Raw genomic sequence first — 57671 nt, 5'->3', positions numbered from 1 at the left:
CAGGCCGCGGAACATGTGCAGGTACACCACGATGAAGAACGCCGAGGCGCCGGTCGAGTGCAGATAGCGCAGGATCCAGCCATATTCGACGTCACGCATGATGTACTCGACCGAGGCAAATGCCTCTTCCGCCGAGGGGGTGAAGCTCATGGTCAACCACACACCGGTAACGATCTGGTTGACCAGCACCAGCAGCGCCAGGGAGCCGAAGAAGTACAAGAAGTTGAAGTTCTTGGGCGCGTAATACTTGCTCAGGTGGTCTTCCCACATCTTGGTGGCGGGGAAGCGAGCATCAATCCAGTCCATGAACTTGCTCATCATGCCTTCTCCTGATCGATGCCGATGACAATGATGTCGTCCGACTCATACGAGTGCGGAGGCACTGGCAGGTTGAGAGGTGCCGGTTGCGATTTGTAGACGCGACCAGCCAGGTCATAGTGCGAACCGTGGCAAGGGCAGAAGTAGCCCCCGACCCATTTCGGCCCCAGGTCGGCGGGCGCGACCTCTGGACGGAAGGTCGGCGAACAACCCAGGTGGGTGCACAGGCCAACAAGGACGAGGATTTCGGGCTTGATAGAGCGATTTTGCGGGTCGACATAGGTCGGCTGCACCGAAGCCTTGGATTCGGGGTCGGACAATTCCCCGGTGATTTTCTTGAGATTCCCGAGGATCTCCTCAGTTCGTCGCACAATGAACACAGGTTGCCCCCGCCATTCAGCCACCATCTGCTGACCTGGTTCGACCTTGGCGATATTGACCTTCACCGGTGCGCCGGCGGCTTTCGCCTTGGCACTGGGGAACCATGACCCCACGAACGGTACCGCAGCCCCCACTGCCCCCGCTGCGCCTACCACGGATGTGGCGGCTACGAGGAAGCGGCGCCGGCCTGCGTTGACGCCGTCATTGCTCATTCAGTCCTCTCCCATCAGCTGCTTTGGCCTGTTGGATCAGGCATCTACTTAGTTGTGTCTGTGGCACTTAAAGTTGGCCGCAATGGTAAGGAACAAGTCCACACACTGACAAGGTGATTACCCCCCAGGCGGGCTGCAACCCTCGCTTTGCTTGATCTGCGTCTATGCGGCAACTTGTCACTGACATGCTGACAGGTTAGTTCAAGACATAAAAAAAGCCCGGCTCCATAAACGGAACCGGGCTTTTTTTCGACTGCCGAAGCGGTATTAACGCTTGGAGTACTGAGGACGCTTACGCGCTTTACGCAGACCCACTTTCTTACGCTCGACTTCACGAGCGTCGCGGGTGACGTAACCAGCACGACGCAGAGCGCCACGCAGGGATTCGTCGTAGTCCATCAGAGCGCGGGTGATACCGTGACGGATCGCACCGGCTTGACCGCTGACACCACCACCGGAAACGGTGACGTAGATGTCGAACTTCTCAACGGTCTCGGTCAGTTCCAGCGGCTGGCGAACAACCATGCGAGCGGTTTCGCGACCGAAGAACACGTCCAGAGAACGGTTGTTGATGGAGATGTTACCAGTGCCCGGACGCAGGAAAACGCGAGCGGTTGCGGTCTTGCGACGGCCAGTGCCGTAATTTTGAGTCGCCGACATAATGAACTATCCCGTTAGATCTTCAGTTCTTGAGGCTGCTGAGCAGTGTGTGGGTGAGCAGCACCCGCGTACACTTTCAGCTTGCGGTACATGTCGCGACCCAGCGGGTTCTTCGGCAGCATGCCTTTGACCGCGGTCTCGATGACACGCTCAGGGGCTTTGTCGATCAGCTTCTCGAAGCTGATTTCCTTGATGCCACCTGGGAAACCGGAGTGGGAGTAGTACATCTTGTCCGAAGTTTTGGCACCAGTGACACGTACCTGCTCGGCGTTGATGACGACGATGTAGTCGCCGGTGTCAACGTGAGGGGTGTATTCTGGCTTGTGCTTGCCACGCAGACGACGAGCGATTTCGGTAGCCAGACGACCCAGGGTCTGACCAGCGGCGTCAACTACGTACCAGTCGCGCTTTACTGTTTCCGGTTTAGCAGTAAAAGTTTTCATTCTCTAAAGCCTCAGAGGCCGCCCAGCGAAAAATAGACGGCGAATCTTACTGGATAGTGCACAGCTTGCCAAGGGCAAGCGCGCAGCCGCACACGGACGCTATTGGGGGCTCGGGTCGGCGCGTCCAATGTTCGACAAGGGTTCCTCCTGCATGGTGGTGCATCACTTCCGCCACACGGAGAGGTGCCGAATTATCCAGATTGCAGAAAAAAATTCAACCTGATTTGATGGTTCGATTTGCAGGAGACGATGCCCCATGGAATATCGCCAACTCGGCCGAACCGACCTCAATGTCAGCGCCCTGTGCCTGGGCACCATGACCTGGGGCGAACAGAACGATGAGGCCCAGGCCTTCGCCCAGATCGCACTGGCCAAGGCCAGCGGAGTCAACTTCATCGACACTGCGGAGATGTACCCGGTGCCGCCACGGCCCGAAACCTACGCCGCCACCGAGCGTATCATCGGCAACTGGTTCCGCCGCCATGGCGATCGTGACGACTGGATCCTCGCGAGCAAGGTCGCAGGTCCGGGTAACGGCATCAGCCATATCCGCGACGGCCAGCTCAAGCACAACCGCCAGCACATCGTCGCTGCGCTGGACGACAGCCTGCAGCGCCTGCACACCGATCGCATCGACCTGTACCAGTTGCATTGGCCCGAGCGCAGCACCAATTTCTTCGGCAAGCTGGGCTACCAGCACCTGCCTCACGACCTGTTCACGCCACTGGAAGAAACCCTCGAAGTGCTCGATGATCAGGTGCGCGCCGGCAAGATCCGCCACATCGGCCTGTCCAACGAAACACCATGGGGCACCATGAAGTTCCTGCACCTGGCCGAGACCCGCGGCTGGCCGCGGGCCGTGTCGATCCAGAACCCCTACAACCTGCTCAACCGCAGCTTCGAGGTAGGCCTGGCGGAAGTAGCGATCCGTGAGCAGTGCGGCTTGCTGGCCTACTCGCCTCTGGCTTTCGGCATGCTCTCGGGCAAGTACGAGGACGGCGCACGGCCGGCACAAGCACGCCTTACGCTGTTCAGCCGCTTCTCCCGCTACTCCAATCCGCAGACTGTGTCCGCCTGTAGCCGCTACGTGCAGCTGGCCCGCCAGCATGGCCTGGATCCGGCCCAGATGGCCCTGGCCTTCGTCACCCGTCAGCCGTTCGTGACCAGCAACATCATTGGCGCTACCAGCGTTGAGCAACTGCAAAGCAACCTGGACAGCCAGGCCTTGACCCTCAGCGACGAATTGCTCGCGGCCATCGAGGCGATCCATCAGGACCAGCCCAACCCGGCGCCTTGAGTGCTGCGGCAAGTGGCAAGCTACAAGCTTCAAGCGGCAAGCAAAAGCAGCCCGCGGACTGCTCTGGCTTTTTCTTGCAGCTTGCAGCTTGCCACTTGAAGAAGCTTGCAGCTCAAGAGAAAAAATAAGACGATCCAGCCGGTGATTGACCACTCTACCCTATAAGAACAATGACAATGATGTTTACCCAACCCTCCGCGTCGCTGCGGCGCGTCAGCATCCTGGCCATTGACAAGGTGTTCGCCTCGACACTGATGCAGGCCAAGGATTTCTTCCACCTGGCCAGCCTGCGCTACAGCAAGCAGCTGGGCCTGGGGCTGCAACCGATGTTCGAGATCTGCCTGGTGAGCCCGGACGGCGAGCCCGTTGACAGTTTCAGCAATGTGCAGGTACCGGTCGACAGCGGCCTGGTCGATGCCGACGTGATCATCCTCCCAGCGTTCTGGGAAGACTTCGACAACCTGCAACAGCGCTACCCCCAGGTCCTGCCCTGGCTACGCGAGCAGCATGCCCGCGGTGCGGTGCTGTGCGGCGAGGCCAGCGGTGTGTTCTGGCTGGCCGAGGCAGGCCTGCTCGATGGCAAGGAGGCGACCACCTACTGGCGCTTCTTCAACAGCTTCGCCGAGCGCTTCCCCAATGTCCGGCTGAACCAGGATAAGCACCTGACCGACGCCGACAACCTGTATTGCGCTGGTGGCACCACGTCGGCGTGCGACCTGTACATCTACCTGATCGAGCGTTTCTGCGGCCCCAACGTCGCCCGCGCCGTGGCCCGAGACATCCTCTACGAAGTCCAGCGCAGCTATACACCGGGGCGCATGGGCTTTGGCGGGCAGAAGCTGCACCAGGACCTGATCATCCTGCAGATCCAGCACTGGCTGGAGGAGCACTTCGCCGACAAGTTCCGCTTCGAGGACGTGGCGCGCAACCACGGCATGAGCATCCGCAACTTCATGCGCCGTTTCCAGAGCGCCACCGGCGACAAACCCCTGCACTACCTCCAACGCCTGCGTATCGAGACGGCCAAGGGGCTCTTGTCGAGTACGCGCAAGAGCATCAAGACCATCAGCTATGAAGTGGGTTACGACGACGCCAGCTTCTTCGCCAGACTGTTCCGCCAGCACACCGAACTGTCCCCGAATCAGTATCGGCAGCAGTTCGTGCAGGAGGCCTGAGGGCTTTCTTGAGCGGCAAGCTTCTAGCGGCAAGCCACAAGAAAAAGCAAAAGCCAGAGCAGCTGGCGAACTGCTCTGGCTTTTCTTGTAGCTTCAAGCTTCTAGCTTCTAGCTTGCCAACCCCTCAAGGCTTGTGAGCCCGCGCCAGGAACTCGTGGGACTGCATCTCCAGCAGACGGCTGAGCGTGCGCTGGAATTCGAAGCTCAGGCGGCCACCGGTGTACAGGTCCTTGAGTTCGACTTCGGCGGAGATGATCAACTTGACGTTGCGATCGTAGAACTCATCCACCATGTTGATGAAGCGGCGGGCGATGTCGTCGGTGGTCACGCCCATCTGCTCGACATTACTCAGCAACACGGCATGGAAGATCTTGCCCAGTTCGATGTAGTCGTTCTGGCTGCGCGGGCCGTCGCACAGGGCGCGGAAGTCGAACCAGGCGACGTCATCGCAGGTGCGGATGGCTTGGATCTCGCGGTTCTCGATCACCAGCACGTCGTTTTCCACCGCCTGGGTGCACTCGGGCGTCAAGGCGCGGAAGCTCTGGCGCAGGCTTTCATGGGCTGCATCGTCGAGCGGGAAGTGGTAAAGCTCGGCCTGCTCCAGGTGACGCAGGCGGTAGTCGACCCCGCTGTCGACGTTGACCACTTCGGTGTTCTGCTTGATCAGCGCGATAGCAGGCAGGAAGCGCGCGCGTTGCAGGCCATCCTTGTACAGGCCGTCGGGGACGATGTTCGACGTCGCCACCAGGGTCACGCCATTCTTGAACAGCTCTTCCATCAACGTGCCGAGGATCATGGCGTCGGTGATGTCGGACACGAAGAACTCGTCGAAGCAGATCACCTTGGCTTCTTCAGAGAAGCGCTTGGCGATGATGGTGAGCGGGTTCTTCTCCCCCTTGAGGGTCTTCATCTCTTCATGTACACGCTTCATGAAGCGGTGGAAGTGCGTGCGCATCTTCTGCTTGAACGGCAGCGCCTCGAAGAAGGTGTCGACCAGATAGGTCTTGCCGCGTCCCACGCCACCCCAGAAATACAAGCCCTTGACCGGTGCCTGCTCCTTCCTGCCGAACAGCTTGCCGAACACGCCCGGCTTGTTGTTCTGCGCCGCCAACAGGTCGTCGTACAGGCGCTGCAGGTGACGCACCGCAGTTTCCTGCGCCGCATCATGGAAGAAGTCGGGACGTTTCAGATCTGCTTGATATCGTTCGAGGGGCGTCATGATTCGTTAGCGAGGCAACAAAAAACGGGCCGTCACTGTAGCGACAGGCCCGCTTAATGGCAATCATACATACGGCCATCGCGCCGCAGGGCCGTACGCTACCGGTACGCAAGCCCCAACCCGGCTTGTCTGTTCCGGCCCTTTCGCGGGTAAACCCGCTGCTACAGGTTCAGCAGTGCCCTCATTGACACCGCTGTACTGTGGGAACGAATTCATCCGCGAACACCGACGAACAGCCGGTGCCCTAGGGCTCAGTCTTGAGGCTGCAATGCCACGCGCAGACTCTCGATGGCCGCATCACGGGCCTCGCTGGTCTGGAACTGCGGCCCGTCGGCCACCTGCTCACCGTTCAGCCAGAGCGAGAAGCCCAGGCCGTCGACGCGTACATCGGTCTCACCGCCCTGCTGCAACTGCTTGCTCACAGCACCCGCGCTCTTGCCGTCAGTGAAGCTGCGCGAAAGCAACAGTTGTTCGCCATCGGCGGCCAGCAGACGGAAGCGGAAGCTGCCATCGTCGTCGCGGAAGCTGACAAAGCGCGCAGTCTTGGCGGCTTTCTTCTTCACTTCGGTGCTGGCCTGGACGCTGGTGCGGAACGAACGCAGTCCCACCGCCTCGCGCAGTTGCTCGAGGAACGGCGTGGCGATCTTGCGGGCCTTGGCCGCACCGGCCAGGAGAATGTCTTCCAGATCAGAGGGGCGCGAGATCAACTGATGATAGTGTTCGCGCTTTTCGGCCAACTGGCCGTCGAGCAGTTGGAACAGGCGCTGCTTGGCCTCCCCCCAACCGATGCCCTGCAGCAGTTCTTCGCGGAATTCGGCCGCCTGCGCGGGGGTGGCAAAGGCCTGGAACAGGGTGAACAGGTGCGAGTTGTCCGCATCCTTCGGCTCGCCCGGCGCGCGCGAGTCGGTGACGATGCGCGAAATCGCGTCCTTCATGTCCTTGGCGCTGGTGAACAGCGGGATGGTGTTGTCGTAGCTCTTGGACATCTTGCGACCGTCCAGGCCCGGCAGCGTCGCCACGGTTTCCTCGATCACCGCCTCCGGCAGGGTGAAGAAGTCCTTGCCCTGGCCGAACAGGTGGTTGAAGCGCTGGCCGATGTCTCGGGCCATCTCCACGTGCTGGATCTGGTCACGACCGACCGGCACCTTGTGGGCGTTGAACATCAGGATGTCCGCGGCCATCAGCACGGGGTAGCTGAACAGGCCCATGGTCACGCCGGCATCCGGGTCTTCGCCGGCTTCGACGTTCTTGTCCACCGAGGCCTTGTAGGCATGGGCGCGGTTGAGCAGGCCCTTGGCGGCGACGCAGGTCAACAGCCAGGTCAGCTCGGGAATCTCTGGGATGTCGGACTGGCGATAGAAGGTGACCTTGTCCGGGTCCAGGCCACCGGCCAGCCAGGTGGCGGCGATTTCCAGACGCGAACGCTGGATGCGCAGCGGATCGTCACATTTGATCAGGGCGTGGTAGTCGGCCAGGAAATAGAACGAATCGGCACCGGGCTGTTGGCTGGCGACGATCGCTGGGCGGATGGCACCGGCGTAGTTGCCCAGGTGCGGGGTGCCGGTGGTGGTGATACCGGTGAGAATACGCGTAGTCATGGGTGTTCGCTTGATCAGGCTTGGCTCAGTTCGAAAGACGCGGCAGCACCAGATCCTTCAGATCGGTCAGCTTGCCATGGAAAAAGTGTCCGCATTCTGCCACTTTCAGCAGCTCATGGGGGCGCTGCAGGTTGTCGGACCAGTCGTAGACCAGCTGAGGATCGACGACTTCATCGGTGTCCGGCTGCACCACGGTCAGCGGGCAACGCTGGGCCAGCGGGAACTGCTCGCTCAAGCGCATCACCGCCGGGGCGATCATGAACAGATGCTGCAACGCCACATCGTCGGCTTCCAGACGTCCGGCCAGGCTGGCCGCGACAAATCCGCCGAAGGAGAAGCCCATCAGCACCAGCGGCAGCTCAGGGTGCTTGGCCCGCAGCCAGGCCGCGGCCGCCTCGGCATCGTCGACTTCGCCGGCCCCCATGTCATGACTGCCCGCACTCTGCCCAACGCCGCGGTAGTTGAAACGCAAGGTGATGTAGCCTGCATCACGGGCGGTGCGCTGCAGGGTCGAGACCACCTTGTTGAGCATGGTGCCACCCTGGACCGGGTTGGGATGGCAGATCAGCACCGCACCGCGGGCGTCGGCCACATCCAGGTACAAGGCTTCCAGCTGGCCGCTTGGGCCATCAATGAACAAGGGGGTTTCGCGGATAAGCAAGGCACTACTCCGTGACCTCGGTGAAGGTCGACTCGTCTAGCTGAAGAATTCTGTTCTGATTTGCGATCGCTCGCGGTATACAGCGCAGGTCTGAGCCGTTAACGTAAAGCAAAGCCGTTTATAGAGGAAGGACTCGTGGAACTCTCGCTCCTTGTTTGGTTGTTGCCGACCCTGGCCCTCGTCGTCGGCGTGGTGGTGGGCTTCGTCGTCGCCCGTCTGCTGCCCAACGCAGCGCCCAGCAGCACCCAGCGTCAGTTGGATGACATCCAGCAGCGCTTCGATAGCTACCAGAACGAAGTGGTCACCCACTTCAACAGCACAGCAGCGCTGGTCAAGAAACTGACCCAGAGCTACCAGGACGTCCAGGATCACTTGGCCGACGGCGCCAACCGTCTGGCCCTCGACGACGTGACCCGCCAGCGCCTGCTGGCCGCCCTGCACTCCGAAGCGGCCCAGGGCCCGCGTGATCGCCTGACTCCGCCGAAGGACACCGCCGAAGTGCCTCGCGACTACGCGCCCAAGGCGCCGAACTCGCCGGGCATGCTCGATGAGAGCTACGGCCTCAAGCGCTGAACATGAAAAAGGCCTCGCAAGAGGCCTTTTTTGTGGGTGCTTGTAAGCAACGTCCTAGCAAAGCCCGTAGGAGCTGGCGAAGCCTGCGATGAGCTGCAAAGCAGCCCGAGGATGAAATGGGCTTGCCTTCAACCACAAGCCCTTGCCAGGCTGCCGCTCATCGACACCAAGGGGCCACACCACCGGCGGCTTCGTACCGATCCCTCGCCTGCTCCAACACCTGCTCGCCCAACCGCCCCTGCCTGACCAGGCTGTACAGCGCCGCCATCACCACACTGTACCGATCCACCTCGAAGAACCGCCGCAGCTGCTGACGTGTATCGCTGCGCCCGAAGCCATCGGTGCCCAAGGTCATGTAAGGTGCCTGTACGTATTCGGCGATCAACTGCGGCCAGGCACGGGCATAGTCTGTGGCGGCAACCACCGGGTCATCACCCGCCAGGCACAGGCTCACGTAGCTGACCCCGCCTCGCCCTTGGGTCGCCGCTCGCTGCGCTTCCCGTGCCTCGCGTGCCAGTTCGCTGAAACTGGTGACACTGAAGACATCGCTGTCCACCTGCCATTCGGTGGCGAGCAGCTCACTGGCGGCAATCACCTCGCGCAGAATCGCACCCGAGCCCAGCAGACGCACCTTGGCACGTGGCTGCAGGGCCTGCTGCCTGGCGAAACGGTACATGCCGCGCAGCACATCGCCGCGCACCGCCTCGGGCAACGAGGGCTGTGGATAGTTTTCGTTCATCACCGCCACGTAGTGGAATTCGTCGCACTGCTCCACCAGCATGCGCCGGGCCGCATGATCGAGAATCACTGCCAGCTCGCCGGCAAAGCATGGGTCCCAGGCCCGGCAGTTGGGCACCAAGGCCGCCATCACCAGGCTGGAGCCGTCCTGGTGCTGCAATCCTTCGCCACCCAAGGTGGTGCGCCCGGCCGTGGCCCCCAGCAACAGGCCACGGGCGCGCTGGTCGGCGGCGGCCCAGATCAGGTCGCCGACCCGCTGGAACCCGAACATCGAGTAATAGATGTACACCGGCAACATAGGCTCGCCGTGCACCGCGTAGGACGTGGCCGCCGCCACCCAAGAAGAAATCGCCCCCGCCTCGGTGATGCCCTCTTCGAGCAACTGGCCGTCACGCGCCTCTTTGTAGGTGAGCAAAGACCCGGCATCCTCAGGCTCGTAACGCTGCCCGCAGGACGAATAGATACCGATCTGTCTGAACAAACTGGCCATACCGAATGTACGCGCCTCATCGGCGACGATCGGTACCACCCGCGGGCCCAGCTCCGGCGCCTTCAACCAATGGCCAAGCAGGCGCACGGCGGCCATGGTGGTGGACATTTCCTTGCCCGCAGCGTGCAGGGCAAAACCACCGAAGGTTTCAAGATCCGGCAACGGCAGGCGAGGACAGTCGCTGCGCCGCATCGGCAACGGCCCGCCCAACGCAGCCCGCTGCTTGCGCAGGTAACGCATCTCCGGGCTGTCCTCGTCAGGCCGGTAGAAGCGCAGTTGCTCCACGGCTTCGTCCGACAGGGGCAGATGGAAGCGATCCCGAAATGCCAGCAGCGCCTGCACATCGAGCTTCTTGGCCTGGTGCGCAGTCATCCGCGACTCGCCGGCGCTGCTCATGCCATAGCCCTTCTTGGTCTTGGCCAGGATCACCGTCGGCCGGCCCTTGCATGCCTTGGCCGCGGCATAGGCGGCGTATAGCTTGCGAAAATCATGACCGCCACGCTTGAGGGCGTTGATCTCGTCGGAGCTCATGTGTGCCACCAGCTGTTGCAGTGCTGGGTGCTGGTTGAAGAAATGCTCCAGGTTGTAGGTGCCGTCGTTGGCGCCAAGGGTCTGGAACTGGCCATCGGGCGTCGCTGCCAGCTGACGCAGCAACACATGTTCGTGGTCGCGGGCGAACAGAGCATCCCACTCCGAGCCCCAGAGCACCTTGATCACGTTCCAACCGGCGCCGCTGAACAGCGCCTCCAGTTCCTGGATGATCTGCCCATTGCCGCGCACCGGGCCATCCAGGCGCTGCAGGTTGCAGTTGACGATGAACGTCAGGTTGTCCAAGCCTTCGCGCGCCGCCAGGGTCAGGCCGGCGGTGGACTCCGGCTCGTCCATTTCGCCATCACCGAACACGCCCCAGACATGCCGTGACTCAGTCTCGAGCAAACCCCGATGCTGCAGATAGCGCATGAAACGCGCCTGGTAGATGGCGTTGAGCGGGCCGATCCCCATGGATCCGGTCGGAAACTGCCAGAAGTCGGGCATCAGCCAAGGATGTGGATAAGAGCACAGGCCATTGCCGGCGACTTCCTGGCGATAGCTGGCCAGTTGCGCCTCGCTCAAACGCCCTTCGAGAAATGCCCGGGCATAGATACCCGGGGCGGAATGTGGCTGGAAGAACACCAGGTCTGCCGTGCGTCGTTCGCCACCGCTCTCGCCCCGGAAAAAGTGCTGGAAGCCCACCTCGAAGATCTCCGCCGCCGAGGCATAACTGGCGATATGCCCACCCAGATCGCCATAGGCATGATTGGCCCGCACCACCATGGCCAGGGCGTTCCAACGCAGGATGCCAGTGATGCGCTCGTCCATTTCCAGGTCACCCGGATAGGCGCCTTGCTGCTCTACCGACAAAGTGTTGCGGTAGGCAGAGAACGGCAAGGTATCGCGCGCCAGACCCAATTCCAGGGCATGGCTTTGCAAGCGCTGCACCAGATAGCGCGCCCGCGCCGGGCCGCAATGGGCCAGGGTAGACTCGAGCGCTTCGCACCATTCACGGGTTTCAGCCGGGTCGCTGTCCAGGTCGGTATCCTGGGCCGTCAATGGCTCGTTCGGATTCATCATCGCCACCATCGGGCTTATCCTTCGGTTTCCGGACACGATTCGCGGGTAAACCCGCTCACACAGCGCTTAGCGCGGTTTCAGGCGCAGGCCTTCAATGCCTGGGCGATATCGGCCATCAGGTCATCGATGTCTTCCAACCCCACCGACAGCCGCACCAGGCCTTCAGAGATGCCATGGTGAGCACGCTCCTGCGGCGTATAGCTCGAATGGGTCATGCTCGCCGGATGTTGGGCCAGCGACTCGGCATCGCCCAAGCTCACCGCCCGACTGAACAACTGCAGGGCATTCATGAACCGCCGCCCCGCCTCGATCCCGCCCTTGAGCTCGAACGCGATCATCCCGCCCGGCAGGCGCATCTGCCGCTGGGCCAGCGCATGCTGGGCAAAGCCCGGCAGGCCCGGATAGTGAATCAACTCCACCTGGGGCTGGCGCGCCAGGTACTCGGCCAACTGCTGGGCGTTGCTGCAGTGGCGCTCCATGCGCAGGGCCAGGGTCTTCATACCGCGCATCAGCAGCGAGGCGTCGTGAGGCGAGAGCACCGCCCCGGTCATGTCCTTGAGGCCTTCCAGGCGGATCCGGTCGATCAACGCCTTGCGCCCGACCACCAAACCCGCGGTGATATCGCCATGACCACTCAGGTACTTGGTGGCCGAGTGCACCACCAAGTCGGCCCCCAGCTCCAGCGGGCGCTGCAGGTAGGGTGTGCAATAAGTATTGTCCACCACGATGTGGATGTCGCGACCGCGCACCGCCTGCGCGACGGCCGCGATATCGACCAGATGCATGTTCGGGTTGGCCGGGCTTTCGAAGTAGATCATCCGGGTTTTTGGCGTGATGGCCGCCTTCAGCGCTTTTTCGTCGTTGAGGTCAACGTGCAGGATCTTGACCCCGAACTCGCCGATACCATGGTGCAGGTAGGCGAAGGTGCAGCCATACAGGGTACGCCCGACGATCAGTTCATCGCCCGGTCGTAGCAGCGTCCATAGCGTCGAGGTGATGGCGCCCATGCCCGAAGCCAACGCCAGTCCTGCTTCGCCACCTTCGAGCGATGCCATGCGTTGTTCGAGCAAGGCCAGGGTCGGGTTGGAAATGCGGCTGTAGAAATGCCCACTCTCCTCACCTGCAAAACAGGCGGCGCCGTACTCGACAGTCGGGAAGGCATAGGTGGCGGTCTGATACACCGGCGGCACCAGCGCGCCGCCGTGGGAAAGCGGGTCATAGCCATGATGGATGGCCCGTGTGGAAAAACCGGTGTTGTTATTGGAGTCGCGCATGGCAACAGCCTCTGATGGTTTGTTATAAGCTTATGCCACCGGGTCGCGGGTAATTTTCCAAAATCGCCCACGCATTCGCATATCTTTTGGCATAAAAACAACAAACAGCACACCAGGAGGGCAAATCATGCCTTCGACCCTCGACCGCACCGACCGCGCCCTGCTCGCGGCCTTGCAGGACAACGCCCGCCTCACCGTCGCCGAGCTCGCCGACCAGGTTTCCCTGACCACCTCGCCCTGCTGGCGGCGCGTCAAGCTGCTGGAGGACAACGGCTACATCACCGGCTATCAAGCCATCCTCTCGCCCAAGTCGCTGGGCTTCGGCGTGACCGCCTTCGTGAGCATCATGATGGACTCGCACACCAAGGAAATGGCCCTGGCCTTCGAAAGGAAGCTGCTGGAGATTCCCGAGATCGTCGCCTGCCACAACATTTCCGGACGCTACGATTTCTTGCTGGAGATCCTCGCGCGGGACCTGGAATCCTTCGGGGAATTTACCCGGGAGGTGTTGCAGCGTTTGCCGGGCGTTAAAGAGATCTATTCGAGCTTTTCGTACAAGGCGGTGAAGGAACGCCGAGTGATTCCGGTGTCGGAAAAACACATATGAAACAGCTGACAACCTTCATACCCAGCGACTCCACCCGACACCACAAAAACCAACTTGCGCTTGTTTTCATCCGGTCGATTCATCTACACCCCATGAAAGCACGTACCCGCCCTCCTAATGATCGCTGAAATCCATAGAGCGCAACGCTCCATGTAAGACCCGTCCCCCACTAACGAGGGGAGCTTCCTACTTGAACCTGTGAAAAAGCGAAGTATCCCGCAACAGGGTTCATGGTGAAAAATAATGTCCCCCTAGATGCGCGAGCACACCATGAAACGACTCAACCTTATGATCATGTTTTTTCTTTCCGGGTGCGGCAACGACTGGATGTGGATACCTGATAGACAGGACATAAAATTCAAATGTGACATGGACCCCTATCGGCAAGGTTGCGAAAGAAGAATAGATTATCAAGAGCATTACAAACTGATTCAAAAGCCGCAACGCTAAGTCCATTATACATTCTTACCCACAGTCAGCCGACAGCTCCAAGCCATGTCACCAGACCCAGGAGATTAAACTTGGAGCTACTTATATTCGGCCACCCCTAAAGCTAGGGATAATCATGCTTTACTTGGAATAGCGGAGGAAGCTCAGGCAGGTCAGAGTGCGGCCATATCTTTTCCCTACGCCGAAGGCGGCCTGGCAAAAATCCTGAGCGCGCCCATCTAATCTCTCCATTCCTTCCATCATAAATTTCCAGATTACCTGTATCGGTTACCCCTAGGTGATTATGACGCCAATAGGACTTGTCTCGAGTCTCTGTAGCTTGAGCGGACCATACCCGACCACGGGATGGATCATAGAGAAAGCCAGAATTCTGGATAATGAAGTGAAGTGTTTCCCGCTTTCTCAACTTGAAAGTTTCGCTGTGCGGTTGTTTCTCGTTAGCCACCCAGATTACAGCGCCACGATCTTCAAGCACTAAGTTTCCATCAGGGCGAAGACGCAGCGCATAGCGCCCATTAGGAGATTTTATGAAATCGCCCGCATGCATAGATTGGTTGGGAGGAAGGACGGTACCTCCAGACCCGCTGAATCGTGCAACCTTCACTTTTGAATACTTCCCCATTACACCACCTTTAATTATTGAGCTGAAAGGGCTTGGTAAAGCCGGCCTACCAAAACTAGCCCCACAATAATTACAAGTCGTGCAAAGCCTAAGCGAACCGGAAACCCTCCCCCTATAGTCATCAGACTCTCCCTACAGCCGCAGCCGAGGTGTCGCACAACATACAATCCAGATTTTACCAGGCTTACTTGTCAGACTTAGAAATCCAAAACACGTCACCCCCACAAAAGAATAATCAATGAGCGGCTTACCCTACTCAACCATTAAAGAGCTGACCGTTCTATCAGTAATCTTTCTAGCAGGACGCAATAACAAATGCCTATATTCTTCCCCGACCGATAAGCGGTTCATTTCAAATGCGACATGGATCCTTTCCGGCATGGCCACGAACGGCAAATGGACTATCAGGAGTACTTTCGATGGATCAAGCAACCCCAGCACTAGGCCTCTTGAAACAATCACTTCTCACCGGCCTCCTGCTCCTATCAGCCTGTAGCGCCGGCGGCCCCTACCTCGGGCCAGACAACCCAGACCAACACTTCAACTGCGACATGGCCTCCTACAGCCCAGCGTGCGCGCGACGCAGCGATTATGACCGGCACCTGGAAATGATCAGGACCGAAAAACAGACCCGGCGCCTGTTACGCAACTAGTCAGGTGCCATAAACAAAAAACCCCGCCGAAGCGGGGTTTTCTGTTTATGGCAAGCGGATCAGATCGCGCCGCGCTGACGCAGCACATCCAGCACCTGCTTGACACCCTCTTCAACGCTGGTGGTCTGGGTATCGATCACCAGGTCCGCGTCCAGCGGCACATCGTATGGAAAATTTTTCCCCAGGGTGTAGTTCCATAGTTAGAAGGTACATATGAATCCTACAACGTGCTCCTACGGCGCTTACCGCGCCTTCGTTCACAGCCCTGCTATATACCCGACAGAATCCTCTCAGCCAATTCTCAATAATCTCCATGACCGTTCAACTTGGAGAGGCTCATGGCCCCACAAAAAATCGGAAGCACTTATTATCTAGATGAAGGCCTCTATATCAATGCTTATCGCGACAAGCCATTTACAGGTGGCATAGGTGGCGGTGGAAGCGGCTCGGGTGGCTGGGGACTGAACGAAGGCCCACGTAGGGGAGAGGGGCAAGGGTCTCAACGCCCGCGTCATGACATCATACCTGGCTGGAACACTATATTATTTGACGAACTAAAAGGCATCAATGCTGATATCGATAAAAAAATGGCGCCTCGCTACAAAGCGCTTTCCAAAACAATAGAGATCGAAATCAACGAAGCAAAAATTCGCCATATTTCAAAAGGCGCCACTTCTTACATTAAAGCCAAAGCCGAACAGCGTGGGTTGTTTGAACTCATCCACAGCAAACGAAGCGAATACACCACCCACCTTGAAAGAGAGCTTTCATTCTGGGGTAGCAACATCTTCTACAAACCCCCAATCTATTTTATTTCCAAAGGCACGAAGCTCCTGAAGAAAAACAAACTAGATGCGGCATTCTTGGGATACGAAACCTCTTTACAATCCGCCCATGAGCGAAAAATAATTGACCGAATATTCGAAGCCATCCACCCGCACCTTCATGCCGCAGCGAAAGCGTTGGAAACCACTGAAAATCTTGCCCAACTTGATTACGCCCTAACAATAAAAACCCTCGATGAAAAAGCCGACGCCATCCGGATCGAACAAGTATTTTATTTCCAGGCCCTCCCTGGCTTCTTACAAAATGATTTACTGAGGGCATCTCCGAAGGCAAGCCAACAAAACTCGGTACAAACGTTGGCCTACTATGAACAAGCACTACGGACGTTGGCTGCTAATAGGGCTAAAGCGATAACCCCTTATCTCAAGGCCAATCCCAACATTAAGGCCCCTCTGACAAGCGCTGAGCTGGAAGCACTTGATAGCCTGATCCAACATCAACAGCTCAAAGGTGTCGGGCCACGTTGGCTCGACTATCACAAGTCACTGCTCAACAAGGAGTCTGCTCGGATACTGAACGACACACTGACGGCATTTTCCGGACTGAATGCCCGTGCAAAACGAGTGGAGCAACAGCGAACCGCCGCCAACGCGCAGGAAGCGGCTCGCAAAAAAGCAGAAGCTGAACGCAAAGCCAAAGAGTTGGCTCAGCAAAAAGCGGACGCAGCGCGCAAAGCCGAAGAGCTCGCGCGCCAAAAAACCGAGGCTGAACGCAGAGCAAAAGAAGCTCAGCAGAGGGCTGAAGCTGAACGCCAAGAGATCAGTTTCATCGCGCTGGAAGGCGCTTCGGTCTCCTTACCGCTGGCGCTTCCTATCGGTGCAGCCACCTTCGCGATTCCACAAACAGCCTACATTGCACTGCAAAACGCCATACAGGAGGCCGTGACTGGTTTGGCCCGCATTGCAGCGCCAGTGGTCGGTAACATCCTTGTTGGCACTCTGTTTCTGGCTTGGCCTTCGACATTGGGAAACAGCGAACGGCGCTACCTGGTCAGCGTCCCTCTCACAGACCTTTCTACACCTGACAGACCAGACTTAGCAGCCCTGGCTCTGAAATCGGAAAGTATCGACCTGCCTTATCTGATCGCAAGCAGCGGGAGCGGGGCCGAACTAGATCTGTACCTCACCCCCGGAGGTCGGGCGGTTCCTGTTCGCGCCGCCACGTTCGACAGCCAACGCCAAGTTTACAGCCTGGCACTGGACAACCCGCAGCGCATCCTTACTTGGACGCCCGCCAACGCACCAGGTAGCGAACATGGGAGCCCCACCAGCCTGCCACCCATCCCGCCCGGCACTGTCGTCTACACCGGCAGCAGCTTGAATCCGGTCAAGACGGAGCAACAGGGCTATCCTGCGTTGGATCTGCTGGATCAAGAACGGCTGATCGTTACCTTTCCGGCTGATTCGGGTTTGCCACCGATACTGGTGATATTCAAAGATCCTCGTCTGGACCCGGGGGAACATTATGGGCAAGGCTTGCCCACCTCCGGCGTCTGGCTTGGAGATCAAGCGCGTAGCTCAGGAGCGCCTATCCCATCGCAGATTTCAAAGGCGCTATCGGGTAAAGCGGTGCGAGACATGAAAGAATTCCGAGAGGATATTTGGAAAGCGGTGGCACAAGACAATCAACTTTCCGCCCAGTTCTCCGAAGCCAACCTGAAGCGCATGGCATCAGGGCTAGCTCCAAAAGTACAAAGTATTGATCGGCACAAGTCACAGTCTACTTTTGTACTTCATCATCACATTCCTGTTTCAGCAGGCGGTGCGGTCTACGACCATGACAATATTCGAGTCGTCACCCCAAAAGCTCACTTACAAATTCATTACGGAGAGCAGCCATGAAAGAGAAAAGCAAAATCTCTGACTATACTGAATCAGAGTTCCTCGACTTTTTAAAATTAATATTCGAGACAAACGGATCCAGCCCTGATGAAATACTGGACCCATTACTGGATCATTTTGAAAACATTACCGAACACCCGCTGGGGACTGATCTAATTTTCTGGCCAGAAACGGCTGAATTAGGAAAGCCAGAGCAAATTGTTCGAATTGTCAAAGAGTGGCGCTTGGCAAATGGCAAAGACGGCTTCAGAGCTTCATAAAATTGGGCCAGTCAAGGCCCCTTATGAAACGTCAGCGCTCACCGGCCTCCTGCTCCTATCAGCCTGTAGCACCGGCGGCCCCTACCTAGCGCCAGACAACCCAGATCAACACTTCAACTCCGACATAGCCTCCTACAGCCCGGCGTGCGCGCAACACAGCGATTATGACCGGCACCTGGAAATGATCAGGACCGAAAAACAGACCCGGCGTCTGTTGCGCAACTAGTCAGGTGCCATAAACAAAAAACCCCGCCGAAGCGGGGTTTTCTGTTTATGGCAAGCGGATCAGATCGCGCCGCGCTGACGCAGCACGTCCAGCACCTGCTTGACGCCCTCTTCAACGCTGGTGGTCTGGGTATCGATCACCAGGTCCGCGTCCAGCGGCACATCGTACGGGAAGCTTTCGCCCGGGATGTTGTCGCCGCCAGCTGCGTACAGGCCTTGAGGGTCGCGTTCGCGGCAGGCGATCGGCGAGGCCTGAACGTAGACAGTGACCAGACGCTCCTTGCCGATCAGCGCCTTGGCCTGCTCGCGGCCTTCGGCATCCGGCGCCACGAAGGCGGCCAGGGTCAGCATGCCGGCTTCGTTGAACTGACGCGCCACGTGGGCGGCGCGACGCCAGTTCTCGGTACGACCGGCGCGGTCCTGTGGCAGGCCTTTGTTCAGGTCGTGGCGCAGGTTCTGACCGTCAAGCACATAGACCGCACGGCCCATGTCGAACAGCTTGCGCTCCACGGCATAGGCCAGGGTGCTCTTGCCGGCGCCGGAGAGGCCGCTGAACAGCACGGTGGCTGGCTGCTGGCCAAAGCGCAGGGCACGCTCTTCGGTGGAGACGTGGGCGAGCTTGCCATGATGGCCGGTGCTGCCGTGCGGCAGGACTGGCGGGGCGATGATCATGCCGGCGCCGACGGTACCGTTGGTCAGGCGATCAATGACGATGAACGCGCCGGTGGTGCGGTTGCTGTCGTAGCCGTCCAGGGCGATGGCGGCATCCAGGCTGACCTTGACGCGGCCGATCTCGTTCAGTTGCAGGGCACTGGCAGCGCCCTGCTCCAGGGTGTTCACATCGACCTTGTGGGTGATGCTGGCGATCGAGCCCGGCACATAGCTGGTGGCGCGCTTGATGTCGTACTTCTTGCCCGGGAGCATCGGCTCCTCGGACATCCATACCAGCATGGCGTCGAACTGGTCGGTGACCGGCGGAACGTTGTCGGCATGCACCAGCAAGTCGCCACGGGAGATGTCGATCTCGTCTTCCATGGTCAGGGTCACGGCCTGGCCTGGGCCTGCGTTTTCCAGCTCACCTTCGAAGGTGACGATGGACTTGACCCGGCTGCTCTTGCCCGACGGCAGCACGACCACTTCGTCACCCTTGTGCACGACACCGCTGGCGATGGTGCCGGCAAAGCCGCGGAAGTTCAGGTTCGGACGGTTGACGTACTGCACCGGGAAGCGTAGGTCGGTGAAGTTGCGGTCGGCCGCCACTTCCACGGTTTCGAGGATTTCCATCAGCGCAGGGCCGGTGTACCACGGCGAACGCTCGCTGCGGTTGACCACGTTGTCGCCCTTGAGCGCCGACATCGGCACGAAATGCAGGCTCGACGGCTTGAGGTTGATGCCCTCGGCGAACTTCAGGTAGTCGGCCTTGATCGATTCGAAGACCTGCTCGTCGAAGTTCTTCAGGTCCATCTTGTTGACCGCGACGACGATGTGCTTGATGCCCAGCAACGAGGCGATGTAGCTATGGCGACGGGTCTGGGTCTGCACGCCATAGCGCGCATCGACCAGGATGATCGCCAGGTCGCAGGTCGAGGCGCCGGTGGCCATGTTGCGGGTGTACTGCTCGTGGCCCGGGGTGTCGGCGATGATGAACTTGCGCTTGGCGGTGGAGAAGTAGCGGTAGGCGACATCGATGGTGATGCCCTGCTCGCGCTCGGCCTGCAGACCGTCGACCAGCAGCGCCAGGTCCACTTCCTCGCCGGTGGTGCCGACCTTTTTCGAATCACGGGTGATGGCCTCGAGGTGGTCCTCGTAGATCATCTTCGAGTCATGCAGCAGGCGCCCGATCAGGGTGCTCTTGCCGTCGTCGACGTTGCCGCAGGTCAAAAAGCGCAGCAGTTCCTTGCGCTCGTGCTGGGCCAGGTAGGCGAGGATGTCCTCGCTGATCAGATCAGATTGGTGCGACATGGAGTAACCCTGAAATTAGAAGTAGCCTTGGCGTTTCTTGTCTTCCATGGAACCGGCGCCATCGTGGTCGATGACGCGGCCCTGGCGTTCGGACGTACGGGTCAGGAGCATTTCCTGAATGATGTCCGTCAGGGTCTCGGCTTCCGACTCGACAGCCCCCGTCAACGGGTAGCAGCCCAGGGTCCGGAAACGCACCTTCTTCTTGACGATGCGCGCTTTCTCTTCATCGGTGAGATGCTCGAGGATGCGCTCGTCGTCGATCATGATCAGGGTGCCGTTCTTCTCGATGACTTCACGCTCGGCAGCGAAGTAAAGCGGCACGATCGGGATACCTTCGAGGTAGATGTACTGCCAGATGTCCAGCTCGGTCCAGTTCGACAGGGGGAAGACGCGGATCGACTCGCCCTTGTTGACCTTGCCGTTGTAGATGTTCCACAGCTCCGGGCGCTGGTTCTTCGGGTCCCAGCGGTGCTTGCTGTCGCGGAACGAATACACACGCTCCTTGGCGCGGGACTTCTCCTCGTCGCGGCGGGCACCGCCGAACGCGGCGTCGAAGCCATGCTTGTCCAGCGCCTGCTTCAGGCCCTGGGTCTTCATGATGTCGGTGTGCTTGGAGCTGCCATGGGTGAACGGGTTGATGCCCTGCGCCACACCTTCAGGGTTGACGTGGGTGATTAACTCCAGGCCCATCTCCTCGACCATTTTGTCGCGGAAGCGGTACATCTCCTGGAATTTCCACTGGGTGTCGACGTGCATCACCGGGAACGGCAGCTTGCCTGGGAAGAAGGCCTTGCGCGCCAGGTGCAGCATCACGGCGGAGTCCTTGCCGATCGAGTACAGCATCACCGGGTTGTCGAACTCGGCGGCCACCTCGCGGATGATGTGGATGCTCTCCGCCTCCAGCTGTTTCAAGTGCGTCAGTTTGTCGACCATGGCTACTCACGAAAAACGATCTTATGGACGGCCTGCGGGCCGTGTTCGAGGCTGGCACTGTATCACAGCGCCTGATTCTATTTAGAAGGCGGGCTAGACCGAAAAAATCTAACGATATGACTGTGGGTTTGGGGTGAATCGAGGGCCGCCAGGTCGCTCCCCTCGGGGGCGGCGATCTTCCGTGGGAGAAACTGTCTTGTCTCGATCTCCAGGCTTGTGCTGACTCTTGCGGGAGCGGCCTCGGTCAGATCGGATTGGGACAGTCGATGAACAGGTGCTCCACCGCAAAGCGCCGTGCCAGGTAGTCGCCCAGCGCCTGCACGCCGTAACGCTCGGTGGCATGGTGCCCGGCCGCGATAAAGCTGATGCCGTTCTCCCGGGCGCTGTGGAAGGTCTGCTCGGACGCCTCGCCACTGAGGAACAGGTCCACACCGGCAGCAATGGCGGTGTCGATGTAGCCCTGCCCGCCGCCTGTGCACCAACCAACACGGCGCACCAGTTGTTCGCCCTCGATCACCAGCGGCTCACGCCCCATCACCTCCTGCACCCGACGGGCAAAATCGCGCGCCGACATCGGCTCGGCCAGGGAGCCCACCAGACCGACCACCTTGGGGTTCTGTGGGTCCAGCGGCCCCTCGACGGTGATGTCCAGCTGACGGGCCAACTGCACGTTGTTACCCACCTCAGGGTGTACGTCCAACGGCAGGTGGTAGGCGAGCAGACTGATGTCATGCTTGAGCAAGGTCTTGATCCGGCGCTGCTTCATGCCGGTGATGCACGGGTTCTCGCCTTTCCAGAAGTAACCATGGTGCACCAGCACCAGATCGGCCTCGGCCTCAACCGCCGCATCCAGCAATGCCTGGCTGGCAGTGACGCCGCTGACGATCCGACTGACCTGCGGACGGCCTTCGACCTGCAGACCGTTAGGGCAGTAGTCTTGGATCTTCGCGCTACCCAGGTAGCGCTCGGCTTCCTCGACCAGAGTGTTCAGGGCGACGGCCATGGAAAATCTCCTCGAAATCTGCACGTTCGGTGGGCACAACGCCCGTATAATGGCCGCCATTATGGGCCGTCGCCGGCTTCGGGGAAACCGGCGGCAGTCGCCCGGGGGCAAGCTCGTGGTGTAGCCATTGGCGGGTAAAGCCACTCCCACAGGACCTGGCGCCAACCCTGTGGAAGCGGGTTTACCCGCCAATGCTGCACCGCGGTCAAGACCGTCGCCTGATCGGCTGTTTCACGTGTATGATCGCGCGCGCTCGCACCCCCGGCTGCGTAGCCACTGGCCCCTGCCCTACTCCCAGGATTCATTCGATGCTCAAGGCTCTGCGTTACTTTGGCTGGCCCCTGCTTACCGGTGTGCTGGTCGCCCTGCTGATCATCCAGCGCTTTCCCCAGTGGGTCGGCCTGCCCAGCCAGGACGTCAACCTGCAGCAGGCTCCGCAGACCTCGCGGATCGTGCAAGGCCCGGTGTCCTATGCCGACGCCGTGACGCTGGCCGCGCCGGCGGTGGCCAACCTATACACCACCAAGGTGGTCAACAAGAGCGCCCATCCGCTGTTCGAAGACCCGCAATTCCGCCGCTTCTTCGGCGACAACCTGCCCAAGCAGCGGCGCTGGGAGTCCAGCCTGGGTTCGGCAGTGATCATGAGCCCCGAGGGCTACTTGCTGACCAACAACCACGTGACCAGCGGCGCCGACCAGATAGTGGTAGCGCTCAAGGACGGTCGCGAGACCCTGGCCCGGGTCATCGGCAGCGACCCGGAAACCGACCTTGCGGTGCTGAAGATCGACCTGAAGAAACTGCCTGCGATCACCATCGGTCGCTCCGACAACATCCACATCGGTGACGTGTCCCTGGCCATCGGCAACCCCTTCGGCGTCGGCCAGACCGTGACCATGGGCATCATCAGCGCCACCGGCCGCAACCAGCTGGGCCTGAACAACTACGAAGACTTCATCCAGACCGACGCGGCGATCAACCCCGGCAACTCCGGCGGCGCCCTAGTGGACGCCAACGGCAACCTGATCGGCATCAACACCGCGATCTTCTCCAAGTCCGGCGGCTCCCAAGGCATCGGCTTTGCCATCCCGGTCAAGCTGGCGCTGGAGGTGATGAAATCGATCGTCGAGCATGGCCAGGTCATCCGTGGCTGGCTGGGCATCGAGGTGCAGCCGCTGAGCCAGGAACTGGCCGAGTCCTATGGCATGCAGGGGCGTCCCGGCATCGTCGTGGCGGGCATCTTCCGCGATGGCCCGGCCCAGCGTGCCGGTCTGCAACTGGGCGACGTGATCATGAGCATCAACGGCGAACCTGCCGGCGACGGTCGCAAGTCGATGAACCAAGTGGCGCGGATCAAGCCCAACGAGAAGATCACCATCGAAGTGATGCGCAACGGGCAACAGCTCAAACTGATCGCCGAGGTGGGGCTGCGACCGCCACCTGCGCCGGTCGCCGCCCAGGAAGAAAAGTAACAAAAAGGGCTGCTTTGCAGCCCTGGCGCAGGCTTGCACCGCCTCTCCCAAAGCGATGAACCGGCGAAGCCTGCGAAAGGGCCGCGCCGCGGCCCCGGTCACATCAATGCAGGATCTGGCTCAGGAACAGCTTGGTCCGATCACTGCGCGGCCGGTCGAAGAAGTCATCCGGCGCGGCCTGTTCGACGATCTCCCCCTTGTCCATGAAGATCACCCGGTTCGCCACGGTCCGGGCAAAGCCCATCTCGTGGGTCACGCAGAGCATGGTCATGCCGTCCTCGGCCAGTCCCACCATGGTATCGAGCACTTCCTTGACCATCTCCGGGTCCAGCGCCGAGGTCGGCTCGTCGAAGAGCATGATCTTGGGCTTCATGCACAGGGCGCGGGCGATCGCCACCCGCTGTTGCTGGCCACCGGACAGTTGCCCCGGGTACTTGTGCGCCTGCTCGGGGATGCGCACCCGCTCCAGGTAGTGCATGGCGATTTCCTCGGCTTTGCGCCGGGGCATCTTGCGCACCCACATCGGCGCCAGGGTGCAGTTTTCCAGAATGCTCAAGTGCGGGAACAGGTTGAAGTGCTGGAACACCATGCCCACCTCGCGGCGGATCGCTTCGATCTGCTTGAGGTCGTTGGTCAGTTCCACGCCATCGACGACGATGCGCCCCTGTTGGTGTTCCTCCAGGCGGTTGAGGCAACGGATGGTGGTGGACTTGCCCGAGCCGGACGGCCCGCACAGCACGATGCGCTCGCCCTGACGCACATTGAGGTTGATGTCCTTCAGTACGTGGAACTGCCCGTACCACTTGTTCACACCCTGCATCTGGATGATGCCTTCGGGGCCGACAGGCTGCTTGATCGCTTCACTCATTTCGAGACTCCTAACGCTTGTGGCCAGTGTCCAGCTTGCGCTCCAGGTGCATGGAGTAGCGGGACATACCGAAACAGAAAATCCAGAACACCAAGGCGGCGAACACATAGCCCTCGGTCGCCATGCCCAGCCAGGTCGGGTCGGCCGCAGCCTGCTTGACGCTGTTGAGCAGGTCGAACAGGCCGATGATGATCACCAGGCTCGTGTCCTTGAACAGGGCAATGAAGGTGTTGACGATGCCGGGGATCACCAGCTTGAGCGCCTGAGGCAGGATCACCAGCCCCATCGACCGCCAGTAGCCCAGGCCCATGGCCGCAGCCGCCTCGTATTGGCCCTTGGGAATGGCCTGCAGCCCGCCGCGGACCACCTCGGCGATATAGGCCGACTGGAACAGGATCACCCCGATCATCGCCCGCAGCAGCTTGTCGAAGCTCATGCCCTCGGGCAGGAACAACGGCAGCATCACCGAGGACATGAACAGTACGGTGATCAGTGGCACGCCACGCCAGAACTCGATGAAGGTCACGCAGACCACCTTCACCGCCGGCATGTTGGAACGCCGTCCCAGCGCCAGCAGGATGCCCAGGGGCAAGGCGCCAACGATGCCGACGGTGGCGATCACCAAGGTCAGCATCAGGCCGCCCCACTGGCTGGTCGGAACCGTGCTCAGACCCAGGTAGCCACCGTGCAGCAAGGTGTAGGCGATGATCGGGTACAGCACCAGAAAGCCCAGGCCGTAGGCCACCTTGCGCGGGAAACGCTTGATGAACAGCGGCGCGGCGCCCAGCACGGCAAGCCAGACGGTCAGGTCGACCCGCCAGCGCAACTCCGCCGGGTAGTAGCCGTACATGAACTGGCCGAAGCGTTGCTGGATGAACACCCAGCAGGCGCCTTCCTTGGTGCAATCGGCACGGGTGGTGCCGACCCAGTTGGCATCGATGAACGCCCATTGCACCAAAGGCGGCACGATCAGCCACACCAGGTACAAGGCGAACAGCGTCAACAGGGTGTTCAACCAGCTGGAGAACAGGTTCGCACGCATCCATGCGAGCACGCCGACGGTCTTGACCGGTGGCGGCATGTCAGGTTTGAAAACATGGGCAGTCACTGGCGTATCCTCACCGCTCGATCAGCGCGATGCGCTTGTTGTACCAGTTCATCAGCAGCGAAATGCTGATGCTGATGGCCAGATAGACACTCATGGTGATAGCGATCACCTCGATGGCCTGACCGGTCTGGTTGAGCACGGTACCGGCGAACAGCGAGACCATTTCCGGGTAGCCGATGCCGGCCGCCAGGGATGAGTTCTTCGCCAGGTTCAGGTACTGGCTGGTCAGCGGCGGCACGATCACCCGCAATGCCTGGGGGATGATCACCTTGCGCAGGGTCGGCCCCTCGCGCAGGCCAAGAGAGCGCGCGGCCTCGGTCTGGCCATGGCTGACCGAACGGATGCCCGAACGCACGATCTCGGCAATGAACGCTGCGGTATAGATGGTCAGCGCCAAGGTCAGGGCCAGCAGTTCAGGGATCAGCACCCAGCCACCCACGAAGTTGAAGCCCTTGAGCTGCGGCACTTCCCAGCTCAACGGATTGCCGAACAGCAGCACGCACACGCCTGGGATGCCGATTAACATGAGCAGCCCCACCCAGAACTTGTGGAACGGCTCGCCGGTTTCATCGAAGCGCTTGTTGGCAAGACGCACCATCAGCGCGATGGCGACGATCGCCAGCACCACGGCGCCCACGAACGGCCAGAAGCCCTCGGCCATGGAGGCACCGGGCATGTTCACGCCACGGTTACTGATGAAGAAGGTGTCCTGCAGGTTGATGCTGCCCCGCGGCCCCGGTAGCGTCAGGAACACCGCGAAGTACCAGAACAGGATCTGCAACAACGGCGGAATGTTGCGGAACGTCTCGACATAGACTGTCGCCAGCTTGTTGATCATCCAGTTCGGCGACAGCCGCGCCACACCGATGATGAAGCCCAACAGCGTTGCCAGGATGATGCCGATGAAGGTGACCAGCAGGGTGTTGAGCAGGCCGATAAGAAACACACGGGCGTAGCTGTCCGACTCCACGTAGGGAATCAGGTGCTGGGCGATGCCGAAGCCTGCGCTGCGCTCGAGAAAGTCAAAACCCGAGGTGATACCCCGGTGTTGCAGGTTGGTTTGCGTGTTGTGGAACAGGTACCAGCCCAGGCCGACCACGAAGACCACCGTGACGATCTGGAACAGCCACGCGCGCACACGTGGATCGCTCAGGGAAAACCCCTTCTGCGCGCCAATTTGATTTTGCATGTAATGCCCCGAAAGGATGGGATCGAACAACCTGCGGCGGCGCGGTGCCGCCGCAGGTGCAACCATCAGCGCACTGGTGGCGCGTACTGGATGCCGCCGTTGTTCCACAGGGCGTTCATGCCACGATCGATCTTCAGGTCAGTGCTCTGGCCCAGGTTCTTCTCGAACACTTCGCCGTAGTTACCCACCTGTTTGACGATCTGCACCACCCAGTCCTTGGGTAGCTTCAGGTCCTTGCCGTACTCGCCGTCGGCACCGAGCAGGCGGGCGACGTCGGGGTTCTTGGTGGACTTGGCCTCGGCCTCGACGTTCTTCGAGGTGATGCCTGCCTCTTCGGCGTTAAGCATGGCGAAGAGGGTCCACTTGACGATGCTGAACCACTCCTCGTCACCCTTGCGCACGACCGGGCCCAGAGGCTCCTTCGAGATGGTTTCCGGCAGCACCACGTATTCGCTTGGCGCGGCCAGCTTGGAGCGCTGGGCGAACAGCTGCGACTTGTCGGAGGTCAGCACATCGCAACGACCGGATTCCAGCGACTTGGCGCTTTCATCGGAAGTGTCGAAGGTGATCGGGGTGTACTTCAGGCCATTGGCACGGAAGAAGTCAGAGACGTTCAACTCGGTGGTGGTACCGGCCTGGATGCAGATGGTCGCGCCATCGAGCTCCTTGGCACTGGAGACGCCCAGCTTCTTGTTGACCAGGAAACCGACGCCGTCGTAGTAGGTCACGCCGGCGAATACCAGGCCCATCCCGGCATCACGCGAACTGGTCCAGGTGGTGTTGCGCGACAGGACATCGACTTCACCCGATTGCAGCGCAGTGAAGCGTTCTTTGGCGTTGAGCTGGCTGAACTTGACCTTGGTCGCGTCGCCGAAGACGGCGGCGGCCACGGCGCGGCACACATCGGCATCGATACCGACGATCTTGCCGGTGCTGTCCGGTACCGAGAAGCCCGGCAGGCCGTCACTCACGCCACACTGGACGAAGCCCTTCTTCTTTACCGCATCAAGCGTAGCGCCAGCGTGGGCGAAGCTGGTGGCGCCCAGCGCAGCGGCAGCGGTCAGGACTGCCAGGGTGGTTTTCAACATCTTCATTCACAACCTCCAATCGCTCTTGTTGTATCGAGCCGGAATTGCACCGCACCCTTATGAGGCGCATCCGACCCCTTGTTGGCTTTTTATCGGGTCAATTGGCGCAATGGGCCGTTCTGGTGACAGCCTTCTATCCGCACGAAGGGTGTTACCGTCTCCGGATATCCCCTCGCATCGGTTGATTCATAGCAAAGGGCGTACCACAGTCCTGGGCTCAAGCGTTTAAGGGGTCGTCAAGCAGGAAAAGTTGTAGAGTTGCGACATCTTCTTGTGGCATTACCCCTGCACGCCTTTATTTCATGCACTCGATCAGGCGCGTGCGCACACTTTCGGAGCAGTCATGACCAACCCGTTGATCCTCGAACCCCAGAACACCGCAGACGCCTGTGTTATCTGGTTGCACGGCCTGGGGGCCGACCGTTACGACTTCCTACCAGTGGCCGAAGCGTTGCAGGAACACCTGCTCAGCACCCGCTTCGTTATGCCCCAGGCGCCGACACGCGCGGTAACGATTAATGGCGGCTACGCCATGCCTAGCTGGTACGACATCAAGGCCATGACGCCTGCGCGAGCAATCGACGAAGCGCAGTTGGAAGCATCCGCCGATCAGGTGGTGGCGTTGATCGAAGCCGAGCGGGCCAAGGGCATCGACCTGACGCGAATCTTCCTGGCGGGGTTCTCCCAGGGTGGCGCGGTGGTGCTGCACACGGCCTATATAAAGTGGCAGGAAGCCCTGGGCGGTGTGCTGGCGTTGTCCACCTACGCGCCCACTTTCAATGACAGCCATCAGCTCAGCGCCTGCCAGCAGCGCACCCCGGCCCTCTGCCTGCACGGCGTGCACGACCCGGTGGTGATCCCGTCCATGGGCCGCACGGCCTATGAGCACCTCAAGCAGTGGGGCGTCGAGGTGACCTGGGAGGAGTACCCGATGGAACACGAGGTGGTGCCCCAGGAAATCAACGACATCTACAACTGGCTGGTACGCCACCTGCGCTAGCGGTGCAATCTGCTGTAGTTGTAGGCGTACCGCACTACGCCCTGCCCGGTTCTTGCATTACACTGCCGGGCGTACATTCCTTAACCAGTTGACGAGACGATCGTGCTCAAGGCACTCAAGAAAATTTTCGCCAAGGGCGACGCCGCCCCCCAGGCCACCGTGCCTGCCGCCGGCGTGATGACGCCCCCACCTGCACCCGCGGTCGAACCGCCGGCGCCTCCAGCCTCGTCGGTCGACACGACCGAGGCCACGCCCCCCACTCGCGACGACAAGCCCGTCAAGGACAAGCCGCGTCGCGAACGCAAACCCAAGCCCCAGGCCAGCCTGTGGAAGCCGGAAGATTTCGTAGTCGAGCCCCTGGAGGGCAAAACCCGCTTCCATGACTTCAAGCTTTCCAACGAGCTGATGCATGCCATCCATGATCTGGGCTTCCCATACTGCACGCCGATCCAGGCCCAGGTGCTGGGTCATACCCTGCGCGGCAAGGACGCCATCGGCCGGGCCCAGACCGGCACCGGCAAGACCGCCGCGTTCCTGATCTCGATCATTTCCCAGCTGCAGCAGGTACCGCCGCCCAAGGAACGCTACATGGGCGAGCCGCGCGCGCTGATCATCGCGCCAACCCGCGAGCTGGTGGTGCAGATCGCCAAGGACGCCATGGCCCTGACCAAGTACAGCGGCCTGAACGTCATGACGTTCGTCGGCGGCATGGACTTCGACAAGCAGCTCAAGGCCCTGGAAGCGCGCCACTGCGACATCCTGGTGGCCACGCCAGGCCGCCTGCTGGACTTCCACCAGCGCGGCGAGGTGCACCTGGACATGGTCGAGGTGCTGGTGCTCGACGAAGCCGACCGCATGCTCGACATGGGCTTCATCCCCCAGGTCCGGCAGATCATCCGCCAGACCCCGCCCAAGAGCGAGCGTCAGACCCTGCTGTTCTCCGCCACCTTCACCGATGACGTGATGAACCTGGCCAAGCAGTGGACCACCAACCCGGCCATCGTCGAGATCGAGCCGGAGAACGTGGCCAGCGAAACGGTCGAACAGCACGTCTATGCGGTGGCCAGCAGCGACAAGTACAAGCTGCTGTACAACCTGGTCACCCAGAACAAGTGGGAACGGGTGATGGTCTTCGCGAACCGCAAGGATGAAGTGCGCCGCATCGAAGAGCGCCTGGTGCGCGACGGCATCAATGCCGCCCAGCTGTCGGGCGACGTGCCGCAGCACAAGCGCATCCGCACCCTGGAGAGCTTCCGCGAAGGCCGCATCGCGGTGCTGGTGGCCACCGACGTGGCCGGCCGTGGCATTCATATCGACGGCATCAGCCACGTGATCAATTTCACCTTGCCGGAAGACCCGGACGACTACGTGCACCGCATCGGCCGTACCGGTCGTGCCGGCACCAGCGGCGTGTCGATCAGCTTCGCCGGCGAGGACGATGCCTACCAGCTTCCGGCCATCGAAGAGCTGCTGGGGCGCAAGATCAAATGCGAGATGCCACCGGACGAACTGCTGAAGTCGATACCGCGCAAGCATCACTGAGCTGTGTACCTTGGGGCACCTTGTGCCCCTTCCCGAGCGGTCCGGCGCCCCGGCAAGACCGCTCCCACAAGCCCTGCGCCGAGCCGCAGTGCCTGTTCTCTGGGCAAAGCCCCGCCCCTGCTCCTCTGCCCCTCCCTTTCTGGTGCTGCGCTGCATCCCAACCTTTTTGCGCCTGCGATATTGTCCAAATAAACAAAAAGTCCATAATGGAAAAAATAGTTTATCTGGAGCTTCGTATGACCGCGCCCCTCGTCGTCGATCAACAACACGCCCGCCAATTGCTCGCCCAGGTGGATGTCCCACACATCCTGCGTAATCTGTTCCGTGACCTGGCAAGCGGCCAGGCGGTACAGCCACCCCAACAACTGGTGGAGTTTCCGGCTGGCCGGGGCGACTTCATAAACTATGGCGGCGTGTTGGCCACGGAGCGGGTCTATGGGGTAAAAACCTCGCCCTACATCGTCCGCGACCAAGGCCCCCTGGTCACCGCCTGGACCCTGCTGATGTCCATGGACAGCGGTCAACCTCTGATGCTCTGCGACGCCGGCGAACTGACCACTGCACGCACCGCCGCCACCACTGCCGTGGCCATCGACGCGCTGGCCCCAGGCCATGCCCGCCGCCTGACGGTAATCGGCAGCGGCCCGATCGCCCGCGCTCACCTGCACTACGTGCGCGGCCTGCGCGACTGGCAGGACATTCGCCTGTATTCCCCCAGCCTGGGCCAACAGAGCGCAGGGCAACGCGAACAACTGGCCGGCCTCGACAGCCGCCTGCAATTGATGGAAAACCTCGAGCAGGCCCTGGACGATGCCGACGTGATCATGCTCTGCACCTCCTCGGCCGTGCCAGTCATCGACCCACGCACGCTGAGCAAACCGGCGCTGATCACCTCGATCAGCACCAATGCCGTGCGCGCCCATGAAATCCCGCCAGCCTGCCTGGCCGAAATGGATGTCTACTGCGATTACCGGGTAACCACCCCCGCCAGCGCGGGCGAAATGCGCATCGCCGTCGAGCAGTTGGGGTGGCAGGCAGACGCGATCGCCGGCGACCTGCCGCAACTGCTCAGTGGCAAGGCCGCCGCGCCCGCCTACCAACGCCATGCCTTCTTCCGTTCCATCGGACTGGGCCTGGAGGACATTGCCCTGGCCAATGCCCTGTATCAGCTGGTGCGCGAAGCCTGAGGAGAACAGCATGCAGACTGCCGACTACATCATCGTGGGCGCGGGTATCGCCGGCGCCTCCACCGGCTACTGGCTTGCAGCCCATGGCCGCGTGCTTGTGCTCGAGCGCGAATCCCAGCCCGGCTATCACTCCACCGGCCGTTCGGCGGCGCTCTACACCGCCGCGTATGGCACGCCACAGGTACGCGCCCTGACCCTCGCCAGCCGCGCCTTTTTCGATCATCCGCCCAGTGGTTTCGCCGAGCATCCTCTGCTCACCCCACGCGGTGAGATGACCGTGGACTTCAACGGCGACCCCGCCGAACTGCAACGCCAGTACCTCAGCGCCAAGGCCTGCGTGCCCGAATTCGAGCTGCTCGATGCCGACCAAGCCTGCGCCCGTCTGCCGGTGCTGTGTCGGGACAAAGTCCATGGCGCCCTCTACGACCCGAGCGCCAGCGACATCGACACCGATGCCCTGCACCAAGGCTACCTGCGTGGCATTCGCCGGCAGCAGGGCGAAGTGCGCAGCGATTGCGAGGTGCAACGTGTGGAGCGTGACGCCCAAGGGCTGTGGCAGGTGCATACCAACCAAGGCAGTTTCAGCGCGCCTGTGCTGATCAACGCCGCGGGCGCCTGGGCGGACCACATCGGGGTACTGGCCGGCGCTCGCCCCCTCGGCCTGCAACCCAAGCGCCGCGCTGCCTTCATCTTCGCCGCTCCCGAGGGCGTCGACTGCCACCATTGGCCGATGCTGGTCAGCCTCGATGAGTCCTTCTACATGAAGCCGGATGCCGGCATGCTCCTTGGATCACCCGCCAATGCCGACCCGGTGGAGCCACACGATGTACAGCCCGAAGAGCTCGACATCGCCCTGGGCATCTACCAGATCGAGGAAGCCACCACCCTGCGCATCCGCCGTCCCACCCGCACCTGGGCCGGGCTGCGCAGTTTCGTTGCCGACGGCGACCTGGTCGCCGGCTTCGACCCGCAAGTACCTGGGCTGTTCTGGGTCGCGGGCCAAGGCGGCTACGGCATCCAGACCTCCCCCGCCATGGGCCAGGCCAGCGCCGCCCTGGTGCGTGGCGAGGCGCTACCGGAACACCTGCATGGCTTTGGCCTGACGGCCGCCATGCTGTCCCCGGCGCGCCTGTCGGGATGACGCGCCGCCGCGATTGCGGCACACTCGCAGCGCCCTCGCCGCAAGGGCGCTGACACAGCCTGGAGCCTGCCTCAATGCCATCCCCTCGCCCTGACCCGGCCCTGGACAACTACCGGGCCATCGCCGATGCCATCGCCACTCTGTTCTTCCCCCATGCCGAAGTGGTGCTGCACGACCTGCGCACGCAAAAGATCGACTACATCGCCAACAACCTGTCCAAGCGCGAGATTGGCGACGATGCGGCCCTGGAAGACATGCTCGAACACGGCACCGATGAAACCAACATCGGCCCCTACGAAAAACTCAACTGGGACGGGCAGAAGATCCGCTCCTTGAGCACCGTGTTGCGCGATGCCGCAGGCACGCCCCTGGCGATGCTGTGCATCAACCTGAACATCTCGCTGTTCGAGAACGCCAAGGCGGCGCTGGATCTGTTCCTTTCACCCAGCCGATTGATTCCCCAACCCGACGCGCTGTTTCGCGACGACTGGCAGGAACGCATCAACACCTTCCTCAACGGCTGGCTGCGCCAACGTCAGTTGAGCCTTAACCTGCTGACCCGCGATCACAAGCGCGAGCTGGTCCTGGCCCTGCATGCCGAGGGCGCCTTCAAGGGCAAGAGCGCGGCCAACTATGTGGCCAACGTGCTGGGAATGGGACGGGCGACGGTGTACAAGCACCTGAAGGAGCTCAAGGCCTGAGCGCTCCAGAGCGCCCTTGACGATTGCCGGGGCCCGGAGCGGTCGGAAAGGGGCGCAAGGCGCCCCCTGCGCACTGTTTCAGTCGCCGTAGATATCCGATTTGAAGTACTTGGCCTGGATCTTCTGGTATTCACCGTTGGCACGAATGGCATCGATGGCGCTATTGAGCTGGCTCACCAATTCGGTGTTGCCTTTGCGCACCGCGATCCCGGCACCTTCACCGACGTACTTGGGATCCTTCAGCTCCGGCCCTACGAAGGCAAAGTCGGCGCCCCGAGGCATCGACAGGAAGTCCTCCAGGGGAATGGTATCGGCAAAAATGGCATCCACACGCCCGGACGCCAGGTCCATGTAGATCTCTTCGTTGTTGCTGTAGCGGTTGACCTTCACACCCATGGGTTCGAGCACTTCAGTGGCATAGCGGTCAGTGGTGGTGGCACGCTGCACGCCGATGGTCTTGCCCTTGAGGCTCTGGTACTGGTCATCGACCACCGCCCCCTTCTTCATCACCAGGCGCGATGAGGTGAAGTAGTACTTGTGGGTGAAGTCCACCGATTGCTTGCGCTCTTTGGTGATGGTCATCGACGACAAGGCCGCATCGATCTTCCTGACCTTCAACGAGGGGATCAGCCCGTCGAACTCGACCTCGTTCCAGACACACTTGACCTTCATTTGCGCGCACAGGGCATTGCCGATCTCGTAGTCGAAGCCCACGATTTCGCCCTTGTCGTTTTTCGAGGCAAACGGCGGGTAGGCGGCCTCGATACCGATACGCAGGACGTTCTCGGCAGCGTACAGGTTGCTACCGGCCAACAGGCCCAGGGCCAGACCACTGATCAGGGTGAGCTTTCTCATGGGGGATCTCTCTCGCTCGTTATTGGAGGTGTGGTGCAAGACAGAGCAAAGGTGACAGGCGCAAGGCTGCCTGGAATCATTTTGTACTTATGATTCCATACTGGACTTTTTTGTATAGAAACTCAACTACCAACCACAACGTGCGGCAAGGGCAGACGCATCCGGCCCGCCCGTGCCTCGGCAGCTTCACCAGCGACCGGCGGCGTCCTGGTCGCTTTGCCGGCCTTCGACCCAACGCGGCCCATCCTGGGTGTTCTCTTTCTTCCAGAACGGCGCCCGGGTCTTGAGGTAGTCCATGATGAAATTGCAGGCGTCGAACGCCGCCTGACGGTGGGCGCTGGCCACACCGACAAAGACGATCGGTTCGCCCGGCTCCAGCGCGCCGATGCGGTGCAGCACCTCGACCCTGAGCAGTGGCCAGCGTTGCTCGGCCTCGACGACGATCTTGGCCAACGCTTTCTCGGTCATGCCTGGGTAATGCTCGAGGAACATCCCCGCCACTTCACGGCCATCGTTGAAATCCCGCACATAGCCGACGAACCCCACCACCGCGCCCACACCGACGTTGGCCGCGTGCATCGCATTGACCTCAAGGCCTGGATCGAAGGCCTGCTCCTGTACTCGAACGCCCATGCTCAACCTCCCGTGACCGGCGGGAAGAACGCCACTTCGTCGCCCTCCTCCACCGGCTCGGCCAGCTTGCACAGATCCTGGTTGCGTGCGCACATCAGGTTCTGCTCGGCCAGCAACTCGTATTGCCCGCCCTTGGCCACCAAGGCCTGGCGCACGTCGTCCAGGGTCGCGAAGGCCCCTTCGAGCGGCTCGCCATCGACCCCTAGCAATTCACGATAACGGGCGAAATACACCACCTGAACCTTCATCACGCCTCCACCTGGTAATGGCCGCTCTTGCCGCCGAGCTTCTCCAGCAGGCGCACCTGCTCGATCACCATGCCTTTGTCGACGGCCTTGCACATGTCATAGATCGTCAGCGCCGCGACGCTGGCGGCGGTCAGCGCTTCCATTTCCACGCCGGTCTGCCCGGCCAGTTTGCAACGGGCGACGATGCGCACCACATCAGAGCCTTCGGCACTGAGCTCGACCTTGACGCTGGTGAGCATCAGCGGATGGCACAGCGGGATCAGGTCGCTGGTCTTCTTCGCCGCCTGGATCCCGGCGATCCGCGCCACGGCGAACACATCGCCCTTGGGATGCTCGCCGTCGACGATCATCTGCAAGGTCTGCGGCAACATGCGCACCCGCGCTTCGGCCACCGCCTCACGCGCGGTCACGGCCTTTTCGGTGACGTCGACCATGTTGGCGCGCCCCTGGGAATCGAGATGAGTCAGCACTGCATTGCTCCTGTGAAGGGAACAAAGAGTGTAAACCCGCAGGTCAGCTTTGAGCAGTGGTTGTGTCGCAGGCAGGCCAAATCACACTGGCGGCGGTGGGAGCGGGGGTATCGGCGTAGAGGACGCCACAGAAGCCGGGCGGCGAACCGCCCGGCAGACTGGGGTTACAGATGGGACTCGGCGTACTCGGCCAGTACCGAGCGTGGCACGCCCTGCAAGGTGATATGAACGCCGTGGGGGAAGTCCTTGAAGCGTTCGGTGAGGTAGGTCAGCCCGGAGCTGGTGGCCGACAGGTAAGGGGTATCGATCTGCGCCAGGTTGCCCAGGCACACCACCTTGGACCCTGCCCCGGCACGGGTGATGATGGTCTTCATCTGGTGCGGGGTGAGGTTCTGGCACTCGTCGATCAGGATCAGGCTCTGCTGGAAGCTGCGCCCACGGATGTAGTTCAGCGACTTGAACTGCAACGGTACCCGCTCGAGGATGTACTCGACGCTGCCATGGGTACTCTCGTCATCCATGTGCAGGGCTTCGAGGTTGTCGGTGATGGCGCCCAGCCAAGGCTCCATTTTCTCGGCCTCGGTCCCCGGCAGGAAGCCGATCTCCTGGTCCAGCCCCTGCACGCTGCGGGTGGCGATGATGCGCCGGTAGCGCTTGCTGACCATGGTCTGCTCGATGGCGGCGGCAAGCGCCAGGATGGTCTTGCCGGAGCCGGCGGCGCCGGTCAGGTTGACCAGGTGGATATCCGGGTCGAGCAGCGCGAACAACGCCAGGCTCTGATGGATGTCGCGTGGTTTCAGCCCCCAGGCTTCCTGGTGCAGCAACGGCTCCTGGTGCAGGTCGAGCAGCAGCAGTTCGTCTTCACGGATGCCTTTGATCCAGCCGACGAAACCTTGCTCGTCGATGATGAACTCATTGACGTGCACCGCCGGCAGGTTGTCGGTCAGTTGCACTCGATGCCAGGTGCGACCGCGCTCCTGGCGGGTTTCGACCTTGCTGACGCGATCCCAGAACGAGCCGGTCACCGAGTGGTAACCCTTGGACAGCAAGGAGACGTCATCGACCAACTGGTCGGTGCTGTAGTCCTCGGCGGCGATGCCACAGGCACGCGCCTTCAGGCGCATGTTGATGTCCTTGGTCACCAGCACCACGTCCAGGTCGGAGCGACGGGCACGCAACTCCAGAAGCTGGTTGATGATGATGTTGTCGTTGAGGGTTTCGGGCAGCAGCCGATTTGGTTCGTTGCGTGGGCTCATCAGGATCGACAGGAACCCCTTGGGCCCGCTCTTGCCACGCTGGATCGGCACGCCCTGCTCGACATCGCTGGGCGAGGCATCGCCGAGAGTCTGGTCGATGAGGCGGATGGCCTGGCGGCATTCGGCGGCGATGGTGTGTTTGCCGGTCTTGAGCTTGTCGAGTTCCTCCAGCACCGTCATCGGAATGGCGACATGGTGCTCCTCGAAGTTGAGCAAAGCGTTTGGATCGTGGATCAGGACATTGGTATCGAGCACATACAGGATTGGCTGGGTGGAGGAAGAATTGCGTCCTTGGTCATCCATACTCGGTCACCTTATGTGAAAGCCACACGACGCGTAATGCTGCGCCGCAGAGTGACCGCCGTTCTCCCCGTATCCGCGTCGTTACGGGCGGGGAGCGCACCTGGCAAGGAGGGCCTGGATGACGCCACCTGTGCTGCAGGATTCGGCTGTCTGGTACCTACATACCGCATTAATGATGACCAAAAAAAGTCTTTTTACGTTCCTTTGAACTTTATTTTTCCGATTGACGTTCAGGGCTTGGCTTGAGCCGTGAGCGGGTCTAGAGTCAAAGATCAAGCCCCATCACGCTGCCCATATTCCAGGCAATCCTCCCAGCCGATTCCACTCTGCGCCGTGTTGCGCAGCAGCCACTCCAGCGCCGGTTGTGCCTTGGGCAGGTTGTCGTGGAACTGGATCACCCCCTTGCGCCACAACAGCATCAAGGTCAGCACCCGATGCGCCGAGGCCTCGGCGCTCAGTGCACTGTCGTCCTGGGCGTCGATGTCCCACAGCGAAACCTGAAGCTTCTGGCTGGCCATGAATGCCTCGCCATCGGCACGACGCTGCCCGTACGGCGGGCGGAACAACGGCACGTACTGCGCCGGCAGGTCGGACTGGACCCGGGCCTGGGCCCGGCGCAGCGAATCCTGCCAGTCCAGCCATTGGGCATGGGAACGGTACTCCCAGCCCTGGATACCCACGCATTGCCTGGCATAGAGCCCCCCCACAGGGGCACGCTGCTGCAAGCGGTTGCCGAGCACGAAGAACAGGCCGCCGAGCTTTTGCCGACGCAGATAATCGGCCAGCTCATCAGTGGCACCGCCCGCGGGGGTGGGGCCACCGACGAAGGTCAGCAGAAACACCCGGTCGTTGAGCTCATCGCCTGTGCGCTCGCTGTCCGACAGGCGCTCGACCTCGCTGCTGGGCTGAGGGAACAACGCCGCCTTGCGCAGTTGTTCATCCAGGTAAAGGGTGTGGAATGCCCGGCTGGGCTCGAGCCAGCCGGTATAGAACTCGCCCACGCCGGAGGTGAAGGTGGCCGCCAGGGTCCGCAGTTCGGCCATGGACTCCAGCGGATAGCAAAAGGACGCATCCTGCTCGCAACTGCGCTGGGCCTGTTGGTAGTTTTCCCATAGCCGCTGCCACATGCGCGCACGCACCGCGCGAATCACCGCCAGGTTGATCTGGCGCAGTTGCAGGCGCGCCGCCAGGGCCGGCTCGTCGAGCATTTCACTCTCCTGCAGCACCTGGGCGAACGACAGGATTTCGGCCCGCGAGGCGACATCGAACAACGCCGGGCTGTCCAGTTGTTCAGGCCACAGCGTGCGGTCCAGAGTGGCCTGGGGCGAAGGGGCAGCCTGGGCGGCAAGGCTCAGCAGGCCGGCCAGCAGGACGAAGGCAATACGCACGAATCAAGCTCTCCGCAGCAACATGACGCGCACTATAACGTGGCGGTGGACGATGGTCCGTGACTATCGTCGCGATAGTTTGGTCTTGCCGGCCCCAGCCCGTAGAATCCGCCTCGACGATTCCAGGAGCCGACCCGATGCTGACGGTGATTTCCCCCGCCAAGACTCTCGACTACGACACCCCGCCGGTGACCCAGCGGTTCACCCTGCCCCAGTACCTGGACGACTCCCAGGTGCTGATCACCCAACTGCGCGACTTCACACCCGCACAGATCAGCGAACTGATGCACCTCTCCGACAAGCTCGCCGGCCTCAACGCCGCCCGCTTCGGCAGCTGGACCCCGGATTTCACCCCAGCCAACGCCAAGCAGGCGCTGCTGGCGTTCAAAGGTGACGTGTACACCGGCCTGGACGCCGAAAGCCTCGGCGAGGACGACTTCAGCTACGCCCAGGACCACCTGCGCATGCTGTCGGGCCTTTACGGCCTGCTGCGCCCGCTGGACTTGATGCAGCCCTACCGCCTGGAAATGGGCACCAAGCTGGCCAACGTCCGCGGCAAGGACCTCTATGCCTTCTGGGGCACGCGCATCAGCGAATGGCTGAACCAGGCCTTGGCCGATCAAGGCGATGACCTCCTGCTGAACCTGGCCAGCAACGAGTACTTCAGCGCGGTCAAGCGCAGCGCCCTGAAGGCACGGGTGATCGATGTCGACTTCAAGGACTGGAAGAACGGGCAGTACAAGATCATCAGCTTCTACGCCAAGAAAGCCCGCGGGATGATGAGCCGCTTCGTGATCCAGGAGCGCATCAACGACCCCGAACAGCTCAAGCGCTTCGATGTGCAGGGCTATTACTACAGTGCCGAACAGTCCAAGCCAGACCACCTGGTGTTCCTGCGCGACCACCCTGGCGAATAAGACCTTCAGGTCCTGCGCATTACCGGTGGGAGCAGCGGTCTTGTGTTGCTTGCAGCGGCCCCTTCGCGGGTAAACCCGCGAAGAGGACACCACTGAGCAAGACCGCTGCCCCTACTGGCCATGTCACCTCATCCGACAGCCCCGCAATGGGGCAGGCTTCAAATGGCCATCTCGTCATAATTTCGACGTCAAAAAAACCACGACCAGGCCGTTATTGCAAAACGCCATAAGACCGTTCGTAGTTTTTTGACGAATTTTGAAAAAAATTTTCGCATGCTGGCATATAACCATCCCGCTTCGTTTTCGCCCTTTATATATAGGGGTGAAACTGACGTGTGCTATCAGATTGAAAGTATTTTCCACTGAAAAAATATTTAGAAATCTTTCATACGTGCAGAACCCATCCCGGAACTTCTGCTACCGGCAATCGCTCATAGGACCCGTAACGATTTTCTTGCGGGTGTCGTGAGAGATGACTTACAGATGACAACCGGCCGGTATCCACTACCGGCTCCGATAACTTCGACAGACGCAACGGTATCAACCGAAAGCCCTGTCCACGAAGGAGAGACGCGCCCCTACTAATCGTCCTAGTGGTTGATTTCATAGGATTTTTTCCAATTGAAAGAGCAAGCACAGCAGTAGGCGTAATAGCACACTGCAATAAAGACGGCTGCATTTCAGGGCACGCCTTTTAATACTGGCCATTTAACTGCCAACTTTGAGTGCACAACTTTGCGCGCTCTGGATTTATTCATGCCTGCGTTCGGTGATATGTGCAATCGCCATGGCACCGTGCGCCCGAAAACTGCTGGTTAATCAACCCGGTCCGGCTCTTTTGCGAAGGAGCCGACGTGATAAACACACGAGGTGAATACGATGCGTATCAGCATCTTTGGTTTGGGTTATGTGGGTGCGGTCTGTGCAGGTTGCCTGTCGGCACGGGGTCACGAAGTGATTGGCGTGGACGTGTCCAAGACCAAAATCGACCTGATCAACCAGGGCAAGTCGCCCATCGTCGAGCCGGGTCTGGAACAGCTCCTGCAACAAGGCATCGCCAATGGCCGCCTGCGTGGCACCACCGACTTCGCCGAAGCCATCCGCGCCAGCGATGTATCGATGATCTGCGTCGGCACCCCCAGCAAGAAGAACGGCGACCTGGGCCTTGAGTACATCGAGTCGGTGTGCCGCGAGATCGGCTACGTGCTACGCGACACCGAGCGTCGCCACACCATCGTGGTGCGCAGCACCGTGCTGCCGGGGACCGTCAAGAACGTGGTCATCCCGATCCTCGAGGACTGCTCCGGGAAGAAGGCCGGCGTCGACTTCGGTGTCGCGGTCAACCCGGAGTTCCTGCGGGAAAGCACCGCCATCGCCGACTACGACCGCCCACCGATGACCGTCATCGGCGAGCTGGACAAGGCCAGCGGCGACGTGCTGCAGGCCATCTACGAAGAACTGGACGCGCCGATCATCCGCAAGCCGGTCGAAGTGGCCGAGATGATCAAGTACACCTGCAACGTCTGGCACGCCACCAAGGTCACCTTCGCCAACGAGATCGGCAACATCGCCAAGGCCGTGGGTGTCGATGGTCGCGACGTGATGGACGTGGTCTGCCAGGACAAAGTCCTGAACCTGTCGCAGTACTACATGCGCCCAGGTTTCGCCTTCGGCGGCTCGTGCCTGCCCAAGGACGTGCGTGCACTGACCTACCGCGCCTCCAGCCTCGACGTGAAGGCTCCGCTGCTCGACTCGCTGATGCGCAGCAACGAGTCCCAGGTGCAGAACGCCTTCGACATCATCGAAAGCCACGACAAACGCAAGGTCGCTTTGCTCGGCCTGTCTTTCAAAGCTGGCACCGACGACCTGCGCGAAAGCCCGCTGGTGGAACTGGCCGAGCGCCTGATCGGCAAAGGCTACGAGCTGAACATCTACGACCAGAACGTCCAGTACGCCCGTGTCCACGGCGCCAACAAGGAATACATCGAGTCGAAGATCCCCCACGTGTCCTCGCTGCTCAATGACGATCTGCAGCACGTCATCGACAACGCCGACGTGATCGTCCTGGGCAACCGCGACGAGAAGTTCCGCGCCCTCGCCCAGCAGGCGCCGGAAGGCAAGCAGGTGATCGACCTGGTCGGCTTCATGACCAAGCCGACCTGCACCACCAGCCGCACCGAAGGCATCTGCTGGTAACCCCCGGCCGGGCAGCGGGCGACCGCTGCCCTTCCCCCTGATTCGCGCGACGGATGCTGAACATGCAAAGACTCCAGACAGTGCTGCTGCAGTGCGCCGGATGGCTGCTCTACATGAGCCTGCTCATGTTGATCGCCCTGGCCTTGCCCAGCGACATCTTCGACTCGCAGTCGAAGCACTTCATCTTCCTGGTCGGCGCGGTCGGCATCTGGCGCTATTCCATGGGCGCCACCCACTTCATCCGTGGCATGGTGTTCCTCTACGGCGTCTACCCCTACCTGCGCCGCAAGGTACGCAAGCTGGGCAAAGCTGCCGACCCGTCCCACGTGTACCTGATGGTCACCAGTTTTCGCATCGATGCCCTGACCACCGCGCAGGTGTACAGCTCGGTGATCCGCGAGGCCATCGAATGCGGCTTCCCCACCACCGTGGTCTGCTCGCTGGTGGAGATGTCCGATGAGCTGCTGGTCAAGAGCCTGTGGGCCAAGTACAACCCGCCCGCCCACGTCAACCTGGACTTCGTGCGCATCGCCGGTACCGGCAAGCGCGATGGCCTGGCCTATGGCTTCCGGGCCATCTCGCGGATGATGCCGGACGAGCATGCCGTGGTGGCGGTGATCGACGGTGACACCGTGCTCGGCGAAGGCGTGGTGCGCAAGACCGTGCCGTGGTTCAAGCTGTTCCCCAATGTCGGTGGCCTGACCACCAACGAATTCTGCGAAGTGCGCGGCGGCTACATCATGAGCGAGTGGCACAAGCTGCGCTTCGCCCAGCGCCACATCAACATGTGCTCGATGGCCCTGTCCAAGCGCGTGCTGACCATGACCGGGCGCATGTCGATGTTCCGGGCAAGCGTGGTGACCGACCCTGAGTTCATCGCCGACGTGGAAAGCGACTCGCTGCACCACTGGCGCCTGGGCCGCTTCAAGTTCCTCACCGGGGACGACAAGTCCAGCTGGTTCAGCCTGATGCGCCTGGGCTACGACACCTTCTACGTGCCGGACGCTGCGATCAACACGGTCGAGCACCCGCCGGAGAAGAGCTTCATCAAGGCCAGCCGCAAGCTGATGTACCGCTGGTACGGCAACAACCTGCGGCAGAACTCCCGCGCCTTGGGGCTGGGCCTCAAGCGCCTGGGGCTGTTCACCTGCATCGTCCTGCTCGACCAGCGCGTGTCCATGTGGACCAGCCTGCTCGGCCTGACCGTGGCGGTGATCGCCAGCCTCAAGTTCGGCCTGGGCTTCTTGCTCGTGTACCTGCTGTGGATCGGCATCACCCGCCTGATCCTCACCATCATGCTGCTGTGCTCGGGCCATAACGTGGGGCCGGCCTACCCGCTGATTCTCTATTACAACCAGATCGTCGGCGCGCTGATGAAGATCTACGTGTTCTTCCGCCTCGACAAGCAGTCCTGGACCCGCCAGCCGACTGCCCTCAAGCGTGACCTCGAAAGCTTTCAACAATGGTTCAACACCTGGTCTTCACGGACCATGACCTTCTCGGCAGCCAGCATCTTCGTCGCTGTGCTGTTCATGGTCGTGTGAGCCCCCCCCGGAACGGATCTAACAGGAACGAAATCGCCATGAATACCGCCGTGAACGCCAATGTCGTGCATGAGTCCGAAGCCCAGCGCCAGCATGTCCGGGTACGTATCCCTGCCAAGCTGCGCTACCTGGACCGCAATCGCGAACCGCACGATGTGAAGGTGGACGATCTCTCCGCCGGGGGCCTGTCCTTCCACACCAGCAAACCCTTGAACGTCGGCGACGTTCTGCGCGGTCGCCTGCAGTTCACGGTCGACAACCTGGGCCTGTCCATGGACGTCGAGTTCCAGGTGCGCTCCTACCAAAGCACCGGCCGCACCGGCGTGCAGTTCCAGAATCTAGAACCGCGCGACGTCGCCACCCTGCGCCATATCATCACCACCTTCCTGTCCGGTGAGATGATCAACGTCGGTGGCGTGCTCAGCACCCTGCAGCGCGACAATTTCACCAAGGCGCGCAAGCAGAAAGACAGCGGCTCGGGGCTCTCGGCCTTCGGTCGCCTGCGTGCGGTGACCGTCAGCCTGGGCGTGTTCGTGGTCGGCGTGGCGGCGTTCGGCTTCATCGCCAAGTCGCTGTACGGCATGTACTTCGTCAGCCACGCCGAGGCCGGCGTGGTCTCGGTGCCCACCACCAACGTCACCATGCCCCGTGACGGCAGCGTGCAGAGCCTGGTGGAAAATGGCGCCCAGGTGGTCAAGGGCGCGCCGCTGGCAAGCTTCAGCACCAGCATGCTCGATTTGCTCAAAGGCCATCTGGACGACTCGCAGCTCGAGCCCGCCAAGGTCGAGGAGCTGTTCGGCAAACAGCTCTCCGGCACCCTCACCAGTCCATGCGACTGCGTCGTCGCCCGCCAGTTGGTGGATGACGGCCAGTACGCCAGCAAGGGCCAGCCGATCTTCCAACTGGTGCCACGCACCACCAACCCGATGGTCGAGGCGCGCTTCAGCTATCGCCAGTTCGACCAGGTCAAGCCAGGCACCCGCGTGCAGTTCCAGGTGGCCGGCGAAGACGAGCTACGCACCGGCAAGATCGTCAGCAGCGCCAGCCTCAACAGCGAAGACCTGGCCTCGGACATCCGCGTGCAGATCAAGCCTGACAGTGGCCTGCCGGCAGAACTGGCCGGCCGCCCGGCGGCCGTCAACGCCGACCGTGGCCCGTCCCTGGACTGGCTGATCGACAAGGCCGTAGCCCGCGGGCTGTAAGAGGGATCGGACCATGAACCCTTCGAACCGTATGACACCGCTGGAATCGGCCGGGGCCTTGTTCGCGGGTAAACCCGCTCCCACGGGGATCGAATCGAGCCCTGTGCGCAGCGTTCGCCCGCTGGCCTGGTGCGGCCTGGCCTTGGCCGTCGCCCTGGCCGGCTGCTCGGGCCTGCCCGACCAGCGTCTGGCCAACGAGGCCATGAAGCGCGGTGACACCGCCCTGGCCGAGCGCAATTACAAGGCCCTGGCCGACCTTGGCTACAGCGACGCCCAGGTGGGCCTGGCCGATATCCAGGTCGCCACCCAGGACCCTGCCAAGCTCAAGGCCGCCGAGGCCACCTACCGCGCCGCGGCCGCCACCTCGCCACGGGCCCAGGCTCGCCTGGGCCGCCTGCTGGTGGCCAAGCCTGGCACCACCCAGGCCGAGCGCGAGGAGGCCGAAACCCTGCTCAAGCTCGCCGCCCAGCAAGGCGAGCGCAACACCCTGATTCCGCTGGCGATGCTCTACCTGCAATACCCACAGAGCTTCCCCAAGGTCAACGCCCAACAGCAGATCGACCAGTGGCGCGCCGCCGGTAACCCCGAGGCGGGCCTGGCCCAGGTGCTGCTCTATCGCACCCAGGGCACCTACGACCAGCACCTGGGCGACGTGGAAAAAATCTGCAAGGCCGCGCTGGACACCACCGACATCTGCTACGTGGAACTGGCCACCGTCTACCAGAAGCGCGCCCAGGCCGACCAGCAGGCCGCACTGATCCAGCAGCTCAAGGCCGCCTATGGCCGTGGCATCGTGCCGGCCACCCGGGTCGACAGCGTCGCCCGCGTGCTGGCCGACCGCAGCCTGGGCCAGACCGACGAGAAAACCGCCAAGGACCTGCTCGAACAGGTCGCCCCGGTCAATCCGGCTTCCTGGGTGAGCCTGGCGCAGTTGGTGTACGACTTCCCGGAGCTGGGCGACAACGACCAGTTGCTCGCCTACATCGACAAGGGCCGTCAGGCCCAGCAGCCCCGCGCCGAACTGTTGCTCGGCCGCCTCTACTACGAAGGCAAGACACTCCCGGCCGACGCCAGCAAAGCCGAAGAACACCTGCAGGCCGCCGCCGCAGCCGGTGAAGTCAGTGCCCACTACTACCTCGGCCAGCTGTACCGCCGTGGTTACCTGGGCCACGTCGAGCCGCAGAAAGCCGTCGACCACCTGCTCAGTGCCGCCCGCGGCGGGCAGAACAGCGCCGACTACGCCCTGGCCCAGCTGTTCAGCGAAGGTCATGGCATCCGCCCTGCTCCGGCCAACGCCTGGGTGTTTGCCCAACTGGCCCAGGCCAACCCGTCGCCGCAATCGACCGAGCTGCTGCAAAAGCTCAACACGCAATTGAGCCCTGACCAGCGCAACCAGGCCCAGCGCCTGCTGGACCAGGAAAAGCAGGCACGCGGCAGCATGGCCCAGGTCGGTTCCAACCCCCTGGCCTTCGAAGCCCTGCAAGACGACGCAAAAGAAGAAGTAGACGGTGAGGACTCGCTATGACGCTCAATCCCTTCGTGAAAGCCGGCATTGGCCTGAGCTTCGCCCTGCTGTGGTCGTGCCCGACCCTGGCGGACATGACTGCCGAGAAGAACTTCGGCCTGGACATCAAGATCACCGGCCAGTCCGAGGACGACCGCGACCTGGGCACCCGCTCCGGCGGTGACGTCAACGGCCTGGGCCTGGACCTGCGCCCTTGGGTCTACGGCGAGCGCGGCAACTGGAGCGCCTTCGCCATGGGCCAGGCGGTAACCGCCACCGACATCATCGAGACCGACACGCTGCGCCAGTCCGAGGATGGCAGCACCGTGGACAACGCCGATGACAGTCGCAAGCCAGACAAGAGCTACCTGGCCATGCGCGAGTTCTGGATCGGCTACAGCGGCTTCACCCCCTACCCAGGCGAACAGCTACGCCTGGGCCGCCAGCGCCTGCGCAGCGACGATGGCATGTGGCGCGACACCAACATCGAAGCGCTGAACTGGACCTTCGACACCACCCTGCTCAAGGCCGACCTGGGCGTGGCACAGCGCTTCAGCGAATACCGCACCGACCTCACCGAGCTTGCGCCCGAGGACAAGGACCGCACCCACGTATACGGCAACGTCGCCACCCAGTGGACACCCGGGCATTGGGTCGGCGTGCGCGCCCACCACTCCAGTGACAGCGGCAGCCTGAAAGACCCCGGGGAAACCGTCGACCCGTTGGACAAGACCCGCACGGGCGATCTGACCTGGCTGGGCCTGGAGGCCAACAGCGACGCCTACAACTGGCGCAACGACCACGCCGTCAACTACTGGGGCAGCGTCACCTGGCTGACCGGTGACCGCGACACCCTCAGCACCCAGGCCGTGGGCAACGACCAGGTCGCCACCGGCAAGCAGAGCGGCGATGTCAACGCGTGGGCCACCGACCTGGGCGTGCGCCTGCGTCTGGACCCCAACTGGCAGGTCGGTGCGGCCTATGCCCGTGGCAGCGGCGGTGGCGGCAGCGACGGTTCGAGCAACTACGAGCAGACCGGTCTCGAGAGCAACCGCTCCAACTTCACCGGCACCCGCTCGCGCGTGCACCGCTTCGGCGAAGCCTTCCGTGGCGAGCTGGGCAACCTACAGGCGGCCACCCTGTTCGCCTCCTGGCAACTGCGCGACGACTATGACGCAAGCTTCATCTACCACAAGTTCTGGCGTGTCGATGACCAGCAGAACATCGGTTCCAGCGGCATCAACGCGGTGGTCGAGGACAACGGTGTGAACCGTCCGCTGATCAATGGCGAGAAGGACCTGGGCCAGGAAATGGACGTGGTGGTCACCAAGTACTTCAAGCAAGGCCTGCTGCCGGCTTCGATGAGCCAAGCCATCGACGAGCCGTCGGCCCTGGTGCGCCTGCGTGCCGGCGTGTTCAAGCCAGGCGATGCCTACGGCAGCGAAGCTGATTCCTACATGCACCGCGCCTTCGTCGACGTGATCTGGCGCTATTGAGGCCCGGGAGAGGACACTCATGAACCTTCACCCGCATTTTCGCCATGGCCTGCTGGCCAGTGCCCTGCTGCTGGCCAGCAGCGGCCTGGCCTATGCCGAGCCGGTCAAGCCGGTGGTCAAGGAATTGCAGCAGGCCAAGACCTACACGGTCTCCAGCGCGCCGATCGAGCCGTTGCAGATGGACCCGCCCAAGCTGCCCGACCTCTCCGGCTACACAGCCGAAGCGGTTCAGAAAAAGCTCGACCGCAGCCACAAAGGCAAGGTCAGCGTGCGCCGCATGCTCCAGGAGGAATCGCTCAAGGAGTTCATCGGCGGCGACAACAAAGGCGCCGAATGGGTTCGTCGCCAGCAGGGCATTCCCCAGGCGATCTTCATCGATGATGGCCATGTGGACCTGGTGCAGTTGAGCAAGCAGGTGCCCAAGCAGTACCTGCGCGAAACCGAGCCAGGCGTGTACCTGGCACGCCTGCCGATCGTGGTCGGGCGCAAGGGCGTGCTGGAGATCGACGGCAAGGTCAAGGAACTGCGCCTGTCCCAGGAAGGCGGGGCATTCCTGATCAACGACGGCAAGCTGTTCGTCACCGACACCCAGGTCACCGCCTGGCGCGAGAAGGACAACGGCCCGGCCACCTTCCGCAAGCCGGACGAGTTCCGTCCGTTCCTGTTGTCCTGGGGCGGCACCGAGACCTACATCGTCAACAGCAAGATGGCCAGCTTCGGCTACGCCAAGTCCAAGTCGTATGGCGTCAGTATCTCCCAGTACACGCCGAACATGGCCAAGCGCATGGGCCGTCCGGAGCCCACCGGCTGGATCATCGGCTCCGAATTCAGCGACATGTGGTACGGCTTCTACTGCTACGAGACCCAGGACTTCGTGATCAAGGACAACACCTATCGCGACAACATCGTCTACGGCATCGACCCCCACGACCGCTCGCACCGCCTGATCATCGCCGGCAACACCGTGTACGGCACCAAGAAAAAGCACGGGATCATCGTCTCGCGTGAGGTCAACGACAGCTGGATCATCAACAACAAGAGCTACGACAACAAGCTCTCCGGCGTGGTCCTGGACCGTAACAGCGTCAACAACCTGGTGGCCTACAACGAGATCTACCGCAACCACACCGACGGCATCACGCTGTACGAAAGTGGCGACAACCTGATCTACGGCAACAAGCTGCTCAACAACCGCCGCCACGGCATCCGCGTGCGCAACAGCGTGAACATCCGCCTGTACGAAAACCTCGCCATGGCCAACGGCCTGGTGGGCGTGTACGGGCACATCAAGGACCTCTCCGACACCGACCGTGACATCGCCCTGGACCCCTTCGACGCCAAAGTCTCGCTGATCGTGGTCGGCGGTGAACTGGCGGCCAATGGCTCCGGCCCCCTGTCGATCGACTCGCCGCTGTCGGTCGAGCTCTACAAGGTCTCCATGCTCGCTCCGCGCAAGGCCAACGGCATCAGCCTCAACGGCGTGCTCGGCGAGCGTCAGGACGAAATCCTCGACCTGCTGGTGCGCCAGCAGAAGGCCGTGCTGATCGACCCGGTAGAACGCCAGACCGAAATGATCGATTAAGGAAGCCCAGACCATGACTCCGCATCTGATGAAACTGCTCGGCTTGTCCGCCGCCCTCCTGGCCATCAGCCAGGGCGTGCGCGCCGCCGATGTGCAGGCCCCGAGCTTCACCGCCGAGCCTTGCTGCCAGCTGTGCCCGGAGGCCCACGACGCCAGCCGTTACGTGACCCGCTACCAGCAGAACTTCACGACTCTGGTCCAGGCCAAAGGCGACTGGCTGTTCCGTACCCGCGAAGACCTGCGCACCGAATTCAACACCACCCCGGCCGGCTACAAACGCCTGCAACAGGTGCATGACGCGTTCAAGAAACGCGGCGTGGAGCTGGTGCTGGTGTACCAGCCGACCCGTGGCCTGGTGAACCGCAACATGCTCAACCCCGCCGAGAAAGCCGCCTTCGATTATCAAAAGGCGCTGGGCAACTACCAGGCCATGCTCAAGCGCTTCGCCAGCATGGGCTACAACGTGCCCGACCTGTCGCCGCTGACCAACGAGCAATTGGCCGCCGCCGACCAGGGCAAGGACTTCTACTTCCGCGGTGACCAGCACTGGACGCCCTACGGCGCCGAGCGCGCGGCCAAGATCGTGGCCGACACCGTACACAAGATGCCAGCCTTCGAAGGCATCCCGCGCAAGGAATTCGAAACCCACAAGTCCGGCCGCATGGGCAAGACCGGTACCCTGCACAACGTCGCCGGGCAACTTTGCGGCACCAGCTATGCGGTGCAGTACATGGACCAGTTCGCCACCGAGCCCAAGGGCGGTGCGAGCGATGGCGACGACCTGTTCGGCGATTCGGGCAATGCCAAGATCACCCTGGTCGGCACCAGCCACAGCGGCAAGAACTACAACTTCTCGGGCTTCTTGCAGCAGTACATCGGCGCCGACGTGCTCAACGTCGCCTTCCCCGGTGGTGGTCTGGAAGGTTCGATGATCCAGTACCTGGGCAGTGAAGAATTCAAAAAGAACCCACCGAAGATCCTCATCTGGGAGTTCTCGCCACTGTACCGCCTGGACCAGGAAACCATCTGGCGGCAGATCCTCGCCTTGCTCGACGATGGCTGTGACGACCGTCCGGCCCAGATGAGCGCCAGCGCCACCCTCAAGCCCGGCAAGAACGAGCTGATGGTCAACGGCAAGGGCGGTGTGATCAAAGACTTGATCAACCGCAATCACCAGTTGGACATCAAGTTCGAGGACACCTCGGTCAAGGTCCTGCAGGCCACCCTCTGGTACCTCAACGGCCGCCACGAGGACATCAAGATCGAGAAGCCGGAAACCTCCGACACCGACGGCCGCTTCGTCTTCCAGATGCGTGAAGACGAGGACTGGGCCAGTCAGAACCTGCTCGCCCTCGAGATCCAGGGGCCGGAAACCGGCACCCAGAAGGTCGAGGCCAAGCTGTGCAAACGCAACAACTTCGCCGGCCCTGCGCAGAACACCGCGCAGGCCGGCCAGTGAGGCGACCATGAACCCATTGCGCACACTCACCGCACCCGCCCTGCTCGCCCTGGCCCTGTTCGGCCCGGCCGCGCAGGCCGGCAGCCTGGTGCCGCCACAGGGCTACTACGCAGGCATCGAGAAGCTCAAGAAAGGCGACGGCAACTTCCGCTGCGAACCGGCGCCCAAGCCCTACACCGGCCCGCTGCAGTTTCGCAGCAAGTACGAAGGCTCCGACGGTGCCCGGGCGACCCTGAACAAGGCGTCCGAAAAGGCCTTCCGCCAGTCCACCGAGGACATCACCACCCTCGAGCGTGGCGTCAGCAAGATGGTCGGCCAGTACATGCGTGATGGCCGTCCGGCCCAGCTCGACTGCGCCCTGACCTGGCTGGGTACCTGGGCGCGGGCCGATGCGCTGGCGTCCACCGACTACAACCACACCGGCAAGTCGATGCGCAAATGGGCGCTGGGCAGCATGAGCGGCTCGTGGCTGCGCCTTAAGTTCTCCAACTCCCAGCCGTTGGCCGCGCACCAGGCCGAGGCCGAGCTGATCGAGAAATGGCTGGCGCGCCTGGCCGAACAGACCGTGCGCGACTGGAGCGACCTGCCGCTGGAGAAGATCAACAACCACAGCTACTGGGCGGCCTGGTCGGTGATGGCCACTGCCGTGGCGACCGACCGGCGCGACCTGTTCGACTGGGCAGTGAAGGAATACAAGGTCGGCGCCAACCAGGTGGACGAGCAGGGCTTTTTGCCCAACGAGCTCAAGCGCAAGCAGCGAGCCCTGGCCTACCACAACTACGCCCTGCCGCCGCTGGCGATGATTGCAAGCTTTGCCCAGGTCAACGGCGTGGACGTGCGTAGCGAGAACAACAACGCCTTGCAGCGCTTGGCGCAACGAGTGCTCAGCGGGTCGAAGGACCCGAGCGCGTTCAAGAGCCGCAACGGCGAGAAACAGGACATGCACGACCTGAAGATCGACAGCAAGTATTCGTGGATGGAGCCCTACTGCAGCCTCTATGCGTGCAGTGGCGACACCCTCCAGCGCAAGCGCGGCATGCAGCCGTTCAACAGTTTCCGCTTAGGCGGAGACCTGACCCGGGTCTACGACCCGAGTGCAGAGAGCAAGAAGTGACACGACACCCTGTGGGAAGCGGGTGAACCCGCTCCCACAGGGCCTAGGTATCTCCCACTTTCGAGTGGGGGGTTTGGGGGGCGCTGTGCCCCGGATGCTGTGAACAAAAAGGAGAACCGGGATGGTCTTCTCGTCCAACGTGTTCCTGTTCCTGTTCTTGCCGATCTTCCTCGGCCTGTATTACTTGAGCGGGCAACGCTATCGCAACCTGCTGCTGCTGATCGCCAGCTACATCTTCTATGCCTGGTGGCGGGTGGACTTCCTGGCACTGTTCGCCGGTGTCACCCTGTGGAACTACTGGATCGGCCTCAAAGTCGGCGCCGCGGGCGTGCGTACCAAGCCGGCCCAACGCTGGCTGCTGCTGGGTGTGGCAGTCGACCTGGCGATTCTGGGCTACTTCAAGTACGCCAACTTCGGCGTCGAGAGCCTCAACGCGATCATCACGTCGTTCGGCCTGGAACCGTTCATCCTCACCCATGTGCTGTTGCCGATCGGTATCTCGTTCTACATCTTCGAGTCGATCAGCTACATCATCGACGTGTACCGCGGCGACACCCCGGCCACGCGCAACCTGATCGACTTCGCGGCATTCGTGGCGATCTTCCCGCACCTGATCGCCGGCCCCGTGCTGCGTTTCAAGGACCTGGTCGACCAGTTCAACAACCGCACCCACACCCTGGACAAGTTCTCCGAAGGCTGCACCCGCTTCATGCAGGGCTTCATCAAGAAAGTGTTCATCGCCGACACCCTGGCGGTGGTCGCCGACCACTGCTTCGCCCTGCAGAACCCAACCACGGGCGATGCCTGGTTGGGCGCGCTGGCCTACACCGCGCAGCTGTACTTCGACTTCTCCGGCTACAGCGACATGGCCATCGGCCTGGGCCTGATGATGGGCTTTCGCTTCATGGAGAACTTCAAGCAGCCGTACATCAGCCAGTCGATCACCGAGTTCTGGCGGCGCTGGCACATCAGCCTGTCGACCTGGCTGCGCGACTACCTCTACATCACCCTGGGCGGTAACCGCAAAGGCACCTTCAACACCTACCGCAACCTGTTCCTGACCATGCTGCTGGGCGGGCTTTGGCACGGCGCCAACTTCACCTACATCATCTGGGGCGCCTGGCATGGCACCTGGCTGGCCATCGAGCGCGCCCTGGGCATCGACACCAACCCGCAGCGCTTCAACCCGATCAAGTGGGCGTTCACCTTCCTGCTGGTGGTGGTCGGCTGGGTGATCTTCCGCGCCGAGAACCTGCACGTGGCCGGCCGCATGTACGGCGCCATGTTCAGCTTCGGTGAGTGGCAGCTGTCAGAACTCAACCGCGCCCAGCTCACCGGCCTGCAGGTCGCGACCCTGGTGGTCGCCTACGTCACCTTGGCGGTGTTCGGCCTGCGCGACTTCTACCGCAACGCCAAGCCCACGCCCAAGGCCACCCCGGTGCAGATCAATGCCGACGGCTCCGTGGGCCTGGACTGGACCCGCGTCATGACCCGCGCCCTGGTCCTGCTGCTGTTCGTTGCCTCGGTGCTCAAGCTCTCGGCGCAGAGCTACTCGCCGTTCCTCTACTTCCAGTTCTGAGGACAGGACCATGACCCGGACACTACGCATCACCTATTCCCTGTCGTTCCTGGGCCTGCTGACCGGGCTTGGCGCCTGGTCGGTGGGCGGCCTTGAAAGCTTCAACCGCACCGAGCAGATGACCCTGCTCAACGGCAAGCTGGCCAAGGCCGCCGAGACCCACTACGACGAGCAGTTTCCGATCAAGCGCATCGGCACCAACCTGTGGGCGGCGCTGGACTACAAGCTGTTCAACGAAGGCCGCCCGGGCGTCGTGCTGGGCCGCGAGCAGTGGCTGTTCAGCGATGAGGAGTTCAAGCCCACCGCCGGCGCCGAGCAACTGATGCAGGAGAACCTGGCGCTGATCCGTGGCGTGCGCGACACCCTGCAGCGCCAGGGCACGCAGCTTGTGCTGGCGATCGTCCCGGCCAAGGCGCGGATCTATTCCGAGTACCTGGGCAAGGACCAGCCGGCCAGCCTGCACGAGAACCTGTACAACCAGTTCCACGCCCAGGCCCGCCAGGCCGGCGTCTTCGCTCCCGATCTGCTCGCGCCCCTGGAGCAGGCCAAGACCCGTGGCCAGGTGTTCCTGCGCACCGACACCCACTGGACGCCCATGGGTGCCGAGGTCGCGGCCCAGGCCCTGGCCGAGGCGGTGTCGCGCCAGAGCCTGCTCAATGGCGACCCGCAGGCATTCATCACCGAAGCCGGCGCCACCAGCCCGTACAAGGGCGACCTGACCAACTTCCTGCCGCTGGACCCACTGTTCAGCAACCTGTTGCCTTCACCGGACAACCTGCAGCAACGCAGCACCCGCCCGGTCGAGGCCGAAGGTGAAGCAGGCGATGCCCTGTTCGCCGAAACCCGGATCCCGGTGGCGCTGGTCGGCACCAGCTACAGCGCCAACCCGCACTGGAACTTCCTCGGCGCCCTGCAGCAAGCCTTGCGCAGCGACGTGGCCAACTACGCCGAAGACGGCCATGGCCCCCTGCTGCCGATGCTCAAGTACCTGCAGAGCGACGCCTTCAAGGACGCCCCCCCGCAAGTGGTGGTGTGGGAATTCCCCGAACGTTATCTGCCAATGAAGAACGACCTCAGCGCCTTCGATCCGACCTGGATCGCCCAGCTGAAGAACACCCGCAAGACCGAAGAAAACCTGGCCCTGTCGTCCAATCGGACGGTTCACTGAAGAGGACATCAACATGACCAACAAACCTTCCTTCGCTAAAGCCTTCACCCTCGCTGCGGGCCTGTCCCTGCTCTCGCTGCAGGCCCTGGCCGGCGCCGATGCGGCGCTCTACGGCCCAAGTGCGCCAAAAGGCTCGACCTTCGTGCGCCTGTACAACGCCTCCTCCAGCCCTGCCGCGGCGTCGGTGGGCAACACCCAGATCAAGCCGGTCGGCGCCCAGGCCAGCAGCGACTTCAGCTTCCTGCCGGGGGGTGACTACACCGCCCAGGTCGGCGGCAAGAGCGTCCCGGTCAAACTGGCTGCGGACAAGTACTACACCCTGGTCAACAACGCCGGCGCCAGCCCGCAACTGATCGAAGAACCACCGTTCAAGAACAAGCAGAAAGCCCTGGTGCGCGTGCAGAACCTGAGCGACCAGTCGCTGACCCTCAAGACTGCCGACGGCAAGACCGAAGTGGTCAAGCCTGTGGCCGCCAAAGGCCGTGGCGAGCGCGAGATCAACCCGGTCAAGGTCAGCCTGGCCCTCTACGAAGGCGACAAGAAAGTCAGCGACCTCAAGCCAGTCGCCCTCGAGCGCGGCGAAGCAGCCGTGCTCTATGTCACAGGTTCCGGCAGCAACCTGTCGCCGGTCTGGGTCACCCGTCCCGTCGCCAGCAACTGATCCAAACCCCTATCGACCTTTTGGAGAAACATCATGATTCCGGTAATTCTTTCTGGTGGTAGCGGTTCGCGTCTGTGGCCTCTGTCGCGCAAGCAGTTCCCCAAGCAGTTCCTGGCCCTGACCGGTGAGCACACCCTGTTCCAGCAGACCCTGGAGCGCCTGGTGTTCGAAGGCATGGACAGCCCCATCGTGGTCTGCAACAAGGACCACAAGTTCATCGTCCAAGAGCAACTGGCCGCACTCAACTTGCAGACCCAGGGCATCCTCATGGAGCCCTTCGGTCGCAACACCGCGCCTGCGGTGGCCATCACCGCGATGAAGCTGGTCAACGAAGGCCGCGACGAGCTGATGCTGGTCCTGCCGGCCGACCATGTGATCGAGGACCAGAAGGCCCTGCAACGCGCCCTGGCCTTGGCCACCGTGGCCGCCGAGCGCGGCGAGATGGTGCTGTTCGGTGTGCCGGCGACCAAGCCTGAAACCGGCTATGGCTATATCCGCTCCAGCCAGGACGCCCTGCTGCCCGAAGGCGTGGCGCGCGTGGCGCAGTTCGTCGAGAAACCCGACGAGAAGCGCGCCAACGAGTTCGTCCGCGCCGGCGGTTACTTCTGGAACAGCGGCATGTTCCTGTTCCGCGCCAGCCGCTTCCTCGAAGAGCTGAAAAAGCACGATCCGGACATCTACGACACCTGCCTGCTGGCCCTGGAGCGCAGCGACGAAGAAAGCGACGTGCTGAGCATCGACGCTGCGACCTTCGCCTGCTGCCCGGACAACTCCATCGACTACGCGGTGATGGAAAAGACCCAGCGTGCCTGCGTGGTACCGCTGTCGGCCGGCTGGAGCGACGTGGGTTGCTGGTCGTCGCTGTGGGAAGTGCACGAGAAAGACGACAACGGCAACGTCACCAAGGGCGACGTGGTGGTGCAGGACAGCCACAACTGCATGATCCACGGCAATGGCAAGCTGGTGTCGGTGATCGGCCTGGAGAACATCGTGGTGGTCGAGACCAAGGACGCCATGATGATCGCCCACAAAGACAAGGTCCAAGGCGTCAAGCAACTGGTCAACACCCTTGACCAGCAAGGCCGCAGCGAGACCCAGAACCACCTGGAGGTATACCGCCCGTGGGGCTCGTACGATTCGGTGGACATGGGCGGGCGCTTCCAGGTCAAGCACATCACCGTCAAGCCGGGCGCGAGCCTGTCGCTGCAGATGCACCATCACCGCGCCGAACACTGGATCGTGGTGTCCGGCACCGCCGAGGTGACCTGCGACGAGAACGTGTTCCTGCTCACCGAGAACCAGTCGACCTACATCCCCATCGCCTCGGTCCACCGCCTGCGCAACCCAGGCAAGATCCCGTTGGAGATCATCGAAGTACAGTCCGGCAGCTACCTGGGCGAAGATGACATCGAGCGCTTCGAAGATGTCTATGGCCGCACCTCGACGCCAGTGGAACGCGGCATCTCGATCAAGACCATTGCGCAGTAGAGCGGCTAGCCGCTAGCGGCAAACTGCAAGAAAAAAGCAGGGCGGCGGTGAACCGACCATTCGGATTCACCACCGCCCTGCTTTTTTCTTGTGGCTTGCCGCTTGAAGCTTGAAGCTCGCAACTCCAAGATACCCAAATCCTCGAAACGGAATTTGGACGACATGCTCATTGGCGCCCTGCTCATCCTCACCTGGCTGGTTCTGCTGCTGCGCTACCCGGCCAAGGCCTTGCCGATATCCCTGGCGGCGGTGTTCGGCCTCGGGTTGGTGGCACTCGGGGTGGTGTGGCAGGACAGTCGCGAAGCCTCGCAGCTGGCGCGCCTGGACCTGCGCCTGAGCTATGCCCCCGACAAATGCCCTGCCGACCGCACCTTGCAGGTGCACATGAAGAACGGCAATTCAGTGCCCCTCACCGAACTGCGCTGGCGCGTCGCCGCCTATGCCCCAGGCGACACCGTCAACCTGGCCGAGAACACCTACAACGCCCCGCGCTACCGAGGCCCCGGCGAGCTGCAACCGGGCGCCGAATGGACCGACTGCCTGCCCCTGCCGCCGCTGCGCAGTGGGTACCGGCCGCAGACACTGGAATTTCGTGCCGAGCATCTGCAAGGTACATTCGCCAACTAATGTGTTGCCGGTGTCGAGCCGTTCGCGGGTAACCCGCGACGGAGCCGACACAAGTTCATCCCCCTTCCCTCTGCCAACAGGCCTGAACCCATGCCCACCGTCCTGATCACCGGTTGTTCCAGCGGCATCGGCCGCGCCCTGGCCGACGCCTTCCGCGATGCCGGCCACCACGTGTGGGCCACCGCCCGCAAACCCGAGGATGTCGAACGACTGGCCGCCGCAGGCTTTGCAGCCCGGCAACTGGACGTCACCGCCACCGAAGACCTGGCCCGCCTGGCCGATGAGCTGCAGGACCGCCACGGTGGCCTGGACATCCTCATCAACAACGCCGGCTACGGCGCCATGGGCCCCCTGCTCGACGGTGGCGTCGAAGCCATGCGCCAGCAGTTCGAGACCAATGTCTTTGCCGTGGTCGGGGTCACCCGCGCCCTGTTCCCGCTGCTGCGTCGCAACCGGGGCCTGGTGGTGAACATCGGCAGTGTGTCGGGTGTGCTGGTCACCCCATTCGCTGGCGCCTACTGCGCCTCCAAGGCGGCCGTGAATGCCCTGAGCGATGCCCTGCGCCTGGAGCTCGCGCCGTTCGGCATTCGCGTGATGGAAGTGCAGCCCGGAGCCATCGCCTCGCAGTTCGCCGAC

General features: G+C 61.8%; 49 protein-coding genes and 1 pseudogene (2 of these 50 only partly in view). 27 read left to right on the top strand and 23 right to left on the bottom strand.

What is annotated here, in order from left to right; genetic code table 11:
• From ABOA88_RS10980 to rplM, 4 genes are all read right to left on the bottom strand, one after another.
• A protein-coding gene (locus tag ABOA88_RS10980; protein WP_043207474.1) for a cytochrome b crosses the window boundary here: on the bottom strand, window positions 1–318 show its start. 894 nt of this gene lie to the left of the window's left edge; only the first 318 of its 1212 coding nucleotides appear in the window; the start codon lies at window positions 316–318; the stop codon falls past the left edge of the window.
• The gene (gene petA / locus ABOA88_RS10975) at window positions 318–911 is read right to left on the bottom strand and encodes a ubiquinol-cytochrome c reductase iron-sulfur subunit (RefSeq protein ID WP_043207473.1); all 594 of its coding nucleotides are present in this window, start codon (window positions 909–911) and stop codon (window positions 318–320) included. The genes ABOA88_RS10980 and petA overlap by 1 nt, the downstream gene beginning before the upstream one ends.
• 267 nt (window positions 912–1178) lie before the next feature.
• Window positions 1179–1571, bottom strand: a complete 393-nt coding sequence (rpsI, locus tag ABOA88_RS10970; protein WP_043207470.1) for a 30S ribosomal protein S9 — start codon at window positions 1569–1571, stop codon at window positions 1179–1181.
• A 14-nt stretch (window positions 1572–1585) separates the two neighbouring features.
• Entirely contained in the window at window positions 1586–2014 is a 429-nt protein-coding gene (rplM, locus tag ABOA88_RS10965; RefSeq protein ID WP_043207468.1) for a 50S ribosomal protein L13, read from the bottom strand.
• A 256-nt stretch (window positions 2015–2270) separates the two neighbouring features.
• On the opposite strand from rplM, the gene ABOA88_RS10960 reads away from it, so the two are divergent.
• Window positions 2271–3311, top strand: a complete 1041-nt coding sequence (locus ABOA88_RS10960; protein WP_196170340.1) for an NADP(H)-dependent aldo-keto reductase — start codon at window positions 2271–2273, stop codon at window positions 3309–3311.
• 278 nt (window positions 3312–3589) lie between these two features.
• Entirely contained in the window at window positions 3590–4486 is an 897-nt protein-coding gene (locus ABOA88_RS10955; protein WP_196170367.1) for a GlxA family transcriptional regulator, read from the top strand.
• 124 nt (window positions 4487–4610) lie between these two features.
• On the opposite strand, the gene zapE is transcribed toward ABOA88_RS10955, so the two are convergent.
• From zapE to ABOA88_RS10940, 3 genes are all read right to left on the bottom strand, one after another.
• On the bottom strand, window positions 4611–5705 hold the full coding sequence (gene zapE / locus ABOA88_RS10950; RefSeq protein ID WP_070576208.1) for a cell division protein ZapE: 1095 nt from the start codon (window positions 5703–5705) through the stop codon (window positions 4611–4613).
• Between the two features lie 251 nt (window positions 5706–5956).
• Window positions 5957–7303: a tryptophan--tRNA ligase gene (locus ABOA88_RS10945; RefSeq protein ID WP_196170339.1), complete on the bottom strand. Its 1347-nt coding sequence runs from the start codon at window positions 7301–7303 to the stop codon at window positions 5957–5959.
• 25 nt (window positions 7304–7328) lie between these two features.
• Entirely contained in the window at window positions 7329–7964 is a 636-nt protein-coding gene (locus ABOA88_RS10940; protein WP_196170338.1) for an alpha/beta hydrolase, read from the bottom strand.
• Window positions 7965–8099: 135 nt separating this feature from the next.
• Here ABOA88_RS10940 and ABOA88_RS10935 point away from each other — a divergent pair, with 135 nt between their 5' ends.
• Window positions 8100–8537, top strand: coding sequence for a YhcB family protein (locus ABOA88_RS10935; RefSeq protein WP_043207459.1), 438 nt, complete (start codon window positions 8100–8102; stop codon window positions 8535–8537).
• A 157-nt stretch (window positions 8538–8694) separates the two neighbouring features.
• Here ABOA88_RS10935 and mdeB read toward each other — a convergent pair whose 3' ends face one another.
• Window positions 8695–11385, bottom strand: coding sequence for an alpha-ketoglutarate dehydrogenase (gene mdeB / locus ABOA88_RS10930; RefSeq protein WP_367851567.1), 2691 nt, complete (start codon window positions 11383–11385; stop codon window positions 8695–8697).
• A 68-nt stretch (window positions 11386–11453) separates the two neighbouring features.
• Window positions 11454–12650, bottom strand: a complete 1197-nt coding sequence (locus ABOA88_RS10925) for a methionine gamma-lyase (RefSeq protein ID WP_367851568.1) — start codon at window positions 12648–12650, stop codon at window positions 11454–11456.
• A gap of 127 nt (window positions 12651–12777) precedes the next feature.
• Here ABOA88_RS10925 and ABOA88_RS10920 point away from each other — a divergent pair, with 127 nt between their 5' ends.
• Entirely contained in the window at window positions 12778–13257 is a 480-nt protein-coding gene (locus tag ABOA88_RS10920) for an Lrp/AsnC family transcriptional regulator (RefSeq protein WP_070092321.1), read from the top strand.
• A gap of 1784 nt (window positions 13258–15041) precedes the next feature.
• Here ABOA88_RS10920 and ABOA88_RS10915 read toward each other — a convergent pair.
• Window positions 15042–15164, bottom strand: a pseudogene (locus tag ABOA88_RS10915) (hypothetical protein); the annotation flags it as partial.
• A 156-nt stretch (window positions 15165–15320) separates the two neighbouring features.
• Here ABOA88_RS10915 and ABOA88_RS10910 point away from each other — a divergent pair.
• Window positions 15321–17669 (top strand): S-type pyocin domain-containing protein, encoded by a 2349-nt coding sequence (locus ABOA88_RS10910; RefSeq protein WP_367851569.1) that lies wholly within the window; start codon window positions 15321–15323, stop codon window positions 17667–17669.
• Window positions 17666–17929, top strand: a complete 264-nt coding sequence (locus ABOA88_RS10905) for a bacteriocin immunity protein (protein WP_043207449.1) — start codon at window positions 17666–17668, stop codon at window positions 17927–17929. Before ABOA88_RS10910 ends, ABOA88_RS10905 begins: the two co-directional genes overlap by 4 nt.
• A 285-nt stretch (window positions 17930–18214) precedes the next feature.
• Here the strand turns inward: ABOA88_RS10905 and cysN are convergent, their stop codons facing one another.
• From cysN to ABOA88_RS10890, 3 genes are all read right to left on the bottom strand, one after another.
• The gene (gene cysN, locus ABOA88_RS10900) at window positions 18215–20116 is read right to left on the bottom strand and encodes a sulfate adenylyltransferase subunit CysN (protein WP_043207448.1); all 1902 of its coding nucleotides are present in this window, start codon (window positions 20114–20116) and stop codon (window positions 18215–18217) included.
• Between the two features lie 15 nt (window positions 20117–20131).
• Entirely contained in the window at window positions 20132–21049 is a 918-nt protein-coding gene (gene cysD, locus ABOA88_RS10895; RefSeq protein WP_043207446.1) for a sulfate adenylyltransferase subunit CysD, read from the bottom strand.
• 244 nt (window positions 21050–21293) lie between these two features.
• Window positions 21294–22052: a Nif3-like dinuclear metal center hexameric protein gene (locus ABOA88_RS10890; protein WP_070576226.1), complete on the bottom strand. Its 759-nt coding sequence runs from the start codon at window positions 22050–22052 to the stop codon at window positions 21294–21296.
• Between the two features lie 308 nt (window positions 22053–22360).
• Between ABOA88_RS10890 and algW the strand changes: the two genes are divergently transcribed.
• The gene (algW, locus tag ABOA88_RS10885) at window positions 22361–23521 is read left to right on the top strand and encodes a Do family serine endopeptidase AlgW (protein WP_043207443.1); all 1161 of its coding nucleotides are present in this window, start codon (window positions 22361–22363) and stop codon (window positions 23519–23521) included.
• A 103-nt stretch (window positions 23522–23624) separates the two neighbouring features.
• Here algW and ABOA88_RS10880 read toward each other — a convergent pair whose 3' ends face one another.
• From ABOA88_RS10880 to ABOA88_RS10865, 4 genes are all read right to left on the bottom strand, one after another.
• Window positions 23625–24389, bottom strand: coding sequence for an amino acid ABC transporter ATP-binding protein (locus ABOA88_RS10880; RefSeq protein ID WP_043207442.1), 765 nt, complete (start codon window positions 24387–24389; stop codon window positions 23625–23627).
• 10 nt (window positions 24390–24399) lie between these two features.
• Complete coding sequence (locus ABOA88_RS10875) at window positions 24400–25497, bottom strand: amino acid ABC transporter permease (protein ID WP_196170334.1); 1098 nt, start codon at window positions 25495–25497, stop codon at window positions 24400–24402.
• 10 nt (window positions 25498–25507) lie between these two features.
• Window positions 25508–26686 carry an amino acid ABC transporter permease gene (locus ABOA88_RS10870; RefSeq protein ID WP_274093113.1) on the bottom strand — a complete coding sequence of 393 codons (1179 nt, stop codon included), beginning with the start codon at window positions 26684–26686 and terminating at the stop codon, window positions 25508–25510.
• Between the two features lie 65 nt (window positions 26687–26751).
• Window positions 26752–27780 carry an amino acid ABC transporter substrate-binding protein gene (locus ABOA88_RS10865; RefSeq protein WP_043207439.1) on the bottom strand — a complete coding sequence of 343 codons (1029 nt, stop codon included), beginning with the start codon at window positions 27778–27780 and terminating at the stop codon, window positions 26752–26754.
• 337 nt (window positions 27781–28117) lie between these two features.
• Here ABOA88_RS10865 and ABOA88_RS10860 point away from each other — a divergent pair, with 337 nt between their 5' ends.
• The 5 genes from ABOA88_RS10860 (at window position 28118) to ABOA88_RS10840 (ending at window position 33345) form a co-directional block, all read left to right on the top strand.
• Complete coding sequence (locus tag ABOA88_RS10860; protein ID WP_196170332.1) at window positions 28118–28774, top strand: alpha/beta hydrolase; 657 nt, start codon at window positions 28118–28120, stop codon at window positions 28772–28774.
• A gap of 102 nt (window positions 28775–28876) precedes the next feature.
• Window positions 28877–30316, top strand: coding sequence for an ATP-dependent RNA helicase RhlB (rhlB, locus tag ABOA88_RS10855; RefSeq protein ID WP_196170331.1), 1440 nt, complete (start codon window positions 28877–28879; stop codon window positions 30314–30316).
• A gap of 236 nt (window positions 30317–30552) precedes the next feature.
• Window positions 30553–31503 carry an ornithine cyclodeaminase family protein gene (locus tag ABOA88_RS10850; protein WP_367851570.1) on the top strand — a complete coding sequence of 317 codons (951 nt, stop codon included), beginning with the start codon at window positions 30553–30555 and terminating at the stop codon, window positions 31501–31503.
• Window positions 31504–31513: 10 nt separating this feature from the next.
• Window positions 31514–32644: an NAD(P)/FAD-dependent oxidoreductase gene (locus ABOA88_RS10845; RefSeq protein WP_196170329.1), complete on the top strand. Its 1131-nt coding sequence runs from the start codon at window positions 31514–31516 to the stop codon at window positions 32642–32644.
• Window positions 32645–32718: 74 nt separating this feature from the next.
• Window positions 32719–33345 (top strand): helix-turn-helix transcriptional regulator, encoded by a 627-nt coding sequence (locus ABOA88_RS10840; protein WP_043207432.1) that lies wholly within the window; start codon window positions 32719–32721, stop codon window positions 33343–33345.
• A 78-nt stretch (window positions 33346–33423) separates the two neighbouring features.
• Here ABOA88_RS10840 and ABOA88_RS10835 read toward each other — a convergent pair whose 3' ends face one another.
• The 6 genes from ABOA88_RS10835 to ABOA88_RS10810 all read right to left on the bottom strand — a co-directional run bounded on the left by ABOA88_RS10835 (window position 33424) and on the right by ABOA88_RS10810 (window position 38498).
• Window positions 33424–34200 carry an ABC transporter substrate-binding protein gene (locus ABOA88_RS10835; RefSeq protein WP_070576241.1) on the bottom strand — a complete coding sequence of 259 codons (777 nt, stop codon included), beginning with the start codon at window positions 34198–34200 and terminating at the stop codon, window positions 33424–33426.
• A gap of 186 nt (window positions 34201–34386) precedes the next feature.
• Window positions 34387–34833: a molybdopterin synthase catalytic subunit MoaE gene (gene moaE / locus ABOA88_RS10830; protein WP_367851571.1), complete on the bottom strand. Its 447-nt coding sequence runs from the start codon at window positions 34831–34833 to the stop codon at window positions 34387–34389.
• A 2-nt stretch (window positions 34834–34835) separates the two neighbouring features.
• Entirely contained in the window at window positions 34836–35081 is a 246-nt protein-coding gene (locus tag ABOA88_RS10825) for a MoaD/ThiS family protein (RefSeq protein ID WP_084857196.1), read from the bottom strand.
• A complete protein-coding gene (gene moaC, locus ABOA88_RS10820) occupies window positions 35081–35551 on the bottom strand; it encodes a cyclic pyranopterin monophosphate synthase MoaC (RefSeq protein ID WP_367851572.1) in 471 nt (156 codons plus the stop codon). Before moaC ends, ABOA88_RS10825 begins: the two co-directional genes overlap by 1 nt.
• Before the next feature lie 164 nt (window positions 35552–35715).
• Window positions 35716–37110 (bottom strand): PhoH family protein, encoded by a 1395-nt coding sequence (locus tag ABOA88_RS10815; protein WP_070092305.1) that lies wholly within the window; start codon window positions 37108–37110, stop codon window positions 35716–35718.
• A 272-nt stretch (window positions 37111–37382) separates the two neighbouring features.
• A complete protein-coding gene (locus ABOA88_RS10810) occupies window positions 37383–38498 on the bottom strand; it encodes a polysaccharide deacetylase family protein (protein ID WP_367851573.1) in 1116 nt (371 codons plus the stop codon).
• Between the two features lie 137 nt (window positions 38499–38635).
• On the opposite strand from ABOA88_RS10810, the gene yaaA reads away from it, so the two are divergent.
• From yaaA to ABOA88_RS10735, 15 genes are all read left to right on the top strand, one after another.
• A complete protein-coding gene (gene yaaA / locus ABOA88_RS10805; protein ID WP_196170326.1) occupies window positions 38636–39415 on the top strand; it encodes a peroxide stress protein YaaA in 780 nt (259 codons plus the stop codon).
• Between the two features lie 879 nt (window positions 39416–40294).
• Window positions 40295–41611, top strand: coding sequence for a nucleotide sugar dehydrogenase (locus ABOA88_RS10800; protein ID WP_043207423.1), 1317 nt, complete (start codon window positions 40295–40297; stop codon window positions 41609–41611).
• Between the two features lie 62 nt (window positions 41612–41673).
• Window positions 41674–43155, top strand: coding sequence for a glycosyltransferase family 2 protein (locus ABOA88_RS10795; protein ID WP_367851574.1), 1482 nt, complete (start codon window positions 41674–41676; stop codon window positions 43153–43155).
• Window positions 43156–43193: 38 nt separating this feature from the next.
• Window positions 43194–44357, top strand: a complete 1164-nt coding sequence (locus tag ABOA88_RS10790; protein ID WP_196170325.1) for an alginate biosynthesis protein Alg44 — start codon at window positions 43194–43196, stop codon at window positions 44355–44357.
• A gap of 13 nt (window positions 44358–44370) precedes the next feature.
• Complete coding sequence (algK, locus tag ABOA88_RS10785) at window positions 44371–45882, top strand: alginate biosynthesis TPR repeat lipoprotein AlgK (RefSeq protein ID WP_367851575.1); 1512 nt, start codon at window positions 44371–44373, stop codon at window positions 45880–45882.
• The gene (locus ABOA88_RS10780) at window positions 45879–47357 is read left to right on the top strand and encodes an alginate export family protein (protein ID WP_196170323.1); all 1479 of its coding nucleotides are present in this window, start codon (window positions 45879–45881) and stop codon (window positions 47355–47357) included. The genes algK and ABOA88_RS10780 overlap by 4 nt, the downstream gene beginning before the upstream one ends.
• 19 nt (window positions 47358–47376) lie before the next feature.
• A complete protein-coding gene (gene algG / locus ABOA88_RS10775) occupies window positions 47377–48939 on the top strand; it encodes a mannuronan 5-epimerase AlgG (protein ID WP_196170322.1) in 1563 nt (520 codons plus the stop codon).
• 13 nt (window positions 48940–48952) lie between these two features.
• The gene (locus ABOA88_RS10770) at window positions 48953–50398 is read left to right on the top strand and encodes an alginate O-acetyltransferase (protein ID WP_043207418.1); all 1446 of its coding nucleotides are present in this window, start codon (window positions 48953–48955) and stop codon (window positions 50396–50398) included.
• A 7-nt stretch (window positions 50399–50405) separates the two neighbouring features.
• Window positions 50406–51512, top strand: coding sequence for a mannuronate-specific alginate lyase (locus tag ABOA88_RS10765; protein ID WP_367851576.1), 1107 nt, complete (start codon window positions 50406–50408; stop codon window positions 51510–51512).
• A gap of 121 nt (window positions 51513–51633) precedes the next feature.
• A complete protein-coding gene (locus tag ABOA88_RS10760) occupies window positions 51634–53091 on the top strand; it encodes an MBOAT family O-acyltransferase (RefSeq protein WP_070576265.1) in 1458 nt (485 codons plus the stop codon).
• Between the two features lie 10 nt (window positions 53092–53101).
• Window positions 53102–54259, top strand: a complete 1158-nt coding sequence (locus ABOA88_RS10755; RefSeq protein WP_367851577.1) for an alginate O-acetyltransferase — start codon at window positions 53102–53104, stop codon at window positions 54257–54259.
• Window positions 54260–54272: 13 nt separating this feature from the next.
• On the top strand, window positions 54273–54920 hold the full coding sequence (locus ABOA88_RS10750; protein WP_367851578.1) for an alginate O-acetyltransferase AlgF: 648 nt from the start codon (window positions 54273–54275) through the stop codon (window positions 54918–54920).
• 33 nt (window positions 54921–54953) lie between these two features.
• The gene (locus ABOA88_RS10745; protein ID WP_196170318.1) at window positions 54954–56408 is read left to right on the top strand and encodes a mannose-1-phosphate guanylyltransferase/mannose-6-phosphate isomerase; all 1455 of its coding nucleotides are present in this window, start codon (window positions 54954–54956) and stop codon (window positions 56406–56408) included.
• A gap of 162 nt (window positions 56409–56570) precedes the next feature.
• A complete protein-coding gene (locus tag ABOA88_RS10740) occupies window positions 56571–57035 on the top strand; it encodes a hypothetical protein (RefSeq protein ID WP_043207411.1) in 465 nt (154 codons plus the stop codon).
• A gap of 90 nt (window positions 57036–57125) precedes the next feature.
• On the top strand, window positions 57126–57671 hold the 5' portion of the coding sequence (locus ABOA88_RS10735) for an SDR family oxidoreductase (protein WP_367851579.1). The gene runs 279 nt beyond the window's last position; only the first 546 of its 825 coding nucleotides appear in the window; the start codon lies at window positions 57126–57128; the stop codon falls past the right edge of the window.

Origin of the sequence: Pseudomonas sp. PKS (assembly GCF_051913525.1) — a bacterium.
Classification (GTDB): Bacteria; Pseudomonadota; Gammaproteobacteria; order Pseudomonadales; family Pseudomonadaceae; genus Aquipseudomonas; species Aquipseudomonas guariconensis_D.
The sequence above is the reverse complement of the archived record's forward strand: the minus strand, read 5'-3'. Positions and strand labels throughout refer to the sequence as shown.

Bases quoted from the DNA above. Each gene is read 5' to 3' on its own strand.
- algW (WP_043207443.1), top strand. From the start codon at position 22,361: ATGCTCAAGGCTCTGCGTTACTTTGGCTGGCCCCTGCTTACCGGTGTG.
- mdeB (WP_367851567.1), bottom strand. From the start codon at position 11,385: ATGGTGGCGATGATGAATCCGAACGAGCCATTGACGGCCCAGGATACC.
- ABOA88_RS10765 (WP_367851576.1), top strand. From the start codon at position 50,406: ATGAACCCATTGCGCACACTCACCGCACCCGCCCTGCTCGCCCTGGCC.
- ABOA88_RS10835 (WP_070576241.1), bottom strand. From the start codon at position 34,200: ATGAGAAAGCTCACCCTGATCAGTGGTCTGGCCCTGGGCCTGTTGGCC.
- ABOA88_RS10760 (WP_070576265.1), top strand. From the start codon at position 51,634: ATGGTCTTCTCGTCCAACGTGTTCCTGTTCCTGTTCTTGCCGATCTTC.
- rpsI (WP_043207470.1), bottom strand. From the start codon at position 1,571: ATGTCGGCGACTCAAAATTACGGCACTGGCCGTCGCAAGACCGCAACC.
- ABOA88_RS10945 (WP_196170339.1), bottom strand. From the start codon at position 7,303: ATGACTACGCGTATTCTCACCGGTATCACCACCACCGGCACCCCGCAC.
- ABOA88_RS10920 (WP_070092321.1), top strand. From the start codon at position 12,778: ATGCCTTCGACCCTCGACCGCACCGACCGCGCCCTGCTCGCGGCCTTG.
- ABOA88_RS10800 (WP_043207423.1), top strand. From the start codon at position 40,295: ATGCGTATCAGCATCTTTGGTTTGGGTTATGTGGGTGCGGTCTGTGCA.
- ABOA88_RS10910 (WP_367851569.1), top strand. From the start codon at position 15,321: ATGGCCCCACAAAAAATCGGAAGCACTTATTATCTAGATGAAGGCCTC.
- ABOA88_RS10755 (WP_367851577.1), top strand. From the start codon at position 53,102: ATGACCCGGACACTACGCATCACCTATTCCCTGTCGTTCCTGGGCCTG.
- ABOA88_RS10815 (WP_070092305.1), bottom strand. From the start codon at position 37,110: ATGGATGACCAAGGACGCAATTCTTCCTCCACCCAGCCAATCCTGTAT.
- ABOA88_RS10825 (WP_084857196.1), bottom strand. From the start codon at position 35,081: ATGAAGGTTCAGGTGGTGTATTTCGCCCGTTATCGTGAATTGCTAGGG.
- cysD (WP_043207446.1), bottom strand. From the start codon at position 21,049: ATGGTCGACAAACTGACGCACTTGAAACAGCTGGAGGCGGAGAGCATC.
- ABOA88_RS10740 (WP_043207411.1), top strand. From the start codon at position 56,571: ATGCTCATTGGCGCCCTGCTCATCCTCACCTGGCTGGTTCTGCTGCTG.
- rplM (WP_043207468.1), bottom strand. From the start codon at position 2,014: ATGAAAACTTTTACTGCTAAACCGGAAACAGTAAAGCGCGACTGGTAC.
- ABOA88_RS10845 (WP_196170329.1), top strand. From the start codon at position 31,514: ATGCAGACTGCCGACTACATCATCGTGGGCGCGGGTATCGCCGGCGCC.
- ABOA88_RS10840 (WP_043207432.1), top strand. From the start codon at position 32,719: ATGCCATCCCCTCGCCCTGACCCGGCCCTGGACAACTACCGGGCCATC.
- moaE (WP_367851571.1), bottom strand. From the start codon at position 34,833: ATGGGCGTTCGAGTACAGGAGCAGGCCTTCGATCCAGGCCTTGAGGTC.
- cysN (WP_043207448.1), bottom strand. From the start codon at position 20,116: ATGTCGCACCAATCTGATCTGATCAGCGAGGACATCCTCGCCTACCTG.
- ABOA88_RS10795 (WP_367851574.1), top strand. From the start codon at position 41,674: ATGCAAAGACTCCAGACAGTGCTGCTGCAGTGCGCCGGATGGCTGCTC.
- ABOA88_RS10870 (WP_274093113.1), bottom strand. From the start codon at position 26,686: ATGCAAAATCAAATTGGCGCGCAGAAGGGGTTTTCCCTGAGCGATCCA.
- ABOA88_RS10905 (WP_043207449.1), top strand. From the start codon at position 17,666: ATGAAAGAGAAAAGCAAAATCTCTGACTATACTGAATCAGAGTTCCTC.
- ABOA88_RS10790 (WP_196170325.1), top strand. From the start codon at position 43,194: ATGAATACCGCCGTGAACGCCAATGTCGTGCATGAGTCCGAAGCCCAG.
- zapE (WP_070576208.1), bottom strand. From the start codon at position 5,705: ATGACGCCCCTCGAACGATATCAAGCAGATCTGAAACGTCCCGACTTC.
- ABOA88_RS10860 (WP_196170332.1), top strand. From the start codon at position 28,118: ATGACCAACCCGTTGATCCTCGAACCCCAGAACACCGCAGACGCCTGT.
- ABOA88_RS10770 (WP_043207418.1), top strand. From the start codon at position 48,953: ATGACTCCGCATCTGATGAAACTGCTCGGCTTGTCCGCCGCCCTCCTG.
- yaaA (WP_196170326.1), top strand. From the start codon at position 38,636: ATGCTGACGGTGATTTCCCCCGCCAAGACTCTCGACTACGACACCCCG.
- algG (WP_196170322.1), top strand. From the start codon at position 47,377: ATGAACCTTCACCCGCATTTTCGCCATGGCCTGCTGGCCAGTGCCCTG.
- ABOA88_RS10925 (WP_367851568.1), bottom strand. From the start codon at position 12,650: ATGCGCGACTCCAATAACAACACCGGTTTTTCCACACGGGCCATCCAT.
- ABOA88_RS10880 (WP_043207442.1), bottom strand. From the start codon at position 24,389: ATGAGTGAAGCGATCAAGCAGCCTGTCGGCCCCGAAGGCATCATCCAG.
- algK (WP_367851575.1), top strand. From the start codon at position 44,371: ATGAACCCTTCGAACCGTATGACACCGCTGGAATCGGCCGGGGCCTTG.
- ABOA88_RS10960 (WP_196170340.1), top strand. From the start codon at position 2,271: ATGGAATATCGCCAACTCGGCCGAACCGACCTCAATGTCAGCGCCCTG.
- ABOA88_RS10890 (WP_070576226.1), bottom strand. From the start codon at position 22,052: ATGGCCGTCGCCCTGAACACTCTGGTCGAGGAAGCCGAGCGCTACCTG.
- ABOA88_RS10780 (WP_196170323.1), top strand. From the start codon at position 45,879: ATGACGCTCAATCCCTTCGTGAAAGCCGGCATTGGCCTGAGCTTCGCC.
- ABOA88_RS10745 (WP_196170318.1), top strand. From the start codon at position 54,954: ATGATTCCGGTAATTCTTTCTGGTGGTAGCGGTTCGCGTCTGTGGCCT.
- ABOA88_RS10750 (WP_367851578.1), top strand. From the start codon at position 54,273: ATGACCAACAAACCTTCCTTCGCTAAAGCCTTCACCCTCGCTGCGGGC.
- ABOA88_RS10850 (WP_367851570.1), top strand. From the start codon at position 30,553: ATGACCGCGCCCCTCGTCGTCGATCAACAACACGCCCGCCAATTGCTC.
- petA (WP_043207473.1), bottom strand. From the start codon at position 911: ATGAGCAATGACGGCGTCAACGCAGGCCGGCGCCGCTTCCTCGTAGCC.
- ABOA88_RS10865 (WP_043207439.1), bottom strand. From the start codon at position 27,780: ATGAAGATGTTGAAAACCACCCTGGCAGTCCTGACCGCTGCCGCTGCG.